Below are 57671 nucleotides of genomic sequence, written 5' to 3' on the forward strand. Positions count from 1 at the left end.
CAGGCCTGCAAGTCGGCTTCGTGATTCGAAACCATCCGGTAGCCCAGAGTGAGCACCGGATTAAATGGATGTCCCCTCTACCTGAACATACTTCATCTGAAAGTACGTCATTTATAACCGTTTTGTTTATAGTCGTTTGTGTATAAGCCGTTTTTTATAGTCGTTTTTTACAGTCGTTTTATCGCCAGCGGCCACTAAACCAGCCACTAAACCAGCTACAAAAAAGGGACAGCCGTAGCCGTCCCTTGTTCCGATTTTTCAGGCAGTGCTTATCTATAAAACACTCAGAAAGTAACAACCGCGCCCAGTGCGACGGTTGTTGTATCCGCCGTAGCGGTCTCGGCTTTATCCCATTCGCCCACCAGCGTCAGATTGCTGTTGATGGAATGGAAAACGGCCAGGGTTTTGTTCTCCAGATCCAGATCAGAACCACCGTCGGTAGTGCCGCCGTTGTTCTTGCCCCTGGACACCACAAAGCGGTTATCACCGTGGGTATAGGATGCTTGCAACAAGGTGCCATCCACTTCTGCGCCATCAGAGGTAACCAGATTACTCAGACCCGCCGCGCCAACGCCTTCAGCGGTAAAGCCGGAAGCAGTCAGGGCCAGCCCCGCCACCTTGACATTCAGACCGTAAGACACGCCGCTGGAAGTCAGTTTGGTACCGGCTTCTTTCGATTCCTGGTTCATATAACCCACCCAGGCTTTGGCGGTAGCGCCATCAAAGTCCATATCGTAGGTTGCTTCGGCTTCGATACGGGGACGGCTTTCTTCCGATGCCGTTGAACGCTTGGCCGGGTCCATCAGACCCACAGCCAGGTTAAAGCCTCCCATGGCCGGCATGCGGTAGGTAATCTGGGAGTTCGGGAAAGGATACAGATAGCCGGTACCAATATTACCGAAAGATACGTTGTTGCCATCGTCAGTGGTGGTGATGGTCTGACCAAAGCCCAGCAACATTTCATCGCCAAAAATATTGGCGCGGTTAAACAGTGCGAAATCCTTACCCATCAGAATCTGGCCAAAATCACCATCGACTGTGGCATAGAACTGCCGCACATCAATCATGGAATCGGTCAGATTGGAATTACCATCGTTGATGGTGACCCAGAAAGAAGAACGGCCGCCCATGGTCAGGCCATCCACTTCTTTACTGAAATTAAAACCGATCACATTGGGTAAAAAGCCCATTTTGACACGGGACTGGGATACATCATTGGTACCGTCAGCACTGCTATCACTGTTGACATAAAAGGTATTGAACAAACCATCCACAGAAAAGGTGGTCGCCTCCTGGTCGTACAGCGTGATAGCGGCAGACGCCTGTGCGCTGATAGCTACCGCCGCTGCCATTGGCAGCAACTTGAAGATTTTATTATTTTTCATTTTGTATGGCCCTGATAGTGTTGTTTTTGTCGTACAGGGTCAGGGTCCTGCGTTTTCTGCGGCGCTGTTGGCTACCGTACAGAAAAAAGATGGTTCAGGCCGGTCAGGCCCGAACCATCTTAAACAGGAACACTCTGAAGCGGTGCAGGACTCTCGCCCTGAACAACGTTGGCCACTATCCGTTGTCTGTATCGTTACCGCTATCATCCCTTTAACGACAATCACGCCCTCTTTGGTTGCACTTCATTGGTGCACAGAAATCCCGATTCTAAAGTCGCGACACCTAAAACCTTAGTATTAGAAATACGCCGCGCCGCGACCCGGCGCGTAGGCCATGGTGCCCTCGTTCCACACCATATGCCCCACGCCATATAAGGCTTTAGTAGGTCATTATCAGGCCCCAAAGAAGCATTGAGCCTGTCGCCCTGCTGCCTAGGATGGGGGGATTGTCATAAAAATAATAATCGAGGAATTCTTATGCGACCCTGGTACGCACACGTTCTGTTGTGGGCCTGCTTGTGCAGTCTCGCCAACTGGCCAGCCACCAGCACGGCCAATGAACCAGTGGATCATTCGGCAGCACCAACCGCCATCCATGATTTGATCCAGCAGCTGTTTCCCAAAGCCACCCGTATTGAAGCCAAACAGCAAGACTACCCGGTTTACCCGGTCTATCAGCTGAATGAACTGTTGGGTTACGCCTACGAATCTGCCGACCTTGTTGATTTGCCAGGTTTTTCCGGCCGACCGATCCGGTTGTTGATCGGCCTGGGTGCCACCGGGCAATTCACCGGCATCCATATCCTCGAACATCACGAACCGGTTTTTCTACACGGTCTGGGGCAAGAGCCGCTGTTCCGGTTTATCAACCAGTACGAAGGCCGTTCACTGACAGAGCATATCGTTATCGACAGCAACAAGGCCGGTGGTAATGCCACCGACGGCGTGGTCTATTTTGATGGCGTCTCCAAAGCCACGGTATCGGTCATTATCGTCAACGATACGGTGTTATCGTCGGCGCTCAAGGTCGCCCGGCACAAGCTGGAAGGTTTTGCCCAGGCTGCGGCCACCCAGCCGATCATGGACAAATATGAACCACTGAACTGGCAAGAAATGCTCGACCGGGGCTACATCGGCTATTGGCGTCTGGATCAGGCAGATGCCGAACGGGCATTAGGCACCGACCTTGGCAGCTACCCTTCCCTGAGTGATGCGGAAGAAGACGAAGCCTTTACCGAACTCTGGTACGCCTATATCAACGCCCCCTCCGTTGGTCGCAACCTGCTGGGTGATGAAGGTTTTGCCCAGCTGCAGGCATCTCTCAAGCCGGGACAACAAGTGCTGGCGGTTATGTCACGAGGACTGTTCACCCATGTACCGGCTGATTTCCGCCCCGGTACCGTACCCGGCCGCCTGGCGCTCCAGCAAAGCCAGTTGGCGGTCGAAATGCGTGATATGGACGCGCTCGATCGCAATATCCAGCTGGTCGCCGATGGCATTCCATCCTTTACCCAGGCCAACCTGTTTCAGGTCGGTGGCAACGCCGGTTTTAACCCCGGAGCCGAATCCGCCCTGATACTGAACATGGAGATGCCCCGCAACCACCTGATCACCGACCGGGCACATTTTGAGATTCCGGTAACCTTGCCCGCTGAACTGTTTGAGCAGGTTGAAATAGAAACCACCACCCGGGCACCACTCTGGGTCGGCCTGTGGAAAGATCGCTGGCTGTCAATCACGCTGCTGACCATCAGCCTGATTCTGTTAACCATCCTGTTCAGCTGGCAGCGGTATTTCACCCGCTTCCCCCGTGCGATGCATGTTTTTCGCTGGGGGTTTCTGGTGTATACCGTCGCCTATCTCGGTTTTTATGCCCAGGGGCAGCTGTCAGTCGTCAATATCTATACCCTGCTGCTGAACCTGTACGACGGCTTTAACCTTGGTATCTTCCTGCTCGACCCGGTGATTTTTATTCTGTGGAGCTACACCTTTGTCAGTCTGTTTATCTGGGGACGCGGGCTGTTCTGTGGCTGGCTTTGTCCCTTTGGGGCCTTGCAGGAAATGGCCTCAGCACTGGCCAAACGGCTGGGCATTCGTCAACGGCGTATCCCTGAACCCCTGCACCGCAAGCTGATTCTGATCAAGTACCCGATTCTGGCCGGACTGGTCGCAACCGCGTTTTATTCCCTGACGCTGGCGGAACAACTGGCTGAAGTTGAACCCTTCAAAACCAGTATCACCCTCTATTTTTATCGCGCCTGGCCCTTTGTGCTGTACGCCGTCGCCTTGCTGGTGGCCAGTATGTTTGTGCACAAATTCTACTGCCGTTATATGTGCCCACTCGGTGCCGGTCTGGCCATTATTGGCAAACTGCGCCGCCTGAACATGCTCGACCGTGTGGATATGTGTGGCACGCCGTGCCAGCTGTGTAAACGCCGTTGCGAAATCAACGCCATTCGCAAGGATGGAGAAATTGACTACGACGAGTGCATCCAATGCCTGGAATGCGTCGTGATTCTGCGCGACGACACCCAGTGTGTAGACAGCATCAGTGCGCGAAAAAAGGAGCAACGGCAAGCCAAGGCCAGGTTACTGGCAACCGATGCGGCACAATAACAACACCAGCAAGCACAACCTGTTGCGACCAGAATGATCGCAACAGGTTACGCACACCAAGGACAGCACGTGCAAGGACAGCCTGGCCAGTTACAGCAACCAGAACACTTCGCCATCATAATGATAGCTCTGGCATTCACTGCTGATGACATTACCGTTGTAACTGATGTTGGCGGTAGAGTCGCTGACGCCCGTAAAACGATTGTCGGACAGATTGATTTGCGCGGTCAGGGTATTGTCTATGGTGAAGAGTTCGTTCATATACACACGATAATCGGCACTGAGCTGGATGAGATTGCCAGACTGGCTGACAGACTGGGGGGCCGGCATTTGCCAGTAACCCCAGTGGTCACCGACAAAATGGCCAGCATCCAGCTCAATGACAAAAGGGGCGTAATCGTAACCGAGACTCATCGGGTGACTGTCGTCATCACAGTCCGTGATAATAATGTCTGAGAACACCAGAGCCAGATGCTCGGTACTGCTCATATCCAACAGGTGACGGCTGACATCAGACAGCGTCAGCTGATAGTCAACCTGGCCTTCGTCATAGCTATCATCGTCTTCATCCTCGTAAGTCACATTGGGATAAATGGCAATACGGTATGTCAAGCCAGCACTGACCGGAAATATAATCACCTGATTACCACTCCACTCAAATGACAAGTCACCTGCTGGTTGAGCGTTATATTCCACCACCTCAAGTGCTATATCGCCAGAACTGCCTTGTAGAAACTCACTATGCAGGATCACACTGATATAACCGCTGGCCGGGGCGTTATAAAGATAGTAATGATGGTCCGGTTCATCGTAGTCAATTTCTTCATCATAAATGATCGAAGCTTGTACCAGGGTATTATGTGCAAGCTCCGTATTCTCACCATCGTAACTGGCTCTGCTCAAGGTCGGATTGGTATCTTCCAGCAGCGGGGTGATACCGGAAGAATCGCCACCATCACCGCTTGAGCCACCACTACCGCCAGTGCCAGAAGAACCGCCACAAGCGCTGAGCAGCAAAGAAAAAACAACAGCCGTAAACCGTAGACGTGCTTTCATACAACAGACTCCTTATCAGGGTATTTCTGTTGTCAACGCAGTCGCTCAACATTGGTTGACACTTGTTGGCTCTAACATACCTATCCAGAAGTCTCTTTGTGATGGAGTCGACAATATTCTATATTGGACAATCGTACCCGTGCAGGACAGTGGTGAGGACAGTGGTGGCCGCCGCTGTTGCCACAGTCTGTCTCTTTGGCGGGTAATTAACTGTCAGACGTTCTGGAAAAATAATGACAACAGCCACTGCGCAACAGCAAGAATCTACCGCCCGACTAACCCCTTGGCACTAGATACCTAACGCTATCGTAGCCTTTACCTCAGGTAAGGAACCGGTTTACTGTCTTCCATTATTACAAGAATAATGACGCACTCTGCGCATACGCTTCGGGACCCTCTATTTATGTCTGATTCCATTTCCAATCTGAGAAAGTTTGTTGCCCCGGAGATTATCTTTGGCGTCGGAGCCCGCAAAACCGTAGGTAACTTCGCCCGGAATTTTGGCGCCCAGCGGGTATTGATCGTCACCGACCCCGGTGTAATCGCCTCCGGGTGGGTCGCCGATGTACAAAACAGCCTGCAGGAAATGGACATTGATTACCGGGTTTTCTCCGCCGTCAGTCCCAACCCCAGAACCGAAGAAGTCATGGCCGGAGCCGCCTTCTATAATGAAGAAGGCTGCAACCTGATTGTCGCCGTGGGCGGCGGCAGCCCGATGGACTGCGCCAAGGGCATTGGCATAGTCTCGGTCAACCGCCAGCATATTCTCACTTTTGAAGGAGTCGACCGCATCCATTCGCCGATTCCGCCGCTGATTTTTATTCCGACCACCGCAGGCACTTCGGCAGACGTTTCTCAGTTTGCCATTATTTCCGACCAGAACAGCCGCATGAAAATCTCCATCATCAGCAAGGCAGTGGTACCGGATGTTTCCCTCATCGACCCGGAAACCACGCTGACGATGACGCCCTTTTTAACCGCCTGCACTGGCATCGACGCCATGGTGCATGCCATCGAAGCATTTGTATCCACCGCCAGCGGCCCACTCACCGATACGAATGCCCTGGAAGCCATCCGCCTGGTGGCCGGCAACCTGCCCGCGCTGGTCGACAATCCTACCGATATTGCCCTGCGTGAACAGCTGATGCTGGCGTCACTCAAAGCCGGGCTGGCGTTTTCCAACGCCATTCTGGGGGCCGTACATGCCATGTCCCACAGCCTCGGCGGTTATCTCGATTTACCGCATGGTCTCTGCAACGCCATTCTGGTCGAACGAGTGATAGACTATAATTACAGCCATGCAGAAGATCGCTTCCGGGTGATTGCCGAAACCCTGGGCATCCAGACCAAAGGCCGGACCAGTACCGAAATACGCCGCCAGTTGGTCGACAACATCAGCCAGCTCAAGGCCAGAGTGGGTCTGACCCAGAACCTGGGGCAATCCGGCGTGCGGTTGGCCGATATTCCGGAACTGTCTGGCAAAGCACTGACCGACCCCTGCATTCTGACCAACCCCAGAAAATCCAGCAAACGAGATGTAGAGGTGGTCTATGAGGAAGCGTTATGACCCAGCCTCTGACGTGAACAACGAGCCGCAAAACAGCAACGAGCACAATGCAGAAGACCAGGCCCTGGTACAAAACCTGATTGGCCTTGGAGCCTTCTCGGCGCGCAAAAGCTACTACCCGGAATTGCTGCAAAAGATTGATGAGCTGGAAAGCGAAAAAGAACGCTATCAATGGCTGTTCGAAAACGCCCTGCACGGCATCTTCCAGGCCAGAGCCAGTGGCGGTATCAGTGGTGCCAACCCGGCCATCGCCCGTATGTGTGGCTATCGGGATGCCATCGAATTCCGCTACTCCGTCACCTCCTTGCGCCACGACCTGTTCCACGACCCGCAAGACCTGGACACACTGATGCAACAGGTGAATCAGCTCGGTCGCCAGCAATCATTCGAAACCCGCTTCAAGCGCAAACTGGGCATGGAACCAGTCGCGGTGTCGATCAACGTGCTGCTGAAAGACCCGCAACAGGGCCTGATCGAAGTCTTCGTGCATGATATTACCGAACGCAAACGCGCCCAGGCCGCCATGGCCCGTATCAATAACGAACTGGAACAGCGTGTCGAAGTCCGCACCCGGGAACTACAGGCCGCCAAGCAGGAAGCCGAAGCCGCCAACGCCAACAAAGACAAATACCTTGCCGCCGCCAGCCACGACCTGTTGCAGCCAATGAACGCTGCCCGCCTGCTGGTTGCCACATTGCAAGAACGCACACTGGATAACGACAACCGGGTTCTGGTTGAACGTATTCACACCGCCCTGACCGGTGCCGAAGAACTGCTGGCTGACCTGCTGGATATTTCCCGCCTCGATGCCAATGCCGTAACCCCCGATCATGAAGAGTTTGCCGTCAACGACCTGCTCAAAACCCTGTACAGCGAATTCCAGACCCAGGCCCATCAGGCCAATCTCGAATTGCATATGGTACCCAGCAGCCTGCGTATCCGCAGCGACCCGCGCTTGTTAATGCGCATCCTGCGCAACTTCGTCAGTAATGCCATTCGCTATACCCCCACCGGGCGGGTACTGATAGGTTGTCGCCGCCGTGGCGACCAGCTGCAACTGATGATTTGTGACTCCGGGCCGGGGATTGCCGAACACCAGCGTACAGAGATTTTTCGGGAATTCCGCCAGCTCGACAACGCCAACCAGGGGCGCAGCAAAGGCGTTGGCCTCGGTCTCGCCATTGTTGAACGTATCGCCCGAATGATGGATCACCCGGTGGCCATTCATTCACGGGTTGGGATTGGCAGCTGTTTCTCCGTCACCGTGCCACAGGCAAGTGTTGATGACCCACAAGGCCGCCACTCCGCCAATCGTGCCGACACCGTGCCGGAAGGTCTGGCCGCCAGTGCTCGTCTTAATCGGGTGCGGGTACTGGTGATCGATAACGAGGAAACCATTCGTCTCAGTATGAAAAGCCTGTTGCAGGCCTGGGGGTGTAACGTGATTACCGCCAGTAATGGTGAAGTCGCCCAGGATGCCTGGCACAACTTCTGTCCGGATATTGTACTGGCGGACTATCATCTGGATCACGATGAAACCGGCACCGGCGTGATACGCACTCTGGCAGCCGCCGACAGCAACGTTATGGCAACCCCCCTGATCGTTATTACCGCTGACCGCAGCGATACCGTGCGTCAGGAAATCACCCGACTGGGAGCCACCCGTCTGAACAAGCCGGTCAAACCGGCCAAGCTCCGCGCCCTGATGGCCTATTTACTGGAACAATAACCCGAAAAACCCGTAAACCCGGAGCAAACACGTCAGGCCCCCTGTCTGGCGTGCCTTACGAACCAGCCAGATATTGCCCCAGTGCCGTCTGGATGCCCGTTGTCAGCGTTGCCAGATCGTCATTGTTCATCACAAATGGCGGCATCACATAAACACAATCGGCAAACGGCCGCACCCAGATCCCCTGCGCTACACACAAGGGCTGCAGTTCTGCCACATTGGCCGACTGCTCCAGCTGCACCACACCAATCGCTCCAAGCACCCGGACATCACGAATACCGGCCTGGCCTCGCAACGGCGACAAGCCCTGCTCCAACTGCTGTTCGATACGCTGTACCTGAGCCTGCCAATCCGAATCCAGCAACAAGTCGATACTTTCACAAGCCACCCGGCATGCCAGCGGATTCCCCATAAAGGTCGGGCCGTGCATAAAACAGCCAGCTTCTCCCTGGCTGATGGTAGTGGCAATTTCGGTGGTTGCCAGTGTGGCAGACAGCGTCATATAACCACCGGTCAATGCCTTGCCCACACACAGGATATCTGGCGAAATAGCGGCATGTTCACAGGCAAACAGCTTGCCGGTACGGCCAAACCCCGTGGCGATTTCATCGGCAATCAACAGCACATCAAACTCATCACACAAACGTCGGGCGGCGCGCAAATAGTCGGGATGATAAAAACGCATCCCTCCTGCCCCCTGCACAACAGGCTCCAGAATCAGCGCGGCCAGCTCCTGGTGACAGCTCTCCAGCTTCTGGCGCAACCCGGCAATGTCCGCCGCCAGTACCGATGCATCTTGCGGCTGGTCAGCCTTGGGGTAAACAGCCTGCGGTTCAGGGACAAAGTGCTGGGCCGTCAGGACTCCGGCAAACAGATGGTGCATTCCCCGACGTGGGTCACACACCGACATCGCCCCCATGGTATCGCCATGATAACCACGCTCCAGCGCCAGCAGTCGTTGCTTGGCCGGTTTTCCCCGCGCCTGCTGGTACTGGATGGCCATTTTCATGGCCACTTCAACCGCCACCGAGCCGGAATCGGCCAGAAAGACCTTGTCCAGCCCCGCTGGTGTCAGGGCCACCAGCCGCCGCCCCAGCTCAATCGCCGGGCCATGGGTCAGACCGCCAAACATCACATGGGACATGTTCTCCAGCTGCTCGGTGGCAGCCTGATTCAGACGCGGGTGATTGTAACCATGTACCGCACACCACCAGGAGGCCATGCCATCGATCAGCTCGCGACCATCGCTCAGGCGTAACCGTACACCACTGGCAGAAGCCACCTGCCATACCGGAGCCGGGGTGGTCATCGAACTGTAGGGGTGCCATAAATGCTGGTGGTCAAATTCGGTATCGCTTAACGCCGGGTTTGACCAGGGTTTGGCGCTGGAGTGGTCATGGCCTGTCATCATCTGCTCTCACTGAAATCAATGACAGAAAGGTTAACGGATTTCAGCCATTAACTCCGCTACAACCCGATAACAGATCGATTCAACGGCGTGATTTCCTCTTTTGAGCTAAACAGTCGGAGCCAGCCTCACCATTAGTAAACCAAACCGGGCTGACCGTATTGACCTGTTCTGTCACCGTCTTATTGTCAAGCAACCCAATACTGCCTTTTAATCGCCACCTGACCGCCACCTCATCAACAGGTTAATCCGCTCCCATGCCCAATTCCTGCTCCACGCCCTGGCAACGTCGTCTCAATCACGCCAGTCAACAGCGCCGCCAACTCGACCAATGGCGTCAGCGTTCAACCCTCAATAGCCAGCAAGGGCCAGTGGTTCAACGCAATGGGCAGCCGCTGATCAATTTTTGCAGCAATGATTATCTTGGGCTGGCGATGGGTGGTGCCAACGCCCTGGCGCAAAGCGCCCAGCGCTGGGGCCTGGGAAGCGGCTCGTCACATCTGGTATGTGGCCATTCCAGCGCCCACGACGAACTGGAACGAGCACTGGCCAGGCACACTGGCTATCCGGCCGCGCTGCTGTTTTCCACCGGCTATATGGCCAATGTCGGCTGCATCAATGCCCTGACCCAACGCGGCGACCTGATTCTGCAAGACAAGCTGAACCATGCTTCACTGATCGATGGGGCGTTACTCAGCCGCGCCGACTTTCTGCGTTACCGCCATCTGGATTACGATCAGCTGCAACAACGGCTGATACAGCGCCAACCGCTGATGCAACAGCCGCAACAAGCGCAACAAGAGATAGCAAAACAGCCACTGACACTGGTGGTCAGCGACAGTATTTTCAGCATGGATGGCGACCTTGCCGATGTCGCCCGGCTCAGCCAGATTTGCCAGCAGCAACAGGCCTTGTTGATGGTTGATGACGCTCACGGACTGGGGATTATTGGCAAACAAGGTGCCGGGGTGCGTTCGGCCTTTGATCTCAGCAGCGAACAACTGCCGGTGTACATAGGCACATTGGGTAAAGCTCTTGGCGGCTTTGGTGCCTTTGTCGCCGGTGATCAGGCACTGATCGATTATCTGGTGCAGTTTGCTCGCCCCTATATTTACACGACCGCGTTACCGCCAGCGGTGGCCGAAGCCATGCTGTCGAACCTCGAACGCCTGCAAGACGATAGCTTGCGACACACATTACACCAGCATATTGGCTATTTTCGCCAACGTGCCAGCCAGCTCGGGCTTGCCCTGATGCCGTCAGAATCCCCGATTCAACCCTTGATGATTGGCGACGAAGCCAGCGCCATGGCCATCAGTACCGAACTGCAGCAGCGTGGCCTATGGGTAACAGCCATTCGACCACCGACCGTTCCCAATGGCAGCAGCCGTCTACGTATCACCCTGACCGCAGCCCATACCACCACCCAGATTGACCAGTTACTGACAGCACTGGATGAGCTGATACCAGAGTCGCTGCGCCTCCCCGCAGCCGACATCCGGTCATCAGACCCACAGGGAGAGACATTGTGAACCCGGCCGATATCTGGCAACCCCTGGCCGCCGCCGCCCATTCACAATCCAGTGCGGATACCGGCCCCGTGTGGTACTGGCTCCCCGGCTGGGGATTCAAAGCCACCGTATTTGAGCCATTACTGAGTCGGTTGCCCGGTGTGCACCTGGGCCTCGACTATCCGGTGTTTTATCAACAACTGACCCGGTTCAACAGCACACCGGTATGCAGCGATGCCACTCACCTGCTGCAACAATCCGCGACGGCCGATGCGATCTGGGTCGGCTGGTCGTTGGGCGGCGCGCTGGCCCATGCCGCATTAAGCCAACCGTCGGCCCAGCAAACCAAACCGGCCATCAGCGCACGGGCATTGTGCACCATGGCCACGGGCCATCATTTCTTGAGCCAGCCAACAGCCCCGCAGCAGGGTATGGATGCCGCGGCCTTTACCGGCTTCCGCAACAGCCTTGAGCGCTTCCCGGCCAAAACCCTGAAACGCTTCCTGGCGTTATGTTGCCAGGGAGCGGAGCAAGCGCGCAGTAATATGACCACCCTTGCCAACGCCCAACTGGACAGCACCCAGGCCGCACTGCTCGCCACCTCGCTGGACTGGTTAACCCAATATCAGCTGGACGATGCACAGCTCGACAAGCAGCAACCCGGCATGCCCCGACTGGCCTGTTACAGCCAGCAGGATGCCTTACGCCCAGCCGGATTAACCTCCAGCCACGGCTTGCTGGCGGAGGCAGGCCAGAGCCACGCACTGCTGGTGGAAGAAACGACGATTCCTTCCCTGCAAGACGCCCTGCTCCAACTGCTTGATCACAGCGTCGGAACACCACAATGAAGCCACCCCTGATGCGTAATAAACGCCAGGTCAGCCAGCAGTTCAGCCGCGCCGCCAACAGCTATGACCAGGCCGCCACGGTGCAGCAATGGGCACAACAGCAATTAATGCACTACCTGCAACAACAGCAACCGGAAGGCCTGCACGGACACTGGCTTGATATCGGTTGTGGTACCGGTACCGCCTTTGAGCCGCTGTCGACTCTGGGGGCCGAGCATATTACCGCGATCGATATGGCCGCAGGCATGCTGACGGTTGCCCGCCAGCGGCCGCTTTACCCCCATGCCGCAGCCACTGGTGAGCTGACTTCCCGCACCCTGCTACTGGCCGATGCGGACCAACTCCCGCTGCCTGACGGCCGTTACCGGAATACCGCCGCGAATGCCAGCACCGACGCAAGCCAGCAGCCCCCTTGTGGTGCCATCTCCAGCCTGATGCTGCAATGGAGCGAACACCCGCAGCAGACCCTGACCGAGTGGTATCGGGTACTGGCACCGGGGGCCACGCTGGCCATCGCCACACTGTTACCCGGCACCCACGCCGAAATTGCCGCCACCTGGCAACACATTGATCATTTCCGCCATATCAATCACTTTACCAGTGACACAGAGCTGGCCAGGGCGCTATTACAGGCCGGTTTTATTATTCAGCAACAACGCCAGAGCTGTTATCAGGAGCATTACCCGGACACTCTCAGCCTGTTAAAAGCGTTAAAAGCCATTGGTGCCACCAACGTCAACAGTGACCGTCGCCCTGGTCTGGGCGGTCGCCAGCTCATTCGCTTGTTTGACCAGTACTACCCCAAAGCGGCCAACGGCCAGTGTCCCCTGAGTTACCAACTGGGCTGGATACTGGCCACCAAACCCGATCACGGATAACCCCATGCCCCATACGACTCCCCCTTCCGCCACCGGGCCAGCCCTGCCTCCGCGCCGCCTTTTTGTTACCGGCACCGACACCGATGTGGGTAAAACGCTGGTATCTGCCGCCTTGCTGGCTGCCGCGACCAGAGCCGGTTATCGCACTTTTGGGCTGAAACCCGTTGCCGCGGGATGCACATGGATGGCCAGCCCGGACCAACCGCAGCAACCACAATGGTGTAATGACGATGCACTGCTGTTACAGCGTTTCAGTAGCGTCGAGCAGCCCTATACCAGTCATAACCCGGTTGCCTTCCAGGCTGCCATAGCCCCTCATATTGCTGCCCGCCAGGAACAGCGGCCACTACATCTGGATCAGCTGACCCAGGCCTGTATAAACTCTCTCGACAGTGCCGGAGCCAATTTTGAATTGATCGAAGGTGCCGGGGGTTGGCTGGTGCCGATCAACACCAGCCATTCACTCGCGGATCTCGCCGTTGCCATCGACCGCAGCGCTGACCGTCAGCCACTGGAAGTGATTCTGGTGGTGGGTTTACGGCTGGGTTGTATCAATCATGCCTTACTCAGTGTTGAAGCCATTCGCGCCCGGGGCCTGACGCTCACAGGCTGGATAGCCAACAGCCTGAATCCCTCCATGGTAGTGGAGCAGGATAATCTCGACTATCTAACCGAGGTACTGAGCCAGCAACGTACCCCCTTGCTGGGCCATGTGCCTTACCAGAGCACTCTGGCCAGTCCAGATGATCTTTCAATCCAGCAGGCTGTCGATACCAAAGCCGAAGCCGCAGTGATGGCCAGCCAGTCACTGGCTGCCATGTTCCGGGAATAACCACCAGCCTGCTACACAAGACCGGCGTCCGGCATCATCTCCCCCTGGATCAGGTGATGCCGCCAACGCAATGCCGTGAAAGTCAACAAATGTAAAAGATCTCACAAATCGGTCGGATTCTTGCCAGCATGCTGACCATCCAACACTATGTTGTCGTATATTAGCCACATAATACGGGTGTAATAGCTACTTGGCCTGACTAACAGCCTGACCAATAGCCTGAGCAGTTCTGCCATCCAAAGACAGAATCGACGGCTTAATCCCTATAACAATTCCCAATAGCAACCAATAGAAGGACTCTTGATGAATATCATTAGCAAACAACTTATGGCCATCTCTCTTGCCTCTGCCTGTACTTTCAGTGCAGTCGCACACGGCAACGACGAAGTTGAAGACGCCATTGAATACCGCCAGGCAGTATTCCACCTGGTCGCTGCGCATTTTGGTCAAATGGGTGACATGATCAAAGGCAAAAAAGACTTTGACGCCGTGGAATTCCAATACCGCGCCAACAGCCTGGATGCACTGTCAAAAATGCCGATGGAAGGTTTTACCGTACCTGGCTCAGATAAAGGCGATACCAAAGCCAAACCGGCAGTCTGGGAAAAACCGGCACTGTTCGAAGAAAAAATGACCAAGTTCCAGAAAGACTCAAGCGCATTGGCAAAAGCAGCACAATCCGGCGACATGGACACTATCAAGCCTGTCTTTATGGAAGCAGCCAAAAACTGCAAAAGCTGCCACACCGACTTTAAAAACCGCTAGTAGCTGATTCCGGGCCTGACCACGTCAGGCCGGTATGACTCAACCCGCCGACATGGCCAAACCCTGTGTCGTCGGGTACTGCGGCGGGGACTGCCCTGTTACCCGCCGCTCTGTTACATCAACATCTCATCAATATCACATCAACTTTCTGTCGACTTACCAAATCCACCAGCTGCCCACAATCAGACGGTTACTCACCACCCACAACAGCAAAAATACCACCCAGGCACGCCATGCAGGTACCAGAGTCGGTGCTTCGGCTGCGCTCAAATCGTTCCGTTTGCCGGTAATCATGGCCTGCACCAGAGGCTCACCACGCCATTGATGAAACACCACCGCAGCAACATGCAAAACCACCAGCACAACAATCAGATCAAAATTCAGATGATGCCATTGGGTCAACAGTGTCGCGGTATCTGCAGAGACCATCTCAACCAGAGGTCCCTCGGTAAAAATTTCATCCGTTGCAAAGAGTCCACTGCCCCATTGCGCAGCAATCAACAGCATCAGCGCCACCACCATCAAGGCACCCAGCGGATTATGTCCGGCATGCCGTGGCATTTCCTTGCCGGTCAGCATAGTGCGGGAAAAACGGATCACAGCTTGCGGCCCCGGCACAAACTGGCTGAAACGGGCATTGGAAGAACCAAACAATCCCCACCCCAACCGCGTGATCCAGAGCGCCACCAGACACGATGCCAGGCTCATATGCCAGCCCATTTCACCTTCTTCTGCGGTCCACCAACATCCCGCCAGTAACATCACCTGTAACCAGTGATACCCACGAACAAAACTGTCCCAAACCTTCATAATCACCTTTCTCCTGTCACACCCTGTACTGTATTGCCACAATGGACTGCGGTCAGTTGTACTATCATGTTATGAAATACCGGCTCTTGCACAACACAAGAGCGCTGATTGCTATCTTGATTTGACAGATTTATCCATAATCATGGCCCTGCTGTTGCCCATAACCTGTCAATGACTGGCATAATAAACCTTATGCATGTTGAATGCTGATCGGCAATACAGGCGATCTGGCAACATGCTGATATTTTAAATGTACTGATCAAGGTTACGACATGAGGATTTTCATGAGAACAATCGTCTCGGCAAGCTGCCTTTTACTGCTGACTGCCTGTAGCCATCAATCATATATTCCGTTTACCCAAGAGTTACGTTACAGCGAAGGCTTTAATAACGCCGACCTGCAACAACTGCAGTATTATGTTTGTCCGCCCTTCCGGGCTGAACGCCAGTTCAGAATGGTCGAAAAAAACATATCCAGCGGCAAACTGATTCGTCGTCAAGGACAACTGGTGCATGAAGTGGTAGTACCATCCTGGACCCCCGGCGTTGCTGTTCAGGTCGACGAGAACTTTATGGCGGTCAGCTTTGAAGAAGGTACAGCCCTTACCTTTGGTGTCGAGCAAGGTGTTGCTCAGGGAGATTACACCTCGCTGGGGCGTAATAAAGACAATCACTTCCAGGTGTATTACGACGGTGAGTGGTACTACACCGTGGATAATCAGGCCACAGAATGTGAAGGCCAGCTCTATTCGCAACCACGGTTATGGATAGACGCCGATTCCCTGAAAGAAAAGACCACCGAACGCAAGGTTCTTCAAGGCCGCCGTATCGAATAACACGTTAGGGGTGGCACTGGCTCTTGCCGTGACGATGCCTGGTTATTGTTTTGCCTGAATAACCTGGCGTCGTCACCAGAACCGGCTTTTGCTTTTCTTTGGTTCTGGTATCAATCTTTTTATTACCGCTGGTTTTTTTCTGTTGTTTTTCTTTCTGCTGGTTTTTCCCCGCTGTTACTGTTCGGTTCAGTTCAGCCTGTCGGCATCAGCCCCCAATAACTGCTGATAAAACGCATATTCCCGTTGCAATACCGTCGCCCGGTTTTTTTGCTGGCGAAAACCATGGCCTTCTCCCTTGAACAACACATAATCGGTAATGACCGAGCGCGCTTGCAAAGCCTCAAACAACTGCCGCGTCTGCGGCGGCGGAACAACACGATCCTGCTGTCCCTGAAAAAAAATCACCGGCAGCCGAAAGTGATCCAACCGGAAAATCGGTGAACGCTGGCGATAACGCTGTGCATCCATAACCGGGTCGCCGATCAACCAATGCAGATAGCGGGATTCAAATTTGTGCGTGTGGGCATTTAACAGAGCCAGATCGCTGATTCCATACAGACTGGCACCGCCTCCGATGCCAGCCGCTGCGGCACGGTCATCCGACAAGACCCGCAACACGGTATAGCCACCGGCACTGTTGCCCCGCACCAGTATTCTGCCCGGTTGTGCCCAGCCCTGAGCCTGGGCGTACTGACAGGCCAACAGCACATCATCCACGTCTGTCAGCCCCCACTGATCGGCCAAGGCCTGTCGATAACGACGGCCAAACCCACTGCTGCCGCGATAATTCAGCATCAGCAGACCATAACCACGATCACACCAAAACTGCTTTTGTGGATCAAAGCTGCTGTCCGCCATGGCCGTTGGCCCACCATGCAACTGGATAATCAAGCCCGGTTGATACGCGTTACCGGATACGTCGGTTGGAGGGTAATACCAGCCAAACAGCGTTTGCTCCGCTGCCCCGGGAGCCGGGATCATGCACCGCTGCGGGCGCGTCAGCGTTTGCGGCATTGGGCCGATATCCAGACGGATAAGGCATTCAGCGGTTCGATCCTCGCCAGCAACAGACAAGTCCCAACTCACCAGTTGCGTGGGAGAATCCCAGCACTCCCGCAAGGCGTAATAGCGGCCGCTGTGAGTATTCCAGCACAGGCTGTGGTAACGGGCCGTTGCCTTGTGATCCGGTGATAAGAGGGATTCAAAAACACCGCTGCGACGGTTGAGCCAACCGATGCCAGCCTCTCCTTGTTGGAAAAAGCTGGCCACCACCCCATCGGCTCCTGCCACCCAGTGACGTAACCCCAGTTGCCATTGCGCCGTTGCAAATTCAGCCGCCTGGGCATGTACCACTTCGGCGACAGGAGATGCTGTAAGAGATGTTGCAGGAGATGCCACAGAGGGCGCACAAAGATAACGGTATAAGTTCCAATAGGATTCATCCTCGGGCTTGCCAGACAGCGCAACGGCACCAGGCTGATCCGACACCACCCACAACTCATCCCCCAGAAAACCCGGCTGGCACAAGGAAACCTCGGCCTGTTGCGGATTGGCAACCGTCTCGACCGCCAGCAAGGCACCGGCGTTGTCCAGTTCGCCCCGTTGTAACGTGGTCGATAACCAGGGCTGATGAGGGTGATTCCAGCACAGCCAGGCCAGATAACGGCCATCGGCCGCAGGCGTCGGGCTGGCATAAAAGTCCCAGCCTTCCGCCAGCAGATGCCGCTCAGCCTGTACTGGCTGACCCGGCAGCGTGACCAATGCCAGCGCCACCAGACGATTGACCGGTTCTTGCGTGGTGCTCGAATGCGCCTCTTCAACCGCCAGCACCCGCTGGTGAAGCTCATCCCATACCAGGTCGCCATAGCGGCAGCCCGGCTGCACAAATAACCGCTGCGGAACCGGCACAGCCTGCAAATCCCCGGTCAGCGTAACCAGGTACAAGCCCTGATCGGCCTCATTCACAAAGATCAGCCCATTGGCAAACAAACACCAGCTGCCACCGCCATATTCATGCACCCGGCTACGGGCAGACATCCCTGCCGGGCTGACCACCACAGGAACTAACGGCTGTTCGTCCAGCGCAGCAACCAGCACCTGATTGGTGGCTGTTGCCGGATCAAACTCAAGCCAGCCCAGCCAGCTGCCGGCGCTGCGCAGTTCCGCCCATTGCTTGCCCTGGGCAGCAGCCTGTTGGGCACTGATGGCCGTCATCATCCGCGGGCAATAATATCGACAGCCGCCTGCTGGTTGCGTTTATTACGCGCCAGCAACGGTGACGACGGCGCGACGCCAGCCGCCAACTGCTCCGCCTCGGTACGGGCGGCCACGATCTTGCCGTGGTGCGCCGACTTGCTGCAAACCGGATCGGCATTGGCAGCATCACCAGTAAGCTTGAAAGCCTGACAGCGGCAACCACCAAAATCTTTCTCTTTTTCGTCGCAGGAGCGGCACGGCTCCTTCATCCATTCATAACCCCGGAAATGGTTAAAACCGGTCGAGCGATACCAGATATCCGCCAGCGCTTCATCCTTGACGTTCGGAAACTGTATGGGCAATTCACGGGCGCTGTGACACGGCAATGCCGTACCGTCCGGAGCAATGGTCAGAAAAATATTTCCCCAGCCATTCATACAGCCCTTGGGGCGCTCTTCGTAATAATCCGGGGTGACAAAAATCAGCTTCGGGCCACGGCCATCCAGTTGATCCCGATATTGATTGGTAATGGCTTCAGCCTTGATCAGCTGTGCCTTGGTGGGCAACAAGTGCGCACGATTAATAAAAGCCCAGCCGTAATACTGGGCAATGGCCAGCTCGACAAAATCGGCCTGCAACTCGATCGACAGCTCGATGATTTTGTCGATCTGCTCAATATTGTCGCGATGAATCACAAAGTTCAGCACCATCGGGTAGCCCTGGGCTTTCACCTCCCGCGCCATGGCCAGCTTCTGGGCAAAGGCTTTCTGGCTCCCGGCGAGTTGATTGTTCAGCTCTTCGGTACTGGCCTGAAAACTGACCTGGATATGATCCAGCCCGGCATCACGAAAATCCGACACCCGGCGATCATCCATCCCCAGACCCGAGGTAATCAGGTTGGTGTAATAGCCCATCTGGCGGGCTTCACGAATCAGCACTTCCAGGTCACGCCGCAGCAACGGCTCGCCACCGGAAAAGCCCAGTTGCGCCGCTCCCATTTTGCGGCCCTGCTCAAACACACTGAGCCACTGGTCGGTGGTGAGTTCGGTGCCACTGCCACTCAGATCAAGCGGGTTGGAGCAATAACTGCACTGCAACGGGCATTTATAGGTCAGCTCGGCCAGCAGCCAGAAAGGGCGGCCCGCAGCGTGGGGGTTATCCGCCGATGGCTGAATAACCGGGCTAGTCAAAGGTGATCCAGTTGTGCTCATGGGCAACTCCCAGAAATTCGATAATATCAGCGCCCAGATCACCGGCTTCCGGGAATTTCTGTTCCAGCGCCGCAATAATATCAGCCCCGGAACGGGTGCCATCCACCAGCGCCATGATTTCTCCAGCACTGCCATTCAGTTGCACCATACCTTCCGGGTACAACAGCACATGGGATTGCTGGCTTTCTTCCCATTGCATCCGGTACAGGCGGTTCATAACCGGTATTTGCTCTGCCCTGATCATCGGTACGCCCCTTTGTGATAACGCACCGGGTTGCCCATGCCATCGGCTTCGATATTGTGATACGGCGCGCGCTGGTAATCGTAAGCCATGGTCATCGCATCCAGCATGGTCCAGAGAATATCGAGTTTGAACTGCAGGATATCCAGCGCCTGCTGCTGCTGCTGCCGGGTGACAAAATGATCCAGCGTAACCCGCAAGCCATGCTCAACATCACGGCGGGCTTCGCTCAACCGCCCCCGGAAATACTGCAAGCCTTGAGCATCAATCCAGGGGTAATTCTGTGGCCAGGTATCCAGCCGCGACTGATGGATTTCCGGCGCAAACATTTCGGTCAGCGAAGAACAGGCCGCTTCTTCCCAGCTGGCCCGCCGGGCAAAATTGACATAGGCATCCACCGCAAAACGGACACCCGGCAACACCAGCTCTTGCGACAACATGGTCTCGCGATCAATACCCACCGCTTCGCCGAGCATCAACCAGGCTTCGATCCCGCCATGGGCACCGTCAAAACCATCGTGATCCAGAATCCGTTGCACCCACATGCGGCGCTCATCCCGGTCGCGACAGTTGGCCAGAATATTGGCGTCTTTCACCGGAATATTGATCTGATAATAAAAACGATTGGCGACCCAGCCACGAATTTGCGCTTCGTTGCATTCGCCGTGGTGCATCGCCTGATGATAAGGGTGGTGAATATGATAAAGCGCCCCTTTGGCACGCAGGCGTTGTTCAAATTCTTCGCGGGACCAGGGCTGCTTGTTGCTGTGTTCTGTCATGGTATGTCTCCACCTCAGGGAGGTTACTGGTTGGGGATATTGTTATTGTTCTGCGCTTCCCCTACTCACCGGCTTTTTACCGCTTGCCGGTGGATATTCTTCTTTTAATGTTCTTTTTATATGTTCTGTTGTAAATATTCTGTTTTTCTTTTGATTCACGCTCTTTTTAATCAGTGCTCTTTTTTAATCAGTGCTCTTTTTTAGTTCACGCTATTTTAACAGCTAACAGCAGTTAGATGTCGATTTCCATACCGTCCCAGGAAATCTCAACCCCCTGTTCCTCAACCATGGCGCGCTCGGCGGATTCTTCGTTCAGGATCGGATTGGTGTTGTTGATATGAATCAGCACTTTACGCTTGTCCGGGTACTGGGCCAGTACATCCAGCATGCCGCCGTCCCCGGACTGCGCCAGATGCCCCATCATTTGCCCGGTCGACTGACTCAGACCCATATTGATCATTTCATCATCCGTCCACAACGTGCCGTCCACCAGCAGACAGTCGGCTTGCGCCATCCAGGGCAACAGATGATCTTCAATCACCCCCAACCCCGGCGCATAAAACAGCTTGCCGCCGGTGAGAGTATCTTCAATAAACACCCCGATATTATCCCCCGGCATCGGATTACCACGGCGGGGAGAATACGGCGGAGCATTACTATCAAGCGGCATGGCAGTGATTTTCAAAGCTTCCATACCAGGAATGGAGAACGAACGGCCATCCAGCGGAATATCATGATGCCGCGGGCCACCGTTCCATTTTTTCAACATGGTAAACAAGGGAAACCCCGTGCTCAGATCCTCATGCACCGGAGCCGTGGTGTACACGTCGAGCGGCAGACCTTCCCGCAGCATCAGCAAGCCGGTGGAATGATCGATCTGGGCATCCATCAGCACAATGGCATGAATCCCGGTATCGCGATCCTGACGAGCCGGTTGTAATGGCGCAAACGAGGCCAGCTGGGCACGAATATCCGGCGACGTATTGAATAACAGCCAGCGTTCACCATCCGCAGACACACAAATAGAAGACTGGGTACGGGCGGTCGCCTTGATCGTGCCATCCCGATAACCCTTGCAGTTAACGCAATTACAGTTCCACTGCGGGAAACCGCCACCGGCAGCAGAGCCGAGAACATGAATTTTCATGAGTAAGCCTGTTTATTGTTTTTGTTAGAAACGCACCGCGCATTGTTACCGAGGCTATCGCAGCATTAAAAATGCCTGAAAAAAATGCCCGAAAAAATGCCCGAAATAGCAACTACCCCGGGCACTTTCAGCCCGCAGCGTACTCGGGCAATCAGGAGTAAACTCCCGTCTTCCAGAGCGTTACCGCTCTGGCAGACATTAGCGGTGGCTGAAGTACATGGTTACTTCGAAGCCGATACGCAGGTCGTTGTAGGCTGGTTTAGTCCACATAGTTGTTTCCTCTTATTGTTATGAAACAGGATTATTCCTGCTCCCTGAACAGCTTCCCAAAGGTGTTTGGTGTTCACCAGAGCACCTTGGGTCTATGGATACACACCGGAGGTCGTACACCCCCTGAATGGGGAATTCCGATGATGGCCACCACCAGCCTTGCAGCACACCGGCACAACGGCCAGTGACCCTTACTGATGATAGAGTCAGTGTCGGCCACCTGCCGGACAGAAAAAAGTCTACTTTAGCGCTCTGAATATAGGCCCAAAGTATTGGTTTTTGACATGCTAAAGATCCCCACAAGAACCGCTGGCCAACACCTGGGCAAAACCTCGCCCCCTATCAACCCGGCAGAACCGCTGGCCGGGATTCGTTGGGTACGATTACCCAGCACCTGAGACGCTTATAGCTGGCCACCCACACCTTTGAATTTTTCAACAAAAGCCGAGATTTTCTGGAAAACCGTTTGCTTCTGCGTTCGGTACTGTGGGTTCAAAGGGCTGAGTTTTGGCAATGCTTCATTAAGAGCAGTGCCATTTTCAGAGGCATACTCTCGCTTGAGAGATGAGGCAATGTAACGTTTGGCCGCATCCTCATTTAGCTTTTCAGAGGCAATAATGGCCTCTGCTTCGCGCTTCTGTTCAGCCTGGGCGAACTTGAAGAAAGCGTCAATAATGCTGGCTTTGTCATTGATCTCATCCAGGTTTGTCTGGTTAATAAAATCAACCACCAGGCTCTCTTTCTCTCTATTGCCAAAACTACTGTGTATCATACGGCGGACTTCTTTGATCAGGCCTTCTTTGCTCTTGTTCTCCTTGTTGTGATCAAAAATCAGTTCAAGAATATAGTCGAGGTTTATTTCTTGAGATTTAAGCAAATCAATTTCAAAGACCACATCGTCCCAGTCTACCGTTGACTTATCTTTGTCCTGACCTTCTTTATCGCGTCGTAACCAGTCACAGGTATCATTGTAAGTAGAGCGATAATCTTGGACAGCACGTTCGCTCGGCATATCGATGGTTTGCATTGCCTCGATGTCAGCATCGTCCAGATAGTACTTTGACTTGAACTCTTCAACAGCTTGTTCATCACTGGTATCTAAGCTTTGCATCGCTTTTAATCCAGCAAACTCATCGTAGTTTTGTAATATATTTTCTGCTTTTAGGTATTCACCAAACAGCTTGGCAAATTCTTTCTTATCTTGTTCTTTTTCAATATTTTTTGGGTTTGGAAAGCGTTCTTGCAGCTCTTTGACGATATCAACAAAACCTCGACGCGCCTGGCCAGTAGCAATATCGTTAAAGCCTTCCATGTATTCCTTATAGCTCTTCTCCAGCACCACATTCTTGGTGTTTTTGTCACCAAACAAAGTAATGGCATCAATGGTTGCCTGCTCCAAGTCCCGGAAGGTAACAATATTGCCAAAGGTCTTGGTAGCATCATAAATACGGTTTGTGCGAGAAAACGCCTGCATCAAGCCGTGATAACGCAAATTTTTATCAACAAACAAGGTATTAAGCGTAGGCGCATCAAAGCCCGTTAAAAACATACCGACCACTATGAGCAAATCTATTTCTTGATTCTTCACTCGCCGGGCAAGGTCACGGTAGTAGTTCTGAAAACCCTTACTGTCTACGCCATAGTTGGATTTAAACATGGTATTGTAATCAGCAATCGCAGCATCTAAAAATTCCTTGGCACTGCTGTTCATGGCACTGACTTCAAAGCTTTCATCCAAAATATCGCCGATCGCGTCTTGCTCCTCATTGGCAGCAAACGAGAAGATGGTCGCAATCCGAAGAGGCTTGTTTTTCACGACACCATCAGCTTCCGCTTGTAATGTCTGGAAGGTTTCATAATAGGCCTTGGCGGCGTCTACACTACTGACCGCGAACATGGCGTTAAAGCCTTTGGCGCCAGAGTAAGCCCGATGGGTTTTCTGGTTAAAATTATTCAGAATGTACTGTGAAATTTCACGTATCCGCATAGGATGTAAAAAGGCTTGTTTATTCTCATCTGCACTTAGTTTTTTATCATCCTGCTCAGTCTCAATGCTCTTGAATTGCGGGCGAACATCGTTATAGTCCACTTTGAATTTGAGTACTTTTTCATCACGAATGGCATCGGTGATCACATAGGTGTGCAACTGCTGACCAAACACGCTGCCTGTTGTTTCTGCACCCAGTGCATTTTCAGGAAAAATTGGTGTACCCGTAAAACCAAACTGATAATATTTTTTAAATTTCTTTTTCAGGTTTTTCTGAGCTTCACCAAATTGACTGCGGTGACATTCGTCAAAAATAAACACCACCTGCTTGTGGTAGATGGATAAATCGTTTTCACTTTTGATTAAGTTGTTGAGCTTTTGGATCGTGGTGACTACGATCTTGTTGTCATCTTTATCCAGGTTGCTTTTAAGCCCTGCGGTACTGTCTGAACCGTTCACACTATCAGGAGAGAAACGCTGATACTCTTTCATCGTCTGATAGTCGAGGTCTTTTCGGTCCACCACAAAAAAGACTTTATCAATACAGTCTAAATCGGTGGCCAAACGTGCCGCTTTAAAGCTGGTGAGTGTTTTACCCGAACCCGTGGTGTGCCAAATATAGCCGCCGCTTTCAGGCTTAGCCCAGTCTTTAGCGTTAAAGGCGCTTTTAATCTTCCACAAAATGCGCTCTGTGGCCGCGATCTGATAAGGGCGCATTACCAGCAAAGTATTGCTGACGTCAAACACCGAGTAACGCAAGATCACTTCAAGCAGCGTTTCTTTTTGTAAAAAGGTTGCCGTAAAGTCTTTTAAATCCTTAATCAGCGTATTGTCTGACTTCGCCCAGTTCATGGTAAAGTCGAAGCTGTTCTTGTCTCGCTTAGTGGTATTGGCAAAATAGCGCGTATCGGTGCCATTAGAGATCACAAACAGCTGCAAGAACTTATACAACGAGTTCTCGGCATTAAAGCTCTCTTTGCTGTACCTATGTATTTGGTTAAAAGCCTCTCTAATCGCCACACCACGCTTTTTCAGTTCGATTTGCACCAAAGGCAAACCATTGACCAAAATCGTTACATCGTAACGGTTGGCATGGCTTCCCGTTTGTTCAAACTGCTTAATAACCTGCACCTTGTTGCGGGCAATGATCTTCTTGTCAAACAGGTAGATATTTTCTATATGGCCATCATCAAAGACAAAATCGAAGATATAGTCACTGTGCACCTTGCGGGTTTTTTCGAGAATATTGTCGCTTGGGGTGTTCAGGTATTGCTCGCAAAAGCGCGCCCACTCGGCATCAGTAAACTCGACCTTATTAAGGGCTTGTAGCTGTTTGCGCACATTCGCCATCATGGCGTCAGGCGTTGTTAACGCCGGTAAATACTCATAACCTTGGTTGCTTAGGTCCTGAATCAGCTCGCGCTCTAAATCACCTTCGCTTTGATAGCCCTCAGCAATTTGGTCTTGGCGTGTATATTTATCTAAAACAATGTAATTGTTAGACTCTGCGATTGCTTTGTATTCTGCCATATCTATTCCTAATCCTTTGTCCCTTGTGGAGCGCGCATCCCTTTATAAATATTATCTATCTCTTTCACTAAAAACTTAAAGACGCGCTTATGATCTTCTTCGACTTCGGCCACTTCATGGCCTGCGTGTTTTGCATGGTTATATAAATTAATTACCCGTGCATAGGGGTTTACTTGCCCCGTAGCCCTATTACCTCTGACGCCGGGCAACAGCTCACCCCACTCTTCGTATCCCAAGAACGTTGAGGTTTTTTCGAGTACATTTCGCAAAAAATTAAAGTGGTATTTGTGGATATCGCCTGAGTCTGCCGCTTTCATTAATTCATTCTTCAAATACAGGTGATACGAGAAGGGCGAATCATTTTCTTGCTCAATAAGGTCATGCTGGCCATCATCGAGCTTGCGCAAAACAAACTTGGGTGCTCGATTAAACTCGTTATGCAAAACATTATAAAAAAGCGGATTATGAGTGGTGATGATGAACTTAAGGCCAGAAATAGCAAAATCACTCGACTTAATTAAACGAGCTAAATCAACAGCCAACTCTATTAGATGGTTGTCATCTAACGAGCTCACCGGGTCATCAATAAACACATATTGTAATTGGTTAAACTGATCAGTTTCTCGATCCGTTTCTTCAGGTACATTTAAGATGCTGATCACTTGTTCGAGCAATGAATAAAAAATACTCCAAATAAAGTTACTTTCTTCACCCTTTGATATTTTAATTTTTCTATCCGGCTCGTCATCGCCACCTTGATGTGAAAACGTCACCTCAGAAAAGGCTTTGACGGTAACTTGGTTACCGTCTTTATCATTAGCCGTGTATTGCGGATTAAAACGGGGCGTTAGTTTATCGTTTGCATAGCGCTGGAACGTGCTGATCACGTTCATGTCTTGCCCTTGCTCTTGCAAAATCCAATCGGTAAACGTATTGGGTTGGATTTTTAGCTTCGGCTCTGCATCCGCATATAAATCGTTATCCCAGTAAAACAAGTCTTCTGTAAACGCGTTGTAATATAAAATCTTGTGGCGCGACAGTGGCGCTTGCTCTGCTTCGTCAAGCTCATCCTGTCCATCTTGCTTTGGCGCGATGATCTCTTTAAATTCACGAGACAAACGCGTTTTTCCTGTGCCATTAAAGGCATAGATTAACTGCACCTTTTTATCAGACGCTTGCAACAACCCTGCTATTTCCGTTAGCGTTGTACTCATTAAGCTGCCTCATCAGATTTAGGGAAGCTCAACAACAGGTCACGATAATACTCGTATTGCTTTTGACGTAACTCAATTTCGCGAGGGAGACCTTCGGTGATGGAGTTAGTTAACAGCTCAAATTTATCGAGCAAAGCTACAATGCGCTCTTGCTCCGTAATTGGAGGGAACGGAAGCTTTAAGTTCTGAAATGTACCCAAGTTTATATTGCTTTGTGCGCTCCCTTGACCTTTTTCTTCTAGCTGCGTTTTGATTGAGGATAGTAAATATTCAACGTAACTTGAGCTCGTTTCTTCAGGATTTGCAACGAAACCAATAACACTATCAGGAAAACATGCATCAAAGCCCAAAATAGATGTTTCTGCAATATTCGCAGCGATAGTGATGCATAGTGTGCCTTTAGGCCACAATTTACTCTGCTTTAAACCGAGTTCACTATAAGTCTGGCTGTAATCTCGAATAGTATGGGCCGCATTTCTGATATCACCCGTTTGAATAAAGGGTATATCACCTCCATACAAACTAGGATCATTTCTAGGTCGATGTTTAGACTTTCCTCGACCAAAATCTAAAGCCACTTCACCTAACGTCTTCCACTCAACTTCACCTTCTTCAAAACTTAGCAACTTATCGCGGTAGTAGTTGTATTGTTTTTTCCGCATGTTAAGCTCGGCGGTCAGCTCGGCGGTCATGGCGGTAAATGCGTCCAGAATGCGCACTATTTCAGCTTGTATTGCCAGCGATTTTTCTGGGTTATCTGGGCATGGGATGGGGATTTTTATTGGCGATACATCACGGGGATAAACATGAGGAACTCCACCACCACTTTTAAAATCATGAAGTTGCTGCTGCATATTCATTAAGAAATGATAACAATATCTAGCCATCAATGTGTTGATAGGTTTTACAGTAAATGCATCTGACACAAAAATCGGTTGTTCCCACCAACTAACGAACCCTGCATAAGCCCCAGAGCCAGCAATTACAATCGTTTGCCCATCCCTATTACTTTCATTGTGGTAATAAGCTGGAGTACGCCCGCCTGCAATTACAGGAATATCACCATCTGTAACATTTTTTTTTGTTATTGATGTTCCTCTCTTAATTTCTGCTACATCACCTAGAGCTTTCCACTCAACATCAACTTCATCCAGTAGCTTCTCCATATAGCTCAAATTACTCATGCTTCAAGCTCCTCACCTTCAATTTCCGCCACAATGGCATCAATCTCACTGCGAAGCGCATCAATTTTAGCAACGGTGGTTTTAAGTTCGGCATTAAGCTCTGTAATATCTATTACTTCGCGAGTATCTTTGGCCTCCACATAACTGCTTACCGAAAGGTTGTAGCTATTGCATGCGATAACATCCAATTCAATCGATTTAGCAAAATGTTCCACATTCTCTTTGCTGGCAAACACCTTCATGATGTTTTCGATGTGTTCGTTGGTGAGGGTATTGTTGTTGGTTTCTTTTTTAAACAAACCGCTGGCATCGATAAATTGGGTGGTGGTGTCGGTTTTGTGTTTAGACAGCACCAAGATATTCACGGCAATGGTGGTGCCAAAGAACAGGTTAGGTGCCAGTGAAATCACCGTTTCGACATAGTTGTTATCAACCAGATACTTACGAATTTTTTGCTCAGCGCCACCACGGTAAAAAATACCGGGGAAGCAAACAATGGCCGCACGCCCTTTGCTTGATAGGTAGCTGAGCGCATGCAACACAAAGGCAAAGTCGGCTTTTGATTTAGGCGCAAGCACACCTGCGGGCGCAAAGCGGTCATCGTTGATTAGGGTTGGGTCGTCGCTACCAATCCACTTCACTGAATACGGCGGGTTGGAGACAATGGCATCAAAGGGTTTGTCGTCCAAAAAGTGCGGTTCGGTTAAGGTATCACCTAGCTGAATATTAAACTTGTCGTAGTTAATGTTGTGCAAAAACATATTCATACGCGCCAGGTTGTAGGTGGTGTGGTTGAGTTCCTGACCAAAAAAGCCCTCTTCAATAATATGCGCATCAAAGTGCTTTTTGGCTTGTAACAGCAATGAACCCGAACCCGCCGCAGGGTCATAGATTTTATTCACACTGGTCTGGCCGTGCATGGCCAATTGCGCGATCAATTTTGAAACGTGCTGAGGGGTAAAAAATTCGCCACCGGATTTACCGGCATTGGCAGCGTAGTTTGAAATCAGGAACTCGTAGGCATCACCGAATAAATCAATTTGGTTATCTTCAAAATCACCAAAAGTTAAACCCGCCACGCCCTTTAACACAGCTGCCAGGCGTTTGTTTTTTGCCTCTACCGTATTACCCAGGCGGTTACTGGTGGTGTCAAAATCCGCAAACAGGCCTTTGATGTCCTTTTCTGAATCATAACCATTGGCTGAGTTTTCAATCGCTGCAAAAATGGCAGCCAAGTCTGTATTCAAATTGTCGTTTTTGTGGGCATTGGTGGCCACATTACTAAAAAGCTGACTTGGATAGAGAAAATAGCCTTTGGTTTTGATGGCATCTTCTTTGGCAAAGTGAATATTTTCATCGTCATCAGACATGGTGGCATAGTTCACGCTGTCGTCACCACCGGTGATGTAGCCAACAAAGTTCTCACTGATAAAACGATAGAACAAGGTGCCCAGTACGTACTGTTTGAAATCCCAGCCATCCACTGAACCTCGCACATCGTTGGCGATTGCCCATATTTGGCGCTGAAGTTCGGCACGTTGTTGTAAACTTGTCATCGGATTAATTCCTGGTTTTACTGCGTCATAATTCGTTTGTTTTTAGCTTGCCATCACTCAAGATCGAGGCGCAAGTTTTCTTGTATTTCATCTATCAGTGTTTTTGGTACTTCCTGTTCCTGCGCAAGCTGACGCCAGGTTGATACGTGTTCAATGGTTGTATCAATAATATCGTCGATCTTTCTTTTGTTAAAAATCGGGCTGAGTTTTTCCAGGCTATGGAAATCACTTCGTGTAAAGTGATCTCTTTTACCGTTCAGGCTCATCCAGTGGCTGTTCACCCATTGGCTGCCTGGTTTGTAGCTGTAGGCCAAATCATAAGCCGGTGCGAGAGACCATTTGTCTTTTTTCAGCATAAAAGCAACGTTTTTTGAGTGGTCGTCATGGTTTCTCGCAATGATGTTAAAGGTCATGCGCTTGAAAAGTTGCTCGGCGTCAAGAGCGGATAGTTTCAGCTGTCTGGCTATGCCAAATAATTCGGCGTAAGAAAATGAACCCGGTTTTTTATAGTCAACGTGGGCAAGGCCGTTAAGCGTTTGTACGTGTACCTTGCTGTTGTTAATTCGGTCAAATCGCTGGGTAATAAAGTGTCGTCGCTTGCCTTCATCGAGCAAGCGGCATGGCATCATATCGACACCGCATTTTTGGGCCATTAAATAATAAACAAACTCCATGGCACCATAACCTGATGGATCACCGAAGGTTTCTTGATGTTTGTTATGCTCACTCACGCCATCAAATTTCATCAGGTAATGAGTAAAACCGTTGGGTACGTTGGCTTGGCCAGAGCGTACCTGGGTAAAATCTTTGTTAAATGCCAGTACTGCTTTTGGTCTTGCTCCTCCTGCACTCATGCCTACAGATAACAAAGACATCATTGCTTCTCTGTCATCCTGGCCATTTTGTTTGAGTGCTACGGCAAAATCATTTCGTGAGTTGAGTATTTCCTGTGCAATTGCAACGAGCGATTGGATTTCTACCTGTTGTGACGCATTCAAACTTCGTAGCTGTGTCGCCGGTGCATATTCCAGTGCGCCCATGCCTCGCTTTCCTGTGTATTGAAGGCGTTGCAGTGGCGTAATTTCGTTCGGTGAATGGCCTTGTCCTGCAACCCATGCGTTGAGCACTGCGTTGCCAAAATCATCTGGCAATGAATCGGCAATTAATCCGGGCAGTCCTTTAAACGTATTGAAACCCAGCTCAGGAAAGCTATAAATGCGGCCCGATAATGGCATTTTGATTGGGGACAGTTCGACGCCATTTTTTACGAAGCCAGGGTCGTATTCAAATGAGCCGAACCCCTTTTCAGTGTTAAAACTCACTGCGCCAACCAGTTCGTCCTGGTAAGTTATTCTGATGGCTTCCATTACCATTCTGGCGTTTCCTCATTTTTATTGCTGCGTTGGCCAGAGGCTCTCTGCCTTTTTTTGCCTTGTAGTTTGGCCAGTTGCAGGGGAGATATTTCTTGCTGAGGGAGGAAGAGATCGATCTGTTCTGTGAGGTCCAGTGCCATTAATATCGCGATCATGGTATCGAGCTGCACTTTTCCTTTTTCTGCATTCAGAACCGTTTTGCGGGCTATGCCAGCAAGCGCTGCCACTTCGGATTGGGTGAGGTCCCGGTTGAGTCGGGCTTGCTTCAACCTGTCGCCGATCTCTTCTGCCAGTGCTGTAGCGGTCTCGACTTTCATTTTAAAGTCCCGTTTTGGTTACTTTAAACCTGGTTTATTTGCTTAATGTTCTTAATTTAGGACTTTACAAAAAACCTGTCAAATATATCTTTTAATGTGCTTGATTGGTTGCATTAACTGGGTTTTTATCACTTAAAGTATCTATTAAGGGACTTTATACTTTTCTTGCACTTTATTCGTACTTTGCTTGTATTCTGTTTGTAGTCTGTTTAACAAGGGCTGGATAACAGAAACCTGGCCGGGTGGCTGGTGAATATAGCTGCCATCAACACAAAGCGGTGCAGTTCAATATTTTCTATATCTCCGGCACGACCCGGGCAGATTCCAGCCAGCGGGATACTTCAGCGTATGGCACATGCTCCAGCTGGCCAAAACCGGGCAACTGTCGAGCACGCACCTTGGATAACCAGGGCACCTGGATACCGCATAAAAAACGCGTCAGTAATTCCAGCGATGCGGCCCGGCCAAACTGTTGCTGTATTTTCTGTTGTAACGGAGCGACCAGGGTTGCTGCATCCAGCGCAACCAATGACGCACCACTCCGGGTTGGTAGCCACTCTTTAAACTGCCCCCGGCAGACGGAGCAGATACCGCAGTCTTGCGGCATCTGTTCACCAAAGTAGGCGGCCAGCCGCCGCGATACGCAATCAGGCTGACGAAACAGGTTGAGCATATTGTGGATGCGGTTGATCTCGTTGGCCTGCTTCTGCAAAAAATGCTGATACAGGGATTCTGCCAGGCCAGGCTCGGCGAGTGCCTGTTCATTCACCCGGTACACATCCGTCATTTGTTTGCTTTCGAGCTGTAGCCAGCCTCTTTCCTGACAGAATTCCAGCGCGTTTAATGCCCGTACCCGGGTTGGTCTGTCTCCGTTGCTGGCCTGCGCCCCTAACGACTGTTCCAGAGCATCCAGATTGAGGGTGTACCAGCTGCGGCCTTTGTTGCTGGTATTCAGTACCGTGGCCAAAAACTGCTGGCGTTCGCCGTTGAAGTGGCTTAATAACGCTGTTTCGGTCTGTTCGAGCTTGTAACGATATTCGGCAAAATAGCTGTATTGCGATGTCAGTACGCCACGCATCTCAAGGTTGACCAGCAGGGTTTTCAGCGGCAGCAAGCGAATATTCGAGAGACTGGATAACGGCGTCATCAGTACCTCCCACTGTCCCCCTTCTAGCTGACCGGCGACCGACTGAATCACCTGTTGAATGCTGTGTAATTCCGGCCCATCGCCGTAAACGAAGTTTTCCAACACCGTCAGCCCGCTGTCATCGGCCAGCATAATACAGTCCGATGCCTTGCCGTCACGTCCGGCGCGGCCAATTTCCTGGCTGTAATTTTCTATCGATTTGGGCAGGTCGTAATGCATGACCTGACGGATATTGCTTTTGTCCACGCCCATGCCAAAGGCGATGGTTGCCACAATCACCGGTACTTGCCCCGACATAAACTGCTGCTGGATGCTGTCGCGCTGCTCATGGCTCAAACCGGCATGGTAAGCCCGCACCGGAAACGGCACTTGCCGGGCCAGCTGTTGAGCCACGTCTTCTGCGGTATGTTGCAGGGTGACGTAAATGATGGCCGCAAAATCCTGCTGTTTTTGTGCCGATTTACGCGCCAGATGCTGTAACCAGAGGGCGCATTGGGCCACCCGTTCGGAGGTGGCGGTTGGCTGCACTAACAGGCGTAAGTTGGGACGGTGAAAACCGGTTGTGACGACATCCTGTGCATCCAGGGCAAAATGCGTTTGCATGTCTTCGATCACTGCCTGGGTCGCTGTAGCGGTTAACAGCAGCACCTGTGGCACGTTAAATTCACGGCAATAAGCGGGTAATTTCAGATAGTCCGGGCGGAAGTTATGCCCCCACTCGGAGATGCAGTGTGCTTCGTCGACGACCAATAACGAAATCGGCACCTGGGCTATAAATTGGCGGAAGCGCTCGTTTTTCAGTCGCTCCACCGACACCATCAGGATTTTGATTGTGCCGCTGCGCACTCCGTTCATAACATCCTGGGCTTCATCGCGGCTCTGGGTTGAGTCGATGGTGGCCGCGGCGATACCTCGGGATTTCAGAAACTGCACCTGATCCTGCATCAGGGCCAGCAATGGTGAAATCACCAGGGTCAGGTGCGGCAAGATCAGGGCTGGTAGCTGATAACAGAGTGACTTGCCCGAGCCAGTCGGAAAAATCGCCGCACTGGAACGCCCGGCCAGAATCGCCTCGATCACTGGCTGCTGACCAGGACGTAGCGCATCAAAACCAAAATAGTGTTGTAGTGGCTGCTGCCAGGATGATGTCATAAACCTGCTCCCCGAATAGGCCAAACAGTGTAGCGGAAAGCATCAGCGGCATGACAAGGATATGGCAATGGCAAGAATAAAGATGGCAAGAATAAAGATTGCAAGGATAGAGGTGGCAAGGATAGAGGTGGCAAGGATAGAGGTGGCAAGGATAGAGGTGGCAAGGATAGAGGTGGCAAGGATAAAGACATCCGTTGCGAACAGCGGATATATTGGCAGTCACTGTTGGTGCCAGTAAATCAGCCGGGGCTGTGTCTTGCTGGCTGGTGTCCTGCTGTCACCGGGGCAGCCGAATCAGGCTGATTATTCAGCCTGTTCCTGCACCAGATACTGCTCGGTTTTAAGGTATTCCACCCCGTATTGCGCCATCAGCCGGGTCATGTCACCACTGTTGATCATTGCTGTCACCACGTCTTCCAGCGCATACCCCAGCGCCCGATGATCGTTTTTGACTGCCATACCCACTTCCCAATAACGACTCACCAGATTCGGCATTGGTATATCGGCCAGTTGGTAACGCTCGGCCTGACTGTCACCCAGCTGTTGCATGCCCCACTCCAGCTGCGACTTCATGCCCATAACGCCGGCAACCTCGCCTTCTTTCAAGGCAGCAATGGCGTCAGCGGTGGTCGTGAAGTGCACCACGTTATTACGGACTTTGCCGCGAAAGGCGCTGGTCAGGTAGAAATCCGGCAGTGAGTCTATTTCGACACCCACCTTGTCGTACATAAAGGTGGCCAGGTTTTCGATCGTTGCCAGTTGCTGGCGATCGATCAACAGCTCCCAGCGTTCCCGCTGATAAGGGGCAAAGAAATGCACCAGATCGTTGATGACTCGCCCATCCGGGTCGACCTTGAAGGCAAATTCACGGTCGTACGGTGCCCGTAGCATCACATCTGCGACGTCACGCCGTAACATGGGTTCGTCTTCGATCCGGGCCAGATAATGGCCTTTCCAGACATGGTTACGCAGGTCGTCATCCAAGTTTTCATCCGGGATCATCCAGTGCAGATGCAGCTTGACGCCCAGCCCTTTGGCCAGTGCCCGTGCAATCTCCACGTCAAACCCCATGGCCTTGCCGTCCACTTCCCAGGAGTACGGCGGGAAATCACGATATACCGCCACACTGAGTTCACCGCTCTCTTGCACATCTTCCAGAGAGCGGGCACTGGCATTGCTACTCGCTAACACCCATGCCAGCAGCAAAACCCGCCACCAGGCGGGTTTCAGCAGCATACCGGATGCTTTCGCCGTCAGGGAAAACAAGGGATTACTCGTCTGCAGGACGGGTTTCGAGCCATGCCCGGATGGCCCAGAGACCTTCCTGACTGAGGAAGTCGGCCATTTTCGGCATATACGGCACGCCATTACGTACCGCGCCGTTACGTACCCGATAAACGAACCATTCATCGCCATCAAGGCCTGGCTCCAGCATCCGCAGATCCGGTGCAATACCGCCGGAAATGGCATCAAGACCATGACAACGGGCACAGTTCTGAGCGTATGCCGATGCGCCAATTTCGATAGCGCGTGGATTACCACGGTATGGGTTTTCTTCGCGCCATTCGTCGCCAAGCTTCTCAAGACCACTGACGTCAATCGCCTGAGGTGTCACATCTCCGTGCGCCCAGACAGTACCCGACGCTGCCATAAAACCAGCTAATGCGATGCCATGAAGGACAGAACTGAATTTTTTCATTATGAGTACCCGTTTGTTATTTTCTTTGAGCTTATTCTAGGTACGAGTAAAAACGGGCCACAGAACACTTTGGTAGCCGATTTTCAGTACCTTGGTACTAGGAGGGTATTGCCAATAACGGCGGTCTTCAGGGGGAGGCGGCTGGCACTGGGTTGCCATTCATCATAAAATCAGAAGGGAAAGGTGCTGCAATCATCACCGGATAACCACCGGCACGACCCGGTAAAATCCAACCGTGGCCGCTATCTGGCGGCGTTATAACAGCCTCTGGGGTAAAACCGGGTTCCATTCCGGCAATAACGGCCGCGGCATGGCAACAGTACCCGCGCTGCATCACATAGTACGAGAGGCGTAAATGTTGGGTACTTAATGCCTATACCTGTCTCTTGTCGGGTTGCGTAATCTCGTTGAAATAACAGTCCCGCCGATAACAATCAGGCTTTATCCGGGCTTTATTACCATAACAACAATAATCATTTTGCAACGGCGGGATACTATGACAAACGCCCGATTTCATCAGGCTTATGCCTTTTGCCTCTCTCTTTGGTCAATCTGCTCAACCAGGTCAGTCTGTTCAACCGGCTTGACCTGCCTAACATCGGGGCAAAGGTCTGCCCCCACAGGATTACCAACCTTGCTGCTCAGTTGCTGGCTGCTGTCCGTCACCACGATGGTCAACGCCGCGACTCCGGCAGCCGACACCCAATCCATCCAGATTGGCTATCTTGAATTGCAGCACGAGACCCCACCGCTGCTTTCCAATGTTTTGCCCGACCCACAAGACAATGCCCTGCAAGGGGCGTTGTTGGGTATCAGCGATAACAACGCCGGTGGCCGCTTTCTTGGTCTCGCCTACTCTCTGGAGCAGGCCCGCAGCTATGATGAGGCTGAACTCCTGGCCGCACTCCATCGCTTTCAGCAACAGGGCATCCAGTTGTTGCTGGTGAACGCTCCGGCCCAGACCCTGACAACGATGGCCAACCAGTACCCCGAGCTGCTGTTTTTTAATGTGGGGAGTTACGACGATTCATTACGTCTCAACCAGTGTGTGGCCAATGTGCTGCACACTTTGCCCAGCCGCGCCATGCTCACCGATGCCATGGCCCAGTGGCTGATCAGGAAGAAACTGAAAAAATGGTTGCTGATCAGCGGCACTCGTCCGGAAGACAAGGATTACGCCAATGCTGTCCGGCGCTCAGCCAAACGTTTTGGGGGCAAAATCGTCGCCGCAAAAGACTGGACCTTTGATTCTGACCTGCGTCGGTCTGCCCAAACCGAGGTGCCACTATTTACCCAGACCAAAGAGTACGATGCGGTTGTGGTGGCCGATGAAGTTGGCGATTTTGGCGAATTCCTGCTTTATAACACCTGGTACCCGCGTCCTGTCACCGGAACCCAGGGGCTGAAGCCCGTGGGCTGGCATCGTGTTATTGAACAATGGGGAGCGGCACAGCTGCAAAGTCGCTTTGACCGGCAAGCCAGCCGCTGGATGACCGACAAGGATTATGCTGCCTGGGCTGCCATTCGTTCCATTGGCGAATCCCTGTCCCATCAGATTCCTTATTCCGCCACTGATATTCGTAGCCATTTGCTCAGTAGCCAGTTTGAACTGGCGGGCTTCAAGGGTCGCAAGCTGACCTACCGGCACTGGAATGGCCAGCTGCGACAACCGATTGCGCTGGTGCATCCACGGGCGCTGGTATCCCAGTCGCCGCAGGAAGGTTATCTGCACCCTTATACCGAACTCGACACCCTGGGTTTTGACCAGCCCGAGAGTCAGTGCCGACTGGTCGATCAAGCTGATTAAACCGGCCGCCACTATCTGCACCAGCCCAAATCCGAGGAGCCACAGGATGAATTCCCCTTTTAAACAGCTGTTAGTCTCTGCAGCACTGATCACCCCATTATTGCTGCCGGTCAGCGCCCAGGCGGCGCTGGCTTATGTTTCCAACGAGAAAGACAATTCGCTTTCCATTATTGATCTGAACAGTTTTGCCGTGGTCGACACCATCGAGGTCGGCCAGCGCCCCCGTGGTATCACCTTTAACCATGACTATTCGTTGCTGTATATCTGTGCCAGTGACGATGACACCGTGCAGGTGATGGACGTTGCCACACAACGTATCGTCGCCAGTCTGCCTTCCGGTGAAGACCCGGAGCAGTTTGCCCTTCACCCCGATGGCGACCGCTTGTATATCTCCAACGAAGACAGTGCTCTGGTAACTGTGGTGAACCCGTTAACCCATCTGGTCACCGGCCAGATTGATGTCGGTGTTGAGCCGGAGGGCATGGCCGTCAGCCCGGATGGCAAGTTGGTGGTCAATACCTCCGAAACCACCAGCATGCTGCACTGGATCGATACCAGTACCAACCAACTGATACACAATACCAAGGTCGACCAGCGCCCCCGTTATGTCCAGTTCAGCAAGGATGGCAACCGCCTCTGGGCCAGTGCCGAGATTGGTGGCACGGTATCGGTGATCGATGTTGCCAGTAAGGAAGAGCTCCACAAGATCCGCTTCAATATCCGCGGGATTCATCGCGACAAGGTGCAGCCCGTTGGCGTCAAGCTGACCTCTGACGGCCGTTATGCCTTTGTTGCCCTCGGCCCGGCCAATCATGTCGCGGTGGTGGATGCCAACACCTGGGAAGTGCTCGACTATTTGCTGGTCGGCCGCCGGGTCTGGCATATGGCACTGACGCCCGATGAAAAATTCCTGCTCACGACCAACGGTATCAGTGGCGATGTCTCGGTGATTGATATCGAACGGATGAAGGTCACCAAATCCATCAAGGTAGGACGCTACCCCTGGGGGCTGGCCATCAAGCCAGACTGAGTTATGACGCATTCATCACAGCCGTTAGTGGAAGTCGATCAGCTGGGGCACTGCTACCCTGGCAAACAAGCACTGAAGCAGGTGTCGTTCAATATTCAGGCCGGTCAGTTTCATGCTCTGCTCGGCCCCAACGGCGCGGGTAAAAGTACGCTGTTTGCGCTGATCAGCCGCTTGTTTCAGGTGCAACAGGGTGACATCCGGGTGAATGGCCACAGCTTGCGTCATGCCCCGGCTGCCCTGCTGGGTAATATTGGTATGGTGTTCCAGCAAAGTACTCTCGATCTCGATCTTAGCGTCGAACAGAATCTCGACTACCACGGCTGCCTGCACGGCCTGTCGACGCGCTTGCGCCAGCAGCGTATCGAGGAAGAGTTGGCCCGGGTGGAATTACTCGATGCCCGGCACAAAAAAGTCCGGGCGTTAAACGGCGGCCATCGTCGCCGGGTGGAAATCGCCCGAGCGCTCCTGCATCACCCCAGTTTGCTGTTACTGGACGAAGCCACGGTTGGCCTCGACCCGCACACCCGCGCCAGTCTCAATCGCCATGTCCGTTCGCTGTGTGAACAGCGGCAGGTCACCGTGCTGTGGGCCACCCATCTGATTGAAGAAATCTTGCCCATCGATCCCGTCACGCTGCTGCATCAGGGCAGTGTACTGGCCAGTACCTCGGCCCATGCCCTGTGCCAGCAAACCGGTACGACCTCCCTGGTGGAGGCTTTTGAGCAGCTGACTTCCCGCCCACCGCCAACGGATGGAGCCAACCTATGAGCCTGGCCAGTTACTGGTATGCCTTTAGTGGCATTCTCAAACGTGAAAGCTTGCGTTTTATCCATCAGCGCAGTCGCTTTTTCAGTTCATTGGTACGGCCATTGTTGTGGCTGGCGGTTTTTGCCGCCGGTTTTCGGGCGGCGCTAGGGATTTCCATTATCGAGCCTTACGACACCTACATCACGTATGAGGTGTATATCGTCCCCGGACTGGTGGCGATGATTTTGCTGTTTAATGCCATGCAAAGCTCGCTGTCGATGGTATATGACCGTGAAATGGGCAGTATGCGAGTGTTGTTGATGAGTCCGCTGCCCCGCTGGTATTTGCTACTCAGCAAGCTGGTTGCCAGCACTCTGGTCGCCATTCCACAGGTATATGCCTTTCTTGCAATTGCCTGGTTATTCGACGTTGAAGTGCCACAGGTTGGTCTGTTGTGGGTTGCTCCCGCGGTGATACTGACCGGTGTATTACTCGGGGCCATCGGGCTGTTTATATCCAGCTTTATCCGCCAGCTGGAGAATTTTGCCGGAGTGATGAATTTTGTTATTTTCCCGATGTTTTTTATGTCGTCGGCTTTATACCCGCTCTGGAAAATGCAGGAATCCAGTGAATGGCTTTATTGGCTGTGCCGCATGAATCCTTTCTCTTTTTGTGTCGAGCTGATTCGTCATGCGCTGTACGGTAAATTGAACGCTGACGCGCTGTTGGTGGTCAGTGGCTGCCTGGTGGTGTTTACCTTGCTGGCGGTGTTGACGTTTAACCCGGAACGCGGTCAGATCGGCAAACCCAACCAGCGCTGATCAATACAGACCAACATCTGTCAGTCAGTACCGGATTAATCATGCATCATGCCCTGTCATGCCTGTAACAGGGTCATACGGGTAATCTTGCGCCTCTTCGCGGCACAGCCTCTGTATGCCGTTACCTGCTGTTCTATCGGCCCTCGCATCCTTCTCTGTCACAACCGCTCTCACAACCGCTCTCACAACCGCTCTCACAACCGCTCTCACAACCGCTCTCACAACCGCTCTCACGACCTCTCTCACGAGACCCGCCAGCTTGTGCTCCAGCTGACTTGCTCCAGTCGGCTTGCAGGCCCGGTGATAATCTCCCTGTATCAAACCTGGTCCTGCTGTATCACTTCCTGCTGTATCGCTGCTCTGGCTCTGTCGGCTCTGTCACCCGACGCCCGGAGTCCAGTAGATACTGGTCGTGGCGATTCAGGTGAACACTGCGGGTAAGAATTGAATAACAGGCACCCAGACCGATAATCAGGCATTACGGTTATAAACAGCTCATAAAAACAACTGCCATATTATAAAACCAACACGGCACATGCTGACCATGACGATGGTGTATCACCTTGACCTGCTATTTCCGCTGAATAAATCAACGGCTCTTTAACCTGTCCAACGGGTCAGATAAGGGCACTTTTACTTTGGTCGTATTGGTTTCGTCAATCAACGGCAATGCTATTTGCTCCTACCATAAGCAGCCAGCTGGCCGGTCTTTACTGCATATTTTTCATAATTTACATATCCTTGCATTATTCTCACCTCTCAGATTAATGCACCTGAGTGCATATTACTGTTCCACTATTCTGGTTAAAAAATCGACGCAAGTGCAATGAAGCCATTATCCATCCCTGTTACTCACCATGTCGTTGGCGGTTTGTTGCCCCAAAACACTCACGACTTCATGTTTTTTAATACTGCTATCTTGGAACATTGGTGAACTCTGTGCTATACAGTAATCATCAGGAACACCTGAGAGTCTTGCATCTGCTCCTACAGCATAAAAAACCAACAAGGATTGCGTGTTATTGTTTATACACTGCGCATTTCTTTGTTTTTTTCTGTGTCTTTTTGCATGTGCAACATTTTTGGTTTTACCTGCCCATATTCACCATTAAACCATCAGAGGTTTGAATGACCGTATCCATTCTCGAAACTAATATCGATGAGCTGATTGAAGCCGAGCAAAAGAAACTTGCCGAATTAATTCAGGCCAAAGCCGATCAGCAAAAAAAATACGCTGCTCTGAATGACATCGCAGAAGCCTTTCAATCAGCATTAACGCAGCACGGTGTTTCCGAGAAAGAGTATTACCAGTACATTGCATCAGATCTGGAAAACTGGATTAAAAGCAATCCAGAAAGCGCTCTGTATGAATCACTGCAAAAACACTTCACCAAAGCGGCGTTAAAGGTACAGAAGACCTCCAGCCTGCCCCTGCCGAAGCTGAAAGTCGGCAAATACCGCAATCCGGCTACCCAGGAAGTTGTGGAGAAGATCAAACGCTCTCCCAAGCTGCTGGATCAATGGATTGAAGAATACGGGTTTGCTGTTGTAAGAACCTGGAAAGAGTAGTCATAACCATACACAGCCGGTAAACCTGCGGGTTGACAGGCTGTGTGTGTTTTACTCTCAACAATAGCAGCAGATGTTGTATCCTCTGCTGCTATTGTCTGTTTTAGTACTTGTCCGGTACTTGTCTGGTACTGGTTGTTGAGCCTGTTATGTTGTCTATGTTGTCTGTTGTTATTCCAGACGGTATTAAGCTTATGAGCTGTTGCCAATAACCTTAAATCACAGCACTTGAATCCCGACACTTAAATCTCAGCGATGGCATCCAGACTTTCTGGCAAGATCTGCCCACCATCCACAACAATTTGCTGGCCGGTGATATACGATGCTTCATCCGAGGCAAAAAACAATGCGGCATTACCAATATCTTCAACCGCGCCCAGGCGTTTAAGCGGAATGGATGATGCCATACTGTTCAAATACTCTTCTCCCAGATCCGCCAATCCTTCCGTCATAATATTGCCCGGCATAACGGCATTCATCGTCGTGTTGTAACGCGCCAGTTCCATCGCTGCGGTTTTCAGAAAACCCAATTGACCCGCTTTTGATGCACCATAATGTGACCAGCCAGGATAACCGGTTATTGGGCCAGTAATGGATGACGTCACAATAACCCGACCTTTCCCCGCTGCTTCAAAGGATGGAATACAGGCTTTTACGCACAGGAATGTACTTTTAAGGTTGGTGTCCATTACCTTGTCCCAATCGTCTGGCTCCAGATCGATCAGTTTGGTCTGTGGGAATATACCGGCATTGGCACACAATATATCAATCTTGCCAAATATATCCGTGGTGGCTGCCACCATTTCCTGTACCGATTTCCAATCGGCTACATCACACTGGCAGAAGGCAGCGATTCCGCCTTCTGCCTCGATTTCAGCAACCGTCCGCTGGGCTTCCTCCTCGCCCCGCGCAGCAATCATTACCCTGGCCCCCTGACGGGCAAAAATCTGCGCAATACCCTTGCCGATACCTTTGGAGCCACCGGTCACGATCACGACTTTGTCTTTGATGGAACTGAACATGATTTTCCCTCGATTTACAGTGAGTTGATACAGCACATCATCTCGGTATACTTTTGCTCTTGCAACATTTTAATTTGCAAGATAAAGATTTTGTCGATCTAATAACCCGACACCTTGGACATTTCCCGTATCAGAGAGCACACCATGACAGGTATTTACGACGATCAGTTTGTTAATCGGCTACAACAGGGCGTACTACAACTGGCGCCGCGCTGGGGTGCCGGAGCAGAGGCCAGCGTGCGCCTGCTCACCTTGTCGGAAAACGCTACCTTTCTGCTGGAGCAACCAGGCAAAGAGCCGTTGGTGATTCGGGTACACCGCCCGGACTATCACTCCCGCGCTGAAATTGCCTCCGAACTGAACTGGATTCAAACCCTGAGAGATAATCAGGTCGTCACGACACCAGCCCTGATACCACTGGATGACGGCTCTTTTATCGCCAGCTTTGATGATCAGGGCCAGACCCGTTACGTCGTTGCCTTTGCCTTTATGCCAGGCACAGAGCCAGATGCCGATGCCAACCTGATTCCCGGTTTTGAACTGTTGGGAGCCACCTCTGCCCGTCTGCACCAGCAAGCCAGTGCCTGGACATTACCACCTGCATTCCAGCGCAAAACCTGGAATTTCGACAGTGCCTTTGGGGCACAACCGCTCTGGGGAGACTGGCGCGCCGCGCCGGGCTTGACGCCTGCAGGTCAAGATACGCTGGAGCGGCTGTGTCAGCGCTTGCAACAACGGCTGGCCAACTATGGAGAAACACCCGACCGCTTCGGGCTGGTACATGCCGATTTGCGGCTGGCCAATCTGCTGGTTAATGACAAGCAGCTGGCGGTTATTGACTTTGATGACTGCGGCTTCAGCTGGTTTATGTACGACTTTGCTGCTGCCATCTCGTTTTATGAAACCTCACCACTGGTACCGGAGCTGCAACAAGCCTGGCTGCGCGGCTACTGTTCCGTACAGCCGTTAGCCGATGAACATATCCAGATGATTCCGGATTTTATTCTGTTTCGTCGTTTGTTACTGACGGCCTGGATCGCCAGCCACCCGGAAACCGAGACCGCTGCCGCTGCCGGACACGAAACCTATACCCAGGGTACCGTCGAACTGGCACAGCAATGGCTGAACCAACAGGAGACCAACCAATGAGCCAGACGGATTCTGCGGTACGCCCGATTCTCGATATGAATGCCTTTGACAGCAGCCAGGCGTCTGCCAACCCCGGTGTTAATCGGCGTTTGAACAATCTGGGAGCGGCTTCGGTACTGTTTTACCGCCAGCCGATTGAAATGGTCTCGGCCCAGGGGTGCTGGATGACGGCCGCTGATGGCCGCCGTTATCTTGATTTTTACAACAATGTGCCCAGTGTCGGCCATAGCCACCCTGCGGTGCTTGAGGCGGTCACCCAACAGCTTTCACGGCTGAATACCAACACCCGCTATCTGGTCGCCGCGGTGGATGATTACCTCGATGCCCTCAAGGCCAGGCTGCCCGGTGATTTATCCAATGTTGTCATGACTTGCTCGGGCAGCGAGGCCAATGACCTCGCCATGCGTGTTGCCCGCAAGGTCAGCGGCGGCAGTGGTTTTATCGTGACCGAAGCGGCTTATCACGGCAATACGGCTCTGGTAACGGAAGTATCCCCGTCGGCTTTTCGCCATGCATCGCTACCCGACCATGTCATAGCGATTGCTCCGCCTTCAACACAAGCATACGGCGACGACATTGCCACCGGTTTTGCCAACGCCGTACGTGATGCAATCCGGACTCTGACACAGCGTGGACATCCACCGGCGGCGTTGCTGGTTGATTCAATCTTTTCTTCGGATGGTGTGTTTGCCCAACCTGCCGGTTTTTTACAAGCCGCCGTTGAGGTTATCCACCAGGCCGGGGGCTTGTATATTGCCGATGAAGTGCAGCCGGGTTTTGGCCGCCTTGGTGCTGCCTTCTGGGGCTTTGATTACCATGGCGTCCAGCCAGATCTGGTTACCATGGGCAAACCGATGGGCAATGGCTTTCCGATGGCGGCCATGGCGACTCGACCGGATTATCTGGCAGCTTTCTGTGAGGACACCGGTTACTTCAACACTTTTGGTGGCAACCCGGTAGCGGCGGCGGCGGGACTGGCGGTATTAAATGTGCTGGATCAGGAGGGGCTGCAACATAATGCCCTGGATACCGGACACTGGTTGCAGCAGCAGTTAACCCAGCTGGCCAACGGGCACGACCGTATAACGGATGTTCGCGGCAGTGGTTTGTTTATTGGTGTGGATATTGGCAGCGTCGATCATCCCGGCCAGCCGGACCCGACGCACACCGTCCAGATCATTAACCGGATGCGTGATGCCGGTGTACTGATTGGTGCCGCCGGTAAACATGCCTCGACCCTGAAAGTGCGCCCACCCTTGTGCCTGACACGCCCGGAAGCGCAGCAATTTGTCGATGCCCTGGCACTGGCTCTCAGTACCGACTGACAGCGGGCAACCGGCTACGAGCGCCGGACTGGTTTGGCCAGCTGGATATCAACACCACCGCTGGCCAATGCCTGGTCAAGCGGGCCTTGCGGGGCGATATCCGTCACCAGTACGTCAATATCGGCCCACTGTGAAAAACGCGCCGTGGCCATACGGTCAAATTTGGAGTGATCTGCCACAATCATATGGCGGCTGCTCTGCCGCAACATACCGGCATACACTTCGGCAGCATCCATCAGGGCATCGGTTGGCCCTGCCGGAGAAATGCCACTGGCCCCGAGAATGGCCCAGTCGACATTATAATCGAGCAGGAATCTCAACGTCTGGGCACCGTGAACGGCCCCTTCTCCGGCATGATAAACCCCCGGCGCCAATATCACTTCAATGGTCGGATTCAGTGACAAGGCGGTCGCAACGCCAAATGAGTGGGTGATCACGGTGATATTGTTCATCTCAAATGCGATCCGTTTGGCTACCTGTACCGTGGTAGCCCCCGACCCCATCATCAGCACGCTGGCACCTTTTAATAACGGCGCGGCGGCCTTGCCAATAACAGCGCGCTCCTCAACGTTGGCCTTGTGTCGCTCCGACAATGCGGGTTCAGCCGGCTGGCGCAGCAAGGCACCGCCATAGGTACGGCTGATCAGCTGTTGCGCTGCCAGTTCTTCCAGGTCGCGCCGGATCGTTTCGGTGGTTACTCCCAGAGCGCCGGATAACTCACTGACCCGCATTGACGGGTTGATCGTCAGCTGGTCAATAATGGCCTTGTGGCGGGTGGTTTTCTTGCGCGACATATGGCGTTCCGTGGTTCAGGCGATCAAAAGTTGATTAACAAACAGCATCAACAAACAATAACTATCAACAAACAATAACGGCCAACCTCTGGAGGCCGCCACTGCGATCAGAGCGACCTCACAGCATACAACCCAAGCAGCGTTTGCTGATGAGCCGTGATTATTTCATTTCAAAGCCTTTGGAGAACAAAAAATCTTTCATATGGGGCCGTAGTTTCTGGCTGAACATCGGCCGTAATTGCTCCGACCAGTTGGTGATTTTCTTATTACCGGTGCGCTGCTGATAATAGGCTTCCATCGCCGCATCAAATTCAGCTATCTGGGCTTCATCCTGGCTGTCATCGTAATAATCCTGCTTCAGGATACTCGCCAGTGGTAAACGGGGTTTGACTTCCGGATTCTGGGCCGGATACCCCAAACACACACCAAACACCGGGTAGACATGCGCCGGCAATTTCAATAGCTCGCTCACTTCGGCCGGGTTATTACGCAAACCACCGATATAACAGATACCCAATCCTTCAGACTCAGCCGCTACCACCAGATTCTGGGCAATCAATGCTGCATCCGTTGTGGCAACCAGTAACTGTTCTGTCATACCGGTGACGACTTCGGCCCCGGCTCGCTCTGCCGCTCCGAACGCCCGTTTCATATCGGCGCAAAACACCAGAAACTCAGCACAGCTGGCCACATAGGGCTGGCCACCCGATAACGTCACCAGCTGCTCACGATTGGCGCGATCCACTACCCGCACAATGGCATAGGCCTGTACGTGATTGGAGGTCGCGGCGGCCTGGCCTGCTTCGACCAGCGTCTGCAATAATTCATCACTGATGGGCTGATCGGTAAATTTACGAATGGAACGATGGGACTTGAGTAAATCGATAACCGCGTTCATACAACCTCGTGTCGTGTATTGAATACAAAAAATGGACAAGACCAGTACGCAGTTGAACAAATAACGCCATCATTTGCCAATACTGTTGATATCACTTGCCATCATCAAAATAGCGAGACAGTAGCCAGGCGTCCAGCCAGAAGCCGCAATATGCGGCCCTCTGCGCTGTTTGTTAGCGACCGCTGACTACTGACCTTGCGAGTGCTGCAGAATGGCCGCAACAATCTGGTCCATGCTACTGGCGTCAATATCCGGGCGACGATAAAACGGATGATAAGGAATGCCGGAGCGGTCGATATAGGCGGCTTGCATACCTGCCGACAAGGCTCCATGGGTGTCCCAGTCGTGGGTAGCGACCAGTCGCAAGGACGCGATGGGTTCGGCCAGTTTTTGCGCTGCAAAGTGATATACCGCCGGGTCCGGTTTGAAACTGCCCGTTTCTTCTACCGATATAATCTCATCAAAACAGCTTTCCAGACCGGCGTTTTTTATCTGATTGGCTATCAGGGTTAATGAAGAATTGGAAAAGGCCACGGTGCGAAAACCATGGCTCCGCAGTGTTGCCAGTGCCGGTTTTATATCCGCATGAGGACGCAGGCTGGCGAAACCGGCCAATAGTTTGGCCCGCAGGTCATCGGTCAGGGTAATGCCATAACGCACAGCCACAGAGTCCAGCATCGCGGCGGATAATTCAGCAAAGTTGGTGCTGACTTTGGTGGCGATACACACGTTTGAGGAGTGCAGCAGTAACGAAAACCATAACGGCAAGGCACTCTCGTGGCCAAAGACCTCGGTAAAGCCGGGTTTCAGGGCACTCAGGTCCAATACGGTTTCGTTAATATCAAACAGGATGGTTTTGTTATTCATATTTTCTCACTGGTTATACCACGCTCCAGGCGCAGGAGATGGCCAGGTTTGAGGCGACTGTTTGTCCATCAGATACAGATTATCCGCGGATTCAGACAACCATACCTGGCTGCCTGAATCACTTATCAGCGTCGACTTTTTATGTTATGCCCTTATGCACCGGTATTGTTAACCGTACTTTCGTCTCCGGATAACTTATCCCCGGACACAACCCTGGCTGACTCATTATCCGTACGATCACCATACTGGATACGACTGACCTCCGCCAAATCCAGTAATTCCCGCAGAGCCACGGTCAACATGGCAAATTCCACCACATCAGCGCTTTGTAATTCCGCCAGCATACCTTGCCAGCGACCAAACATCAGAGCCTGCTCACCTTGCCAACGTTGTAACGCCTCCATCAGGGTTTCGTCAGCGGTTTTACTGGCCAGAATGGCAATCGTCAGTGAGCGCTGTTGCCAGTCCAGATCATCGCGCAGGCTTTCTCTGGCCAGAGCTTCCCAATGGCTGTTGGTCGGCAGGGTGTTGATTTGTTGCCCGACCCAGTTGAGTGACAAGTGTTCACCAATATCGAAGTACGCCGCCGCCACTTCCGCAAAGGTGCGGTCGGTTTCGGTGGCGGCTTCAATAATGCCGAGGGCTGAGTACAGATTGATGGCACCTACCGTGTAGCTGGCCAGACTCTGGGGGACACCCCGGTCAACCCGGGCCTGATAGCTGCGTTGCCAGCGCTCCAGGGATGAACCCCGCAATATATCTCCCAGATTGTCAGCAATATCTTCTACCGCTGGCCCAAAAGCGGCCACTTCGTTGGCAATATCAATGGTCGAGCGACGATTTCGCAAGAACCAGCGGGTCGCACGACGTACCAGCCGCATTAATTCCGCCATCATGTCTTCCTGGATATCAGTACCGATTTGATAATCCAGTTCGTTGATCTGCAACCAGTGTTTTTCCAGCGCAAAAATATCCCGGGCGGCAACGTAAGCACGGGCAATATCGGCAATGCTGGCACCGGTAGATTTATGCAGCCGGTGCATAAAGGTGATACCCATATAGTTGACCATATCGTTGGCCAGCTGGGTGGCGATGATTTCCTGGTGCAGGCGATGTCGTCCTAACTGCTCGCCAAAACGTTTGTCCAGCGCCTGTGGAAACGCCGTGGTCAGAATCTCGGCCACATAAGGGTCGGCGTAAATGTCCGGGCAGTTCAGCTGTTCTTTCAGATCGGCCTTGGTATAGGAAATCAGTACCGACAACTCGGGCAAGGTCAGGCCAGAGCCGGAGTTCTTGCGCTCGTTAAGCTGGTCGTCATCGGGCAAAAATTCCAGCGCCCGGTTGAGTTTGCCCTGGCTTTCGTAGGCTTTCATCAGACGGCTGTATTCGTCCAGCCGGGTCATGCAGTCCTTGTAGGCCAGCGAAATAGCCTGGGTCTGACGGTAATTGTTCGCCAGCACCAGCTCGGCGACATCGTCGGTCAACTCCATAAAAATGGCATTACGCTGCTTGCGGGTGAGGTCGCCGTTATCGAGCACCTCGTTCAGCATGATCTTGATATTCACTTCGTGGTCGGAGCAGTCCACTCCACCAGCGTTATCGATAAAGTCGGTATAGCTGGCTCCCCCCTGTTCGGCAAATTCAATCCTCCCCAGTTGGGTTACTCCCAGGTTGCCCCCTTCCCCAATGACCTTGGCGCGTACTTCTTTGCCGTCGATACGCAGGCTGTCATTGGCCTTGTCGCCGACTTCGGAATGGCGTTCGCTACTGGCTTTGATATAGGTACCAATGCCACCATTCCACAGCAGATCCACCGGAGCCTTGAGCAAGACCCGAATCAAATCATTGGGCGCCATACGATCCTGGGTAATGCCAAAGCGCTGTTTCATCGGCAAGGATATGGCAATACTTTTGGCGGAACGCAAAAAGACACCGCCGCCTTTTGAAATCAGCTGGCTGTTGTAGTCCGCCCAGGAAGATCGTGGTAATTCAAACAGACGCTTGCGTTCTGCAAAGCTGGCTTTCGCATCCGGCGTCGGGTCGATAAAAACATGCATATGGTTAAACGCCGCCACCAGGCAAATATGCTCCGATTGCAACATACCGTTGCCAAATACATCCCCGGCCATATCCCCAATACCAACGACCGTCACATCCTGCTCTTGCACGTTATGGCCACGTTCGCGAAAATGCCGCTGTACTGACACCCAGGCACCCCGGGCGGTGATGCCCATTTTCTTGTGGTCATAACCAATCGAGCCACCAGAGGCAAAGGCATCTCCCATCCAGAAGCCGCGACTGACGGCGATCTCGTTGGCGATATCCGAAAATGTTGCGGTCCCCTTGTCGGCCGCCACCACCAGGTAAGGGTCATTACCATCGTGGCACACAACCCCTTCCGGTGAGCAGGGTTGACCCTCAACCAGGTTGTCGGTGACATCCAGCAGTGCACTGACAAAAATCTTGTAACAGCGGATACCTTCTGCCATAACGGCGTCACGGCCACCGTCCTTGGGCAGCTGCTTGGCAACAAAACCCCCTTTGGCTCCGACCGGTACAATCACGGCATTCTTGACCTGTTGCGCCTTGACCAGTCCCAGCACTTCGGTACGGAAATCATCAATACGATCAGACCAGCGCAAGCCGCCACGAGCCACTTTGCCGCCACGCAGGTGCACCCCTTCTACCACGGGTGAGTAAACAAAAATCTCGAACATCGGCTTCGGCAACGGCATATCACCGATCAAGTCCGGGTTCATTTTCAGGGCGATATAGGGCTTGGTCTGGCCGTCGTCATCCAGTTGGAAAAAGTTGGTGCGCAAGGTGGCCTTGATCAGCTCACAGTAACGACGAATGGTGCGATCTTCATTAAGCTGGCGCACGTCATCCAGACTGTCGAGTATTTGCTGTTCAATTCTGCCGGTATCGGTCTCCCGCTGTTCGGCACCGTCCTGATCCAGACCAAAACGGCTATGAAACAGTTTCACCAACAAGGTGCTGAGCGGGATATAACGACACAGGGTTTCGGCAATATAGGATTCCGATATGCCAAAACGAATCTGCTTCATATAACGGGCGTAGGCCCGCAACAAGGCAATATCTTTCCAGTCCATCTGGGCACCCAATACCAGCCGGTTAAAGGCGTCGTTCTCGGAGCGACCTTCCCAGGTAGCACGGAACGAATCCTGAAACAGGTTTTTGACATCGGTAATACTGATGCTGTCGGCCAGGGTATATTGCAGCAAAAAGTTGTGAATCCAGACGACTTCGCCATTCTGGCAAACTATCTCGTACGGGTGTTCACCCAGTACCCGCAACCCCAGGTTTTCCAGTACCGGAATCACATCCGACAGCGGCAGAATCGAACCACGATGAAACAGTTTGAAACGCAAGTGGTCGCCATTTTCTTCCAGCTGACGGTAAAAACTCATCGACAGCTGGCCAGGCTGCTGTTTCAGCAAGGATTCCATATGCTGGATATCGGCCACCGCCGTACGGGCGCCAAAACTTTCCCGATAACCGGCCGGGAAGGCGGTGCGGTAGGTGTGATACTGGCGATTGCCCAGCTCTTCTCCCACCTGTTCAATCAGCGCATCGTGCAAATCATCCGGCCACGAGCGCACCACCTGACGGATTTTGCGTGATACCCGGGCATCGTCAAAGCTGTTGTCGCGCTCCGGGTCAAGCCGCAAGGTGTACTGCGCCCGCGCCAGTACCGACTCAGAAAAATAGGTTGTTGATTCAATATCTTGCGGCTCGAATTCGGCCTGCAACACCCCTTCGATCCGTTGCCGCAGTTCGGTGTTGTAAATGTCCCGCGGCACATACACCAGGCAGGAAACAAACTTGCTGTAGGTGTCACGACGCAAGTAAACCCGGGTCTGGCGCCGTTCCTGGATATTCAGAATACTGATGGCGGTCTTGTACAGCTGTTCCGCCGATGACTGGAACAACTCATCACGAGGGTACACTTCCAGAATACGATCCAGCTCTTTGCCGCTGTGACTGCCGGCGTCAAATCCCGCCTGCGCCCGTACTTGTGCCAACTTGTTACGAACGATAGGGATATTGTTCGGGCTTTCGATATACACCATGGAGGTATACAGCCCCATAAAACGCACGCCGCCAATGACCTCACCATCGTCGTTATAACGTTTAACCACCACATAATCAGGGTATACCGGACGATGAACACGACTGCGAACGCCGGATTTCATAAAACTGACCGGGCAACGGCCGGTAATAAATTCCTGAATTTCGTCCGACAGGTCGTGCAGCTTCAGCCGCGTCCGGTCGGTCTTGTTGCGAAACAGGAAAGAGCCCAACCCCTGTTCACTGTCGCGCACCACAAAGCGGTCGTCGCCTTTCTGTTCAAAATGGAATTCATCCGAAGCCAGAAAGGTAAAGTGGCCTTTTTCCAGCCATTGCAGAAAGGCCAGCCCCTCTTCGGCACCCTCCACCTGAACACTGGCCAGGTGGTCGCTCACGACGTGAAGCCGCTGGGTAATGGCAGCAAAGCTGTCGACGCAACAGCGAACTTCTTCCAGCACCGAATGCAGCGATTCGGTCAGGTGTTGCAGCACGGCCTTGTCGGAGTGATGGTCAAACTCAATATAAATAATGGCTTCAGCTACCTTGCCCTGACCCGGCTGGCTCCAGTCGGATTCGGTATTCAGATGGCCATCGTGATCCCGCGTGGCATGCAGCACACAGTACTGGATGGTATGCAGCGACATCTGATGGGCGTTCAATTGCATCCGCACGGAATCCACCAGAAACGGCATGTCCTGACACACCACTTCCACCACAGTGTGTAACGACTGCCAGCCGTGATTCTCATGATCCGGGTTAAATACCCGTACCTTGACTTCATTGGCTTGCCGCTGCTGAATAAAATGCCAACTCGACAGGGTCGCCCCGTACACATCGGCAATCGGACGCACAAGCCATTCGTCGACCGGTGCGTTAGCGTAATAAATATCGGCAAAACGGCTTAATACCGCGGCCTGGGTGGGTGTATTGCGGTCCATAATCGTGTTGTGCAAGGCAGTCAGCATGGGAACTATCCAATTCGGTCGTCATGTTTGTTTCAGAGTAACATTGCTGACAATTAGTTGCGTGATATCCGTGCTACTAACCATCCGATCGCCGCAGTGATTCTTGCACTGCGCTTGAACTTACTGCATCTGCCCCCATCTGAGCGACAGCGTCATCGACTCTCGCCAGTCATCCATGGCCGCTCTGATTGCTTTGAATCGTAATATGACAGGAATATTCCATGACCCAGCAAGAAGGATTTCAACGTCTTCGTACCACTTTGCAGCGCCAGATTATTGGCCAGCCTCATCTGGTTGACCGTTTGCTGATTGCTCTGCTCAGTGATGGACATCTGTTAGTGGAAGGTGCTCCGGGGCTGGCCAAAACCAAGGCCATCAATGCCCTGGCGCAAAACATGGAAGGCGATTTCAAACGTATCCAGTTCACTCCGGACTTGTTGCCCGGTGATATTACCGGCACCGAAATTTACCGCCCCGAGCACCATAATTTTGAGTTTCAGCCCGGGCCGATTTTCCATAACCTGATTCTGGCCGACGAAATCAACCGCGCACCAGCCAAGGTGCAAAGCGCCTTGCTCGAAGCCATGGCCGAACGGCAAGTAACCGTTGCCGGTGTCACCCGGCCGTTACCGGCGCTGTTTTTGGTAATGGCCACCCAGAACCCGATTGAGCAAGAGGGCACCTACCCACTGCCCGAAGCCCAGCTCGACCGTTTTATCATGCATGTCCGGATCGATTACCCGGATGCCGACGCCGAGCTGAAAATCCTGCGGCTGGCCCGCGGCGAAGCCATGGATAACCCAACCGACGCTCTGCCAGCCTTGAGCCAGCAAGATATTCTCAGCGCCCGCCAGGCAGTGTTGTCGTTACATATGAGCGAAGCCGTTGAGCAATATATTGTGCAACTGGTGATGGCCAGCCGGAACCCCGACCGTTACAACGCCGAGCTGGCCAACTGGATTGAGTACGGCGCCAGTCCCCGTGGCACCATCGCTCTTGAACGCTGCGCCCGCAGTCACGCCTGGTTACAGGGCCGCGATTACGTCAGCCCGGATGATGTCCAGGCAGTCGCCCACGATGTTCTGCATCATCGCCTGATACTGAGCTTTGAAGCTGAAGCCAGCGGCAAAACGACCGATCAGGTGATCGATACGCTGCTGTCCCTGGTTCCCGTGCTCTGACAGGCAGACTCTCATGCGCTATTCCAACGACCCGACCCTGAGCCTGTTTCATCACGGCAGTCAGCTCAACCCTGCCCAGCTGATTCGTCTCAGCCAGCTGGCTCGCCATATCCCGTTAAAAAAACAGCAACGGATACTCAGCAGTCGGGCAGGTAATCATGTATCACGGGTTAAAGGACGTGGCCTCGACTACGCCGAAAACCGCCAGTATCTGCCCGGTGATGATATTCGGGCGATGGACTGGCGCGTCACGGCCCGGACGGGTAGCCCACATATCAAGGTCTATCAGGAAGAAAAAGAACGGCCGGTCCTGCTGGTCACCGACTTGCGTGCCAGCATGAATTTTGGCAGTCGCCGCACGCTGAAACAGTTGTTAGCTGCCGATCTGACGGCCCTGCTGGGCTGGGCTGCCATTGCAGAAGGCAGTCGCCTTGGTGCCCTGCTGTTTAATGATAACGACGAACTCGATCTGCGGCCCAAGCCAGGTCGGCGTCAGCAACTGCACATTATCAACAGTCTGGCGACCCTGTACGACACCCGGCCACCGGGCAGTCATGTTCCAGCTTCAGCCCCGGCGTCACCCCAGCAACGAATCACCGATATGTGCCTGCATTTACGCCGTATCGCCAAGCCCGGCAGCAGTATCTACTTTATCAGTGACTGGCACGGCATGAATGCCGATGCCGAAGCACAGCTGTTCACCCTCAGTCGCCATTGCGACCTGACGGCGATCCAGATTTATGATCCACTCGAAGCCCGTTTGCCAGCCAGCGGCTGGCTGACGCTGACCAATGGCCAGCGCCGTGACCTGATTAACAGCTCCTCACAACGCCAGCAGCACAGCCACCAGCAACGCTTTGAGCAGCAGCAACAGCAATTGCAGCAACATATGCTGCGGCTGCAGATGCCCTTGTTGACCCTGTCAACCGCCGACGAGCCGTTACCGAGCCTGCTGGCCGGATTGGGTTTAACCAGGGTCACAGGAGGTTAACCATGGCAACCAGCCCTACCCCACCAGCCGCAACCAATCCACTGGCCAGTCCGGCGCCCTCACTGCCACTGGCCGATATTCACTTGCCCGATCCAGTGTCAAGCTGGCCCGCACCGGGATGGTGGCTGCTGGGACTGGTTGTACTGGTCGCCGTCGCGGTGGCTTGCTACGTCGGCTACCAGCAATTATGGCGACCGTACCGGCAGCGGCAAAAACAGCGGGCCATCCAGCAAGCTTTGCAGGCCCGGCTGCAACAGGCCAGAGCCGACTGGCACCAGCATCAACAGGCCGGGCGTTATATTACCGACCTGCAAACCACACTGAAACTCTGGTGTCGGCATTACGCCCCAGAGGCAATGACGTTACATGGCGCGGCCTGGCTCACTTTTTTACAAGGTCGCCAGGCGGAATCTCTTTTCGACAGCAGCGACAGCCACTTGCTACAGCACGGGCATTACGCGCCGCTCACTGATATTCGTGACGAACAACTGGACACCTTATTCCAGCACCTGACTCACTGGCTGGCCAACGCTACAGCCCCGGAAGCAGCCCCAGAAACAGCGCCGCAAACGATTCAGGAAACGACCGCCACGACCACTACCACTCGTCCCATCCCCCGGCAACAGGAGTCACGCGGATGAACTGGTTTTCACTTGATGCCCTGGCTTCACTGGAATGGTACTGGCCCTGGGCCTTTGTACTGTTGCCGCTGCCATTACTGATCCGCTTCCTGCTCCCGGCCATCAAGCCGGAACAGGCTGCCCTGCGCGTCAGCCAGCTGGATGACTGGACTGGCCAACACAGCAACGATCAACAGCGCCACACCAGTGACTGGCTGGTTCTGGCGAGTATCAGTCTGATCTGGTGTTTGCTGGTAACGGCCCTGGCGCGACCTTATCAACTGGGTGATGCTGTTGCCCTGCCCACCAGCGGTCGAGACCTGTTATTGGCCGTCGATATTTCCGGCAGCATGCAACGTGAAGACATGGTGATTAATGGTCAGCAGGTTGATCGCCTGAGCGCCGTTAAAAACGTCGTGGAGCAGTTTATCGATCAGCGTCAGGGCGACCGGCTGGGTCTGATTCTGTTTGGTTCCAACGCCTACATCCAGACGCCACTGACCTTTGACCGCCAGACCGTACGCCAGTATCTGTTGGAAGCCCAGATTGGCCTCGCCGGTGAGCAAACCGCGATTGGTGATGCCATTGGTCTTGGCATCAAACGCCTGCTCAGTCATCCCGCCGACAGCCGGGTAATGGTGTTGCTGACCGATGGGGCCAATACCGCCGGCGAAATCGAACCATTACGTGCCGCTGCCCTGGCCGCTGACAACCAGGTACGGATCTACACCATTGCCCTGGGGGCCGACTCCATGGTGGTACCCGGCCTGTTTGGTAATCGTCGGGTCAACCCGTCCCGCGATCTGGATGAGCCCACTCTGACCGAGATCGCCCGACAAACCGGCGGGACCTTCTTTCGTGCCCGTAATATCGACGAGCTGAACCAGATTTACGGGCTGATCGACCAACTGGAACCAACCGAAAAAGACCCGGAAATATTCCGGCCACAACGCAGCCTGTACGACCAGCCGCTAGGACTGGCGCTGGTGTTATCGCTGTTACTGGCGCTGGCACGCAGCGTTGATTTTATCGCGCTGCAGCAGCGGCTGCGCCATGCCGGTTCACGAGGTAAATAGCCGTTGTGATGGATTCTAACCTGATGACCAGTTTTCATTTTCTGCGCCCTGAATGGCTTTGGTTGCTGCTACCAGCAGCCCTGTTACTGTGGCAAAACCATCGCCGCCAACTGCAATCCGGCCAGTGGCAAACCCTGATGGACCCACAGCTGCTGGACTATATGGTGGAGCAGCAACCGGCCCAGGGACGCCGCCCCGGACTGATCTGGCTGGCACTGGGATGGTTACTGGCCACTCTGGCCATGGCCGGGCCAAGCTGGGAGAAACTGCCCCAGCCCGTATACAAGAACCAACACATACTGGTGATTCTGCTGGATATGTCGTATTCCATGGCCGCCCAGGATATCAAGCCGTCACGGGCTGAACGGGCGTTGCAGAAAATCACCGATATTCTCAACAGCCGCCGGGACGGACAAACCGCCCTGATCACCTACGCCGGTGACGCCCATACCGTCACCCCGGTCACCAACGACAGCGGCACCATTGCCAACCTGCTTCCAGCGCTGTCACCTTTTATCATGCCCAGCCCGGGCAGCCGCCCGGACCGCGCCATCGAGCTGGCACAACAACTGGTGCAAGACAGTGGTTACCAGCGGGCCGACCTGCTGCTGATTACCGACGGTATCCAGCCCAGAGACGTTGACCGCATCCAGCAGGTGCTGGATCAAAGGCATTTCCACCTTGGGGTGATCAGCCTTGGCAGCCCTCAAGGGGCACCGATTCCCCTGCCCTCCGGCGGCTTTTTACAAGACAGCAACGGCAGTATTGTATTGCCGGGTCTGGATACCCGACCACTGGATGCATTACAGCAACAGCTGGGTATTCCCTGGCACGCCATCAGCTTGCTTGACGACGACTGGCAAGCCGTTACACCAGCAGCGGCAACCCCGGATTCCCATACCAAGCCTGAAGCGAAACACTCAGACCAGAACAACAGTCTGAACCACAGTCAGAGTCAGCCATCCTTCGACCGCTGGCTGGATGAGGGCTTTTGGTTGCTACTGATCATATTGCCTCTGGCGCTGGCCGGATTTCGCCGAGGAGTATTAAGCAGCTGGTGCCTGGTCTTACTCTTGCCGCTCGGGTTGTTATCATCTCCACCCGGCTATGCGGAAACAACCACCGACAGCAGCGCCAACACTGGCAGTCGCTGGCAAGACTGGTGGTCAACACCGGACCAACAGGGTGCCCGCTTACTGGACACCGACCCGGCCGCCGCGGCCAGCAAGTTTGAAGACCCGGCCTGGCGTGGTACCGCCGCCTATCGAGCCGGTGACTATCAGGCAGCGGTCGACGCTTTTGCCAACGACCCCAGTGCCACCGGCCACTACAATCTGGGCAACGCACTGGCGCAACAGGGTCGCTACGAGGATGCCTTGGCGGCCTACGACAATGCCCTGCAACAGCAGCCCGATATGGAAGATGCCCGCAAGAACCGGGAGATAGTTGCACAGGCACTGAAACAGCAGCAGG

At 53.0% G+C, this 57671-nt stretch carries 46 protein-coding genes (1 of these 46 running past the window's edge); 22 read left to right on the plus strand and 24 right to left on the minus strand.

Translation table 11 applies throughout. The annotated features are described in order from the left end of the window. Nucleotides 1–284 precede the first annotated feature (284 nt). Nucleotides 285–1385, minus strand: coding sequence for a porin (locus tag Q4551_RS11455; RefSeq protein WP_303433977.1), 1101 nt, complete (start codon nucleotides 1383–1385; stop codon nucleotides 285–287). Between the two features lie 477 nt (nucleotides 1386–1862). Between Q4551_RS11455 and Q4551_RS11460 the strand changes: the two genes are divergently transcribed. Next, a complete protein-coding gene (locus tag Q4551_RS11460) occupies nucleotides 1863–4001 on the plus strand; it encodes a 4Fe-4S binding protein (protein WP_303433978.1) in 2139 nt (712 codons plus the stop codon). A 90-nt stretch (nucleotides 4002–4091) separates the two neighbouring features. On the opposite strand, the gene Q4551_RS11465 is transcribed toward Q4551_RS11460, so the two are convergent. Then, nucleotides 4092–5057: a hypothetical protein gene (locus Q4551_RS11465; protein WP_303433979.1), complete on the minus strand. Its 966-nt coding sequence runs from the start codon at nucleotides 5055–5057 to the stop codon at nucleotides 4092–4094. 403 nt (nucleotides 5058–5460) lie between these two features. Between Q4551_RS11465 and ercA the strand changes: the two genes are divergently transcribed. Further along, the gene (gene ercA, locus Q4551_RS11470; protein ID WP_303433980.1) at nucleotides 5461–6624 is read left to right on the plus strand and encodes an alcohol dehydrogenase-like regulatory protein ErcA; all 1164 of its coding nucleotides are present in this window, start codon (nucleotides 5461–5463) and stop codon (nucleotides 6622–6624) included. Then, nucleotides 6608–8353 (plus strand): NahK/ErcS family hybrid sensor histidine kinase/response regulator, encoded by a 1746-nt coding sequence (locus Q4551_RS11475; RefSeq protein WP_303433981.1) that lies wholly within the window; start codon nucleotides 6608–6610, stop codon nucleotides 8351–8353. The genes ercA and Q4551_RS11475 overlap by 17 nt, the downstream gene beginning before the upstream one ends. 55 nt (nucleotides 8354–8408) lie before the next feature. Here Q4551_RS11475 and bioA read toward each other — a convergent pair whose 3' ends face one another. Beyond that, on the minus strand, nucleotides 8409–9761 hold the full coding sequence (bioA, locus tag Q4551_RS11480) for an adenosylmethionine--8-amino-7-oxononanoate transaminase (RefSeq protein ID WP_303434039.1): 1353 nt from the start codon (nucleotides 9759–9761) through the stop codon (nucleotides 8409–8411). A 257-nt stretch (nucleotides 9762–10018) separates the two neighbouring features. Between bioA and bioF the strand changes: the two genes are divergently transcribed. From bioF to Q4551_RS11505, 5 genes are all read left to right on the plus strand, one after another. Further along, nucleotides 10019–11293, plus strand: coding sequence for an 8-amino-7-oxononanoate synthase (gene bioF / locus Q4551_RS11485; RefSeq protein WP_303433982.1), 1275 nt, complete (start codon nucleotides 10019–10021; stop codon nucleotides 11291–11293). Then, on the plus strand, nucleotides 11290–12120 hold the full coding sequence (locus Q4551_RS11490; protein WP_303433983.1) for a hypothetical protein: 831 nt from the start codon (nucleotides 11290–11292) through the stop codon (nucleotides 12118–12120). Before bioF ends, Q4551_RS11490 begins: the two co-directional genes overlap by 4 nt. After that, on the plus strand, nucleotides 12117–12998 hold the full coding sequence (locus Q4551_RS11495) for a methyltransferase domain-containing protein (RefSeq protein ID WP_303433984.1): 882 nt from the start codon (nucleotides 12117–12119) through the stop codon (nucleotides 12996–12998). Before Q4551_RS11490 ends, Q4551_RS11495 begins: the two co-directional genes overlap by 4 nt. A 4-nt stretch (nucleotides 12999–13002) precedes the next feature. Next, the gene (gene bioD / locus Q4551_RS11500; protein WP_303433985.1) at nucleotides 13003–13830 is read left to right on the plus strand and encodes a dethiobiotin synthase; all 828 of its coding nucleotides are present in this window, start codon (nucleotides 13003–13005) and stop codon (nucleotides 13828–13830) included. A 303-nt stretch (nucleotides 13831–14133) separates the two neighbouring features. After that, the gene (locus Q4551_RS11505) at nucleotides 14134–14595 is read left to right on the plus strand and encodes a cytochrome c (protein WP_303433986.1); all 462 of its coding nucleotides are present in this window, start codon (nucleotides 14134–14136) and stop codon (nucleotides 14593–14595) included. A gap of 156 nt (nucleotides 14596–14751) precedes the next feature. On the opposite strand, the gene Q4551_RS11510 is transcribed toward Q4551_RS11505, so the two are convergent. Beyond that, nucleotides 14752–15405, minus strand: a complete 654-nt coding sequence (locus tag Q4551_RS11510) for a cytochrome b/b6 domain-containing protein (RefSeq protein ID WP_303433987.1) — start codon at nucleotides 15403–15405, stop codon at nucleotides 14752–14754. Nucleotides 15406–15689: 284 nt separating this feature from the next. Between Q4551_RS11510 and Q4551_RS11515 the strand changes: the two genes are divergently transcribed. Beyond that, nucleotides 15690–16241, plus strand: a complete 552-nt coding sequence (locus Q4551_RS11515; RefSeq protein WP_303433988.1) for a hypothetical protein — start codon at nucleotides 15690–15692, stop codon at nucleotides 16239–16241. Nucleotides 16242–16427: 186 nt separating this feature from the next. Here Q4551_RS11515 and Q4551_RS11520 read toward each other — a convergent pair whose 3' ends face one another. The 13 genes from Q4551_RS11520 to Q4551_RS11580 form a co-directional block, all read right to left on the minus strand. After that, a complete protein-coding gene (locus tag Q4551_RS11520; RefSeq protein ID WP_303433989.1) occupies nucleotides 16428–18458 on the minus strand; it encodes a S9 family peptidase in 2031 nt (676 codons plus the stop codon). Further along, complete coding sequence (gene pqqE, locus Q4551_RS11525; protein WP_303433990.1) at nucleotides 18455–19648, minus strand: pyrroloquinoline quinone biosynthesis protein PqqE; 1194 nt, start codon at nucleotides 19646–19648, stop codon at nucleotides 18455–18457. Before pqqE ends, Q4551_RS11520 begins: the two co-directional genes overlap by 4 nt. Beyond that, nucleotides 19620–19865, minus strand: a complete 246-nt coding sequence (pqqD, locus tag Q4551_RS11530) for a pyrroloquinoline quinone biosynthesis peptide chaperone PqqD (protein WP_303433991.1) — start codon at nucleotides 19863–19865, stop codon at nucleotides 19620–19622. Before pqqD ends, pqqE begins: the two co-directional genes overlap by 29 nt. A gap of 23 nt (nucleotides 19866–19888) precedes the next feature. After that, nucleotides 19889–20668, minus strand: coding sequence for a pyrroloquinoline-quinone synthase PqqC (pqqC, locus tag Q4551_RS11535; protein ID WP_303433992.1), 780 nt, complete (start codon nucleotides 20666–20668; stop codon nucleotides 19889–19891). A 232-nt stretch (nucleotides 20669–20900) separates the two neighbouring features. Continuing rightward, nucleotides 20901–21815, minus strand: coding sequence for a pyrroloquinoline quinone biosynthesis protein PqqB (gene pqqB, locus Q4551_RS11540; RefSeq protein WP_303433993.1), 915 nt, complete (start codon nucleotides 21813–21815; stop codon nucleotides 20901–20903). A gap of 198 nt (nucleotides 21816–22013) precedes the next feature. Continuing rightward, complete coding sequence (pqqA, locus tag Q4551_RS11545; protein WP_283171941.1) at nucleotides 22014–22085, minus strand: pyrroloquinoline quinone precursor peptide PqqA; 72 nt, start codon at nucleotides 22083–22085, stop codon at nucleotides 22014–22016. A gap of 403 nt (nucleotides 22086–22488) precedes the next feature. Beyond that, on the minus strand, nucleotides 22489–25602 hold the full coding sequence (locus Q4551_RS11550) for an HsdR family type I site-specific deoxyribonuclease (RefSeq protein WP_303433994.1): 3114 nt from the start codon (nucleotides 25600–25602) through the stop codon (nucleotides 22489–22491). Nucleotides 25603–25610: 8 nt separating this feature from the next. Next, nucleotides 25611–26816, minus strand: coding sequence for an AAA family ATPase (locus Q4551_RS11555; protein WP_303433995.1), 1206 nt, complete (start codon nucleotides 26814–26816; stop codon nucleotides 25611–25613). Next, complete coding sequence (locus Q4551_RS11560; RefSeq protein ID WP_303433996.1) at nucleotides 26816–28000, minus strand: restriction endonuclease subunit S; 1185 nt, start codon at nucleotides 27998–28000, stop codon at nucleotides 26816–26818. Before Q4551_RS11560 ends, Q4551_RS11555 begins: the two co-directional genes overlap by 1 nt. Further along, nucleotides 27997–29556, minus strand: coding sequence for a type I restriction-modification system subunit M (locus Q4551_RS11565; RefSeq protein ID WP_303433997.1), 1560 nt, complete (start codon nucleotides 29554–29556; stop codon nucleotides 27997–27999). Before Q4551_RS11565 ends, Q4551_RS11560 begins: the two co-directional genes overlap by 4 nt. A gap of 53 nt (nucleotides 29557–29609) precedes the next feature. Next, nucleotides 29610–30929 carry a type II toxin-antitoxin system HipA family toxin gene (locus Q4551_RS11570; protein WP_303433998.1) on the minus strand — a complete coding sequence of 440 codons (1320 nt, stop codon included), beginning with the start codon at nucleotides 30927–30929 and terminating at the stop codon, nucleotides 29610–29612. Continuing rightward, on the minus strand, nucleotides 30923–31246 hold the full coding sequence (locus tag Q4551_RS11575) for a helix-turn-helix transcriptional regulator (protein ID WP_303433999.1): 324 nt from the start codon (nucleotides 31244–31246) through the stop codon (nucleotides 30923–30925). The genes Q4551_RS11570 and Q4551_RS11575 overlap by 7 nt, the downstream gene beginning before the upstream one ends. A gap of 295 nt (nucleotides 31247–31541) precedes the next feature. Beyond that, nucleotides 31542–33545 carry an ATP-dependent DNA helicase RecQ gene (locus Q4551_RS11580; protein WP_303434000.1) on the minus strand — a complete coding sequence of 668 codons (2004 nt, stop codon included), beginning with the start codon at nucleotides 33543–33545 and terminating at the stop codon, nucleotides 31542–31544. A gap of 67 nt (nucleotides 33546–33612) precedes the next feature. Here Q4551_RS11580 and Q4551_RS11585 point away from each other — a divergent pair, with 67 nt between their 5' ends. Further along, nucleotides 33613–33783 (plus strand): hypothetical protein, encoded by a 171-nt coding sequence (locus Q4551_RS11585; protein ID WP_303434001.1) that lies wholly within the window; start codon nucleotides 33613–33615, stop codon nucleotides 33781–33783. 65 nt (nucleotides 33784–33848) lie between these two features. Here Q4551_RS11585 and Q4551_RS11590 read toward each other — a convergent pair whose 3' ends face one another. Both Q4551_RS11590 and pedF read right to left on the minus strand, forming a co-directional pair. Continuing rightward, on the minus strand, nucleotides 33849–34811 hold the full coding sequence (locus Q4551_RS11590; protein WP_303434002.1) for a transporter substrate-binding domain-containing protein: 963 nt from the start codon (nucleotides 34809–34811) through the stop codon (nucleotides 33849–33851). A gap of 4 nt (nucleotides 34812–34815) precedes the next feature. Beyond that, a complete protein-coding gene (gene pedF / locus Q4551_RS11595) occupies nucleotides 34816–35244 on the minus strand; it encodes a cytochrome c-550 PedF (protein ID WP_303434003.1) in 429 nt (142 codons plus the stop codon). Between the two features lie 634 nt (nucleotides 35245–35878). On the opposite strand from pedF, the gene Q4551_RS11600 reads away from it, so the two are divergent. From Q4551_RS11600 to Q4551_RS11620, 5 genes are all read left to right on the plus strand, one after another. Further along, nucleotides 35879–37051 carry an ABC transporter substrate-binding protein gene (locus Q4551_RS11600; RefSeq protein WP_303434004.1) on the plus strand — a complete coding sequence of 391 codons (1173 nt, stop codon included), beginning with the start codon at nucleotides 35879–35881 and terminating at the stop codon, nucleotides 37049–37051. Nucleotides 37052–37097: 46 nt separating this feature from the next. Then, on the plus strand, nucleotides 37098–38081 hold the full coding sequence (locus Q4551_RS11605; protein ID WP_303434005.1) for a YVTN family beta-propeller repeat protein: 984 nt from the start codon (nucleotides 37098–37100) through the stop codon (nucleotides 38079–38081). 3 nt (nucleotides 38082–38084) lie between these two features. Next, complete coding sequence (locus Q4551_RS11610) at nucleotides 38085–38849, plus strand: ATP-binding cassette domain-containing protein (RefSeq protein WP_303434006.1); 765 nt, start codon at nucleotides 38085–38087, stop codon at nucleotides 38847–38849. Then, a complete protein-coding gene (locus Q4551_RS11615; protein ID WP_368501390.1) occupies nucleotides 38846–39649 on the plus strand; it encodes an ABC transporter permease in 804 nt (267 codons plus the stop codon). The genes Q4551_RS11610 and Q4551_RS11615 overlap by 4 nt, the downstream gene beginning before the upstream one ends. Nucleotides 39650–40777: 1128 nt before the next feature. Continuing rightward, nucleotides 40778–41218, plus strand: coding sequence for a hypothetical protein (locus tag Q4551_RS11620; protein ID WP_303434007.1), 441 nt, complete (start codon nucleotides 40778–40780; stop codon nucleotides 41216–41218). Nucleotides 41219–41460: 242 nt separating this feature from the next. Here the strand turns inward: Q4551_RS11620 and fabG are convergent, their stop codons facing one another. Next, nucleotides 41461–42240: a 3-oxoacyl-ACP reductase FabG gene (gene fabG, locus Q4551_RS11625; protein WP_303434008.1), complete on the minus strand. Its 780-nt coding sequence runs from the start codon at nucleotides 42238–42240 to the stop codon at nucleotides 41461–41463. 144 nt (nucleotides 42241–42384) lie between these two features. Between fabG and Q4551_RS11630 the strand changes: the two genes are divergently transcribed. Together Q4551_RS11630 and Q4551_RS11635 are read left to right on the plus strand one after the other, a co-directional pair. After that, on the plus strand, nucleotides 42385–43389 hold the full coding sequence (locus tag Q4551_RS11630; protein WP_303434009.1) for a phosphotransferase enzyme family protein: 1005 nt from the start codon (nucleotides 42385–42387) through the stop codon (nucleotides 43387–43389). Further along, a complete protein-coding gene (locus Q4551_RS11635) occupies nucleotides 43386–44714 on the plus strand; it encodes an aspartate aminotransferase family protein (protein ID WP_303434010.1) in 1329 nt (442 codons plus the stop codon). Before Q4551_RS11630 ends, Q4551_RS11635 begins: the two co-directional genes overlap by 4 nt. Nucleotides 44715–44728: 14 nt before the next feature. Here the strand turns inward: Q4551_RS11635 and Q4551_RS11640 are convergent, their stop codons facing one another. The 4 genes from Q4551_RS11640 to Q4551_RS11655 all read right to left on the minus strand — a co-directional run bounded on the left by Q4551_RS11640 (nucleotide 44729) and on the right by Q4551_RS11655 (nucleotide 52330). Beyond that, nucleotides 44729–45508 (minus strand): DeoR/GlpR family DNA-binding transcription regulator, encoded by a 780-nt coding sequence (locus Q4551_RS11640; RefSeq protein WP_303434011.1) that lies wholly within the window; start codon nucleotides 45506–45508, stop codon nucleotides 44729–44731. A 160-nt stretch (nucleotides 45509–45668) separates the two neighbouring features. Then, nucleotides 45669–46406 (minus strand): oxygen-insensitive NADPH nitroreductase, encoded by a 738-nt coding sequence (nfsA, locus tag Q4551_RS11645; RefSeq protein ID WP_303434012.1) that lies wholly within the window; start codon nucleotides 46404–46406, stop codon nucleotides 45669–45671. A gap of 186 nt (nucleotides 46407–46592) precedes the next feature. After that, complete coding sequence (locus Q4551_RS11650; protein ID WP_303434013.1) at nucleotides 46593–47273, minus strand: haloacid dehalogenase type II; 681 nt, start codon at nucleotides 47271–47273, stop codon at nucleotides 46593–46595. A 152-nt stretch (nucleotides 47274–47425) separates the two neighbouring features. Further along, entirely contained in the window at nucleotides 47426–52330 is a 4905-nt protein-coding gene (locus tag Q4551_RS11655) for an NAD-glutamate dehydrogenase (protein ID WP_303434014.1), read from the minus strand. Nucleotides 52331–52551: 221 nt separating this feature from the next. Between Q4551_RS11655 and Q4551_RS11660 the strand changes: the two genes are divergently transcribed. The 5 genes in view from Q4551_RS11660 to Q4551_RS11680 are tightly spaced (at most 23 nt apart) and all read left to right on the plus strand, a layout consistent with a single transcriptional unit that may run on beyond the window. Continuing rightward, nucleotides 52552–53511, plus strand: coding sequence for a MoxR family ATPase (locus Q4551_RS11660; RefSeq protein WP_303434015.1), 960 nt, complete (start codon nucleotides 52552–52554; stop codon nucleotides 53509–53511). A 13-nt stretch (nucleotides 53512–53524) separates the two neighbouring features. Then, nucleotides 53525–54502: a DUF58 domain-containing protein gene (locus Q4551_RS11665; RefSeq protein ID WP_303434016.1), complete on the plus strand. Its 978-nt coding sequence runs from the start codon at nucleotides 53525–53527 to the stop codon at nucleotides 54500–54502. A gap of 2 nt (nucleotides 54503–54504) precedes the next feature. Beyond that, a complete protein-coding gene (locus Q4551_RS11670; RefSeq protein WP_303434017.1) occupies nucleotides 54505–55143 on the plus strand; it encodes a DUF4381 domain-containing protein in 639 nt (212 codons plus the stop codon). Next, nucleotides 55140–56198 (plus strand): VWA domain-containing protein, encoded by a 1059-nt coding sequence (locus tag Q4551_RS11675; RefSeq protein ID WP_303434018.1) that lies wholly within the window; start codon nucleotides 55140–55142, stop codon nucleotides 56196–56198. Before Q4551_RS11670 ends, Q4551_RS11675 begins: the two co-directional genes overlap by 4 nt. 23 nt (nucleotides 56199–56221) lie before the next feature. Then, nucleotides 56222–57671, plus strand: partial view of a VWA domain-containing protein gene (locus Q4551_RS11680; RefSeq protein WP_303434019.1) — the 5' portion only. The gene runs 539 nt beyond the window's last position; 1450 of the gene's 1989 nt are visible here — the first part of the coding sequence; it begins with the start codon at nucleotides 56222–56224; its stop codon lies off the right edge, out of view.

It is taken from the genome of Oceanobacter sp. 5_MG-2023, assembly GCF_030548165.1.
In the GTDB taxonomy this organism is placed as follows: domain Bacteria; phylum Pseudomonadota; class Gammaproteobacteria; order Pseudomonadales; family Oceanobacteraceae; genus Oceanobacter.

Bases quoted from the DNA above. Each gene is read 5' to 3' on its own strand.
- Q4551_RS11455 (WP_303433977.1), bottom strand. From the start codon at position 1,385: ATGAAAAATAATAAAATCTTCAAGTTGCTGCCAATGGCAGCGGCGGTA.
- Q4551_RS11460 (WP_303433978.1), top strand. From the start codon at position 1,863: ATGCGACCCTGGTACGCACACGTTCTGTTGTGGGCCTGCTTGTGCAGT.
- Q4551_RS11465 (WP_303433979.1), bottom strand. From the start codon at position 5,057: ATGAAAGCACGTCTACGGTTTACGGCTGTTGTTTTTTCTTTGCTGCTC.
- ercA (WP_303433980.1), top strand. From the start codon at position 5,461: ATGTCTGATTCCATTTCCAATCTGAGAAAGTTTGTTGCCCCGGAGATT.
- Q4551_RS11475 (WP_303433981.1), top strand. From the start codon at position 6,608: ATGAGGAAGCGTTATGACCCAGCCTCTGACGTGAACAACGAGCCGCAA.
- bioA (WP_303434039.1), bottom strand. From the start codon at position 9,761: ATGACAGGCCATGACCACTCCAGCGCCAAACCCTGGTCAAACCCGGCG.
- bioF (WP_303433982.1), top strand. From the start codon at position 10,019: ATGCCCAATTCCTGCTCCACGCCCTGGCAACGTCGTCTCAATCACGCC.
- Q4551_RS11495 (WP_303433984.1), top strand. From the start codon at position 12,117: ATGAAGCCACCCCTGATGCGTAATAAACGCCAGGTCAGCCAGCAGTTC.
- bioD (WP_303433985.1), top strand. From the start codon at position 13,003: ATGCCCCATACGACTCCCCCTTCCGCCACCGGGCCAGCCCTGCCTCCG.
- Q4551_RS11505 (WP_303433986.1), top strand. From the start codon at position 14,134: ATGAATATCATTAGCAAACAACTTATGGCCATCTCTCTTGCCTCTGCC.
- Q4551_RS11510 (WP_303433987.1), bottom strand. From the start codon at position 15,405: ATGAAGGTTTGGGACAGTTTTGTTCGTGGGTATCACTGGTTACAGGTG.
- Q4551_RS11515 (WP_303433988.1), top strand. From the start codon at position 15,690: ATGAGAACAATCGTCTCGGCAAGCTGCCTTTTACTGCTGACTGCCTGT.
- Q4551_RS11520 (WP_303433989.1), bottom strand. From the start codon at position 18,458: ATGATGACGGCCATCAGTGCCCAACAGGCTGCTGCCCAGGGCAAGCAA.
- pqqE (WP_303433990.1), bottom strand. From the start codon at position 19,648: ATGAGCACAACTGGATCACCTTTGACTAGCCCGGTTATTCAGCCATCG.
- pqqD (WP_303433991.1), bottom strand. From the start codon at position 19,865: ATGAACCGCCTGTACCGGATGCAATGGGAAGAAAGCCAGCAATCCCAT.
- pqqC (WP_303433992.1), bottom strand. From the start codon at position 20,668: ATGACAGAACACAGCAACAAGCAGCCCTGGTCCCGCGAAGAATTTGAA.
- pqqB (WP_303433993.1), bottom strand. From the start codon at position 21,815: ATGAAAATTCATGTTCTCGGCTCTGCTGCCGGTGGCGGTTTCCCGCAG.
- Q4551_RS11550 (WP_303433994.1), bottom strand. From the start codon at position 25,602: ATGGCAGAATACAAAGCAATCGCAGAGTCTAACAATTACATTGTTTTA.
- Q4551_RS11555 (WP_303433995.1), bottom strand. From the start codon at position 26,816: ATGAGTACAACGCTAACGGAAATAGCAGGGTTGTTGCAAGCGTCTGAT.
- Q4551_RS11560 (WP_303433996.1), bottom strand. From the start codon at position 28,000: ATGAGTAATTTGAGCTATATGGAGAAGCTACTGGATGAAGTTGATGTT.
- Q4551_RS11565 (WP_303433997.1), bottom strand. From the start codon at position 29,556: ATGACAAGTTTACAACAACGTGCCGAACTTCAGCGCCAAATATGGGCA.
- Q4551_RS11570 (WP_303433998.1), bottom strand. From the start codon at position 30,929: ATGGTAATGGAAGCCATCAGAATAACTTACCAGGACGAACTGGTTGGC.
- Q4551_RS11575 (WP_303433999.1), bottom strand. From the start codon at position 31,246: ATGAAAGTCGAGACCGCTACAGCACTGGCAGAAGAGATCGGCGACAGG.
- Q4551_RS11580 (WP_303434000.1), bottom strand. From the start codon at position 33,545: ATGACATCATCCTGGCAGCAGCCACTACAACACTATTTTGGTTTTGAT.
- Q4551_RS11585 (WP_303434001.1), top strand. From the start codon at position 33,613: ATGGCAAGAATAAAGATGGCAAGAATAAAGATTGCAAGGATAGAGGTG.
- pedF (WP_303434003.1), bottom strand. From the start codon at position 35,244: ATGAAAAAATTCAGTTCTGTCCTTCATGGCATCGCATTAGCTGGTTTT.
- Q4551_RS11605 (WP_303434005.1), top strand. From the start codon at position 37,098: ATGAATTCCCCTTTTAAACAGCTGTTAGTCTCTGCAGCACTGATCACC.
- Q4551_RS11610 (WP_303434006.1), top strand. From the start codon at position 38,085: ATGACGCATTCATCACAGCCGTTAGTGGAAGTCGATCAGCTGGGGCAC.
- Q4551_RS11615 (WP_368501390.1), top strand. From the start codon at position 38,846: ATGAGCCTGGCCAGTTACTGGTATGCCTTTAGTGGCATTCTCAAACGT.
- Q4551_RS11620 (WP_303434007.1), top strand. From the start codon at position 40,778: ATGACCGTATCCATTCTCGAAACTAATATCGATGAGCTGATTGAAGCC.
- fabG (WP_303434008.1), bottom strand. From the start codon at position 42,240: ATGTTCAGTTCCATCAAAGACAAAGTCGTGATCGTGACCGGTGGCTCC.
- Q4551_RS11630 (WP_303434009.1), top strand. From the start codon at position 42,385: ATGACAGGTATTTACGACGATCAGTTTGTTAATCGGCTACAACAGGGC.
- Q4551_RS11635 (WP_303434010.1), top strand. From the start codon at position 43,386: ATGAGCCAGACGGATTCTGCGGTACGCCCGATTCTCGATATGAATGCC.
- Q4551_RS11640 (WP_303434011.1), bottom strand. From the start codon at position 45,508: ATGTCGCGCAAGAAAACCACCCGCCACAAGGCCATTATTGACCAGCTG.
- nfsA (WP_303434012.1), bottom strand. From the start codon at position 46,406: ATGAACGCGGTTATCGATTTACTCAAGTCCCATCGTTCCATTCGTAAA.
- Q4551_RS11650 (WP_303434013.1), bottom strand. From the start codon at position 47,273: ATGAATAACAAAACCATCCTGTTTGATATTAACGAAACCGTATTGGAC.
- Q4551_RS11655 (WP_303434014.1), bottom strand. From the start codon at position 52,330: ATGCTGACTGCCTTGCACAACACGATTATGGACCGCAATACACCCACC.
- Q4551_RS11660 (WP_303434015.1), top strand. From the start codon at position 52,552: ATGACCCAGCAAGAAGGATTTCAACGTCTTCGTACCACTTTGCAGCGC.
- Q4551_RS11665 (WP_303434016.1), top strand. From the start codon at position 53,525: ATGCGCTATTCCAACGACCCGACCCTGAGCCTGTTTCATCACGGCAGT.
- Q4551_RS11670 (WP_303434017.1), top strand. From the start codon at position 54,505: ATGGCAACCAGCCCTACCCCACCAGCCGCAACCAATCCACTGGCCAGT.
- Q4551_RS11675 (WP_303434018.1), top strand. From the start codon at position 55,140: ATGAACTGGTTTTCACTTGATGCCCTGGCTTCACTGGAATGGTACTGG.